This window comes from Lederbergia ruris (assembly GCF_018332955.1).
Classification (GTDB): domain Bacteria; phylum Bacillota; class Bacilli; order Bacillales; family Bacillaceae_C; genus Lederbergia; species Lederbergia ruris.
Genome location: NZ_BORB01000001.1, coordinates 230686 through 288356 on the forward strand (window position 1 = coordinate 230686; position 57671 = coordinate 288356).

49 protein-coding genes, 1 tRNA gene, 1 riboswitch and 1 other annotated feature (2 of these 52 only partly in view) are annotated in these 57671 nt (G+C 38.5%); of the genes, 4 read left to right on the forward strand and 46 right to left on the reverse strand.

Going from position 1 to position 57671, the window contains the following annotated elements:
• The 8 genes from KI363_RS01205 to hpaB form a co-directional block, all read right to left on the reverse strand.
• Positions 1-617 carry the 5' portion of a rod shape-determining protein gene (locus tag KI363_RS01205; RefSeq protein ID WP_158322101.1) on the reverse strand. It extends 403 nt beyond the left edge of the window, so the window shows 617 of its 1020 coding nt (coding positions 1-617); its start codon is at positions 615-617; the stop codon falls past the left edge of the window.
• Between the two features lie 157 nt (positions 618-774).
• Positions 775-1446 carry a RadC family protein gene (gene radC / locus KI363_RS01210; RefSeq protein ID WP_158322127.1) on the reverse strand — a complete coding sequence of 224 codons (672 nt, stop codon included), beginning with the start codon at positions 1444-1446 and terminating at the stop codon, positions 775-777.
• 35 nt (positions 1447-1481) lie between these two features.
• Positions 1482-2066: a Maf family protein gene (locus tag KI363_RS01215; protein ID WP_212965004.1), complete on the reverse strand. Its 585-nt coding sequence runs from the start codon at positions 2064-2066 to the stop codon at positions 1482-1484.
• A 156-nt stretch (positions 2067-2222) separates the two neighbouring features.
• Positions 2223-3248, reverse strand: a complete 1026-nt coding sequence (locus tag KI363_RS01220) for an SPOR domain-containing protein (protein WP_212965006.1) — start codon at positions 3246-3248, stop codon at positions 2223-2225.
• A 125-nt stretch (positions 3249-3373) separates the two neighbouring features.
• A complete protein-coding gene (locus KI363_RS01225) occupies positions 3374-4117 on the reverse strand; it encodes a prepilin peptidase (RefSeq protein WP_158322098.1) in 744 nt (247 codons plus the stop codon).
• Positions 4118-4129: 12 nt separating this feature from the next.
• On the reverse strand, positions 4130-5479 hold the full coding sequence (locus tag KI363_RS01230) for a bifunctional folylpolyglutamate synthase/dihydrofolate synthase (RefSeq protein ID WP_212965008.1): 1350 nt from the start codon (positions 5477-5479) through the stop codon (positions 4130-4132).
• Between the two features lie 389 nt (positions 5480-5868).
• Positions 5869-8508, reverse strand: a complete 2640-nt coding sequence (locus tag KI363_RS01235; RefSeq protein WP_212965013.1) for a valine--tRNA ligase — start codon at positions 8506-8508, stop codon at positions 5869-5871.
• A gap of 223 nt (positions 8509-8731) precedes the next feature.
• Positions 8732-8961, reverse strand: a binding site (T-box leader).
• Positions 8962-9079: 118 nt separating this feature from the next.
• Complete coding sequence (gene hpaB, locus KI363_RS01240) at positions 9080-10525, reverse strand: 4-hydroxyphenylacetate 3-monooxygenase, oxygenase component (RefSeq protein ID WP_212965014.1); 1446 nt, start codon at positions 10523-10525, stop codon at positions 9080-9082.
• Positions 10526-10691: 166 nt separating this feature from the next.
• Here hpaB and KI363_RS01245 point away from each other — a divergent pair, with 166 nt between their 5' ends.
• Positions 10692-10883, forward strand: a complete 192-nt coding sequence (locus KI363_RS01245; RefSeq protein WP_158322094.1) for a YszA family small membrane protein — start codon at positions 10692-10694, stop codon at positions 10881-10883.
• A gap of 16 nt (positions 10884-10899) precedes the next feature.
• Here KI363_RS01245 and ysxE read toward each other — a convergent pair whose 3' ends face one another.
• The 8 genes from ysxE to hemA form a co-directional block, all read right to left on the reverse strand.
• A complete protein-coding gene (gene ysxE / locus KI363_RS01250; RefSeq protein WP_158322093.1) occupies positions 10900-11934 on the reverse strand; it encodes a spore coat protein YsxE in 1035 nt (344 codons plus the stop codon).
• 334 nt (positions 11935-12268) lie between these two features.
• Positions 12269-13645, reverse strand: a complete 1377-nt coding sequence (locus tag KI363_RS01255) for a LysM peptidoglycan-binding domain-containing protein (protein ID WP_191967450.1) — start codon at positions 13643-13645, stop codon at positions 12269-12271.
• Between the two features lie 109 nt (positions 13646-13754).
• Complete coding sequence (gene hemL / locus KI363_RS01260) at positions 13755-15044, reverse strand: glutamate-1-semialdehyde 2,1-aminomutase (protein ID WP_158322091.1); 1290 nt, start codon at positions 15042-15044, stop codon at positions 13755-13757.
• Between the two features lie 46 nt (positions 15045-15090).
• On the reverse strand, positions 15091-16068 hold the full coding sequence (gene hemB, locus KI363_RS01265) for a porphobilinogen synthase (protein WP_158322090.1): 978 nt from the start codon (positions 16066-16068) through the stop codon (positions 15091-15093).
• Entirely contained in the window at positions 16059-16862 is an 804-nt protein-coding gene (locus KI363_RS01270) for a uroporphyrinogen-III synthase (RefSeq protein ID WP_212965016.1), read from the reverse strand. Before KI363_RS01270 ends, hemB begins: the two co-directional genes overlap by 10 nt.
• Positions 16852-17790 (reverse strand): hydroxymethylbilane synthase, encoded by a 939-nt coding sequence (gene hemC / locus KI363_RS01275; protein WP_212965018.1) that lies wholly within the window; start codon positions 17788-17790, stop codon positions 16852-16854. The genes KI363_RS01270 and hemC overlap by 11 nt, the downstream gene beginning before the upstream one ends.
• A 23-nt stretch (positions 17791-17813) precedes the next feature.
• On the reverse strand, positions 17814-18641 hold the full coding sequence (locus KI363_RS01280) for a cytochrome c biogenesis protein (protein ID WP_158322087.1): 828 nt from the start codon (positions 18639-18641) through the stop codon (positions 17814-17816).
• 12 nt (positions 18642-18653) lie between these two features.
• Positions 18654-20003 carry a glutamyl-tRNA reductase gene (hemA, locus tag KI363_RS01285; RefSeq protein WP_158322086.1) on the reverse strand — a complete coding sequence of 450 codons (1350 nt, stop codon included), beginning with the start codon at positions 20001-20003 and terminating at the stop codon, positions 18654-18656.
• A gap of 186 nt (positions 20004-20189) precedes the next feature.
• Between hemA and KI363_RS01290 the strand changes: the two genes are divergently transcribed.
• Complete coding sequence (locus KI363_RS01290; RefSeq protein ID WP_158322085.1) at positions 20190-20681, forward strand: LiaI-LiaF-like domain-containing protein; 492 nt, start codon at positions 20190-20192, stop codon at positions 20679-20681.
• A gap of 50 nt (positions 20682-20731) precedes the next feature.
• On the opposite strand, the gene yihA is transcribed toward KI363_RS01290, so the two are convergent.
• From yihA to KI363_RS01365, 15 genes are all read right to left on the reverse strand, one after another.
• Positions 20732-21313: a ribosome biogenesis GTP-binding protein YihA/YsxC gene (gene yihA / locus KI363_RS01295; protein WP_158322084.1), complete on the reverse strand. Its 582-nt coding sequence runs from the start codon at positions 21311-21313 to the stop codon at positions 20732-20734.
• The gene (lon, locus tag KI363_RS01300; protein ID WP_158322083.1) at positions 21310-23634 is read right to left on the reverse strand and encodes an endopeptidase La; all 2325 of its coding nucleotides are present in this window, start codon (positions 23632-23634) and stop codon (positions 21310-21312) included. Before lon ends, yihA begins: the two co-directional genes overlap by 4 nt.
• 255 nt (positions 23635-23889) lie before the next feature.
• Positions 23890-25551 (reverse strand): ATP-dependent protease LonB, encoded by a 1662-nt coding sequence (lonB, locus tag KI363_RS01305; RefSeq protein ID WP_212965020.1) that lies wholly within the window; start codon positions 25549-25551, stop codon positions 23890-23892.
• A gap of 157 nt (positions 25552-25708) precedes the next feature.
• Positions 25709-26971 carry an ATP-dependent protease ATP-binding subunit ClpX gene (gene clpX / locus KI363_RS01310; RefSeq protein ID WP_158322081.1) on the reverse strand — a complete coding sequence of 421 codons (1263 nt, stop codon included), beginning with the start codon at positions 26969-26971 and terminating at the stop codon, positions 25709-25711.
• Positions 26972-27195: 224 nt separating this feature from the next.
• The gene (gene tig, locus KI363_RS01315; RefSeq protein ID WP_158322080.1) at positions 27196-28485 is read right to left on the reverse strand and encodes a trigger factor; all 1290 of its coding nucleotides are present in this window, start codon (positions 28483-28485) and stop codon (positions 27196-27198) included.
• 145 nt (positions 28486-28630) lie between these two features.
• Positions 28631-29644: a tetratricopeptide repeat protein gene (locus KI363_RS01320; protein WP_191967449.1), complete on the reverse strand. Its 1014-nt coding sequence runs from the start codon at positions 29642-29644 to the stop codon at positions 28631-28633.
• A gap of 131 nt (positions 29645-29775) precedes the next feature.
• A complete protein-coding gene (locus tag KI363_RS01325) occupies positions 29776-30114 on the reverse strand; it encodes a type II toxin-antitoxin system PemK/MazF family toxin (protein ID WP_212965022.1) in 339 nt (112 codons plus the stop codon).
• Positions 30115-30121: 7 nt separating this feature from the next.
• A complete protein-coding gene (locus tag KI363_RS01330; protein ID WP_212965024.1) occupies positions 30122-30295 on the reverse strand; it encodes a hypothetical protein in 174 nt (57 codons plus the stop codon).
• 270 nt (positions 30296-30565) lie between these two features.
• Positions 30566-30639 (reverse strand) — tRNA-Arg (locus KI363_RS01335).
• Between the two features lie 160 nt (positions 30640-30799).
• Complete coding sequence (locus tag KI363_RS01340; protein ID WP_212965026.1) at positions 30800-31300, reverse strand: metallophosphoesterase; 501 nt, start codon at positions 31298-31300, stop codon at positions 30800-30802.
• A gap of 235 nt (positions 31301-31535) precedes the next feature.
• Positions 31536-32138, reverse strand: coding sequence for an XTP/dITP diphosphatase (locus KI363_RS01345; protein ID WP_212965065.1), 603 nt, complete (start codon positions 32136-32138; stop codon positions 31536-31538).
• A 5-nt stretch (positions 32139-32143) separates the two neighbouring features.
• Positions 32144-32896, reverse strand: a complete 753-nt coding sequence (rph, locus tag KI363_RS01350) for a ribonuclease PH (protein WP_212965028.1) — start codon at positions 32894-32896, stop codon at positions 32144-32146.
• A 99-nt stretch (positions 32897-32995) separates the two neighbouring features.
• Positions 32996-34048 carry a GerMN domain-containing protein gene (locus tag KI363_RS01355; protein WP_212965030.1) on the reverse strand — a complete coding sequence of 351 codons (1053 nt, stop codon included), beginning with the start codon at positions 34046-34048 and terminating at the stop codon, positions 32996-32998.
• Positions 34049-34447: 399 nt separating this feature from the next.
• Complete coding sequence (gene racE / locus KI363_RS01360; RefSeq protein ID WP_212965032.1) at positions 34448-35269, reverse strand: glutamate racemase; 822 nt, start codon at positions 35267-35269, stop codon at positions 34448-34450.
• Positions 35270-35361: 92 nt separating this feature from the next.
• Positions 35362-35817 carry a MarR family winged helix-turn-helix transcriptional regulator gene (locus KI363_RS01365; protein WP_158322074.1) on the reverse strand — a complete coding sequence of 152 codons (456 nt, stop codon included), beginning with the start codon at positions 35815-35817 and terminating at the stop codon, positions 35362-35364.
• A gap of 255 nt (positions 35818-36072) precedes the next feature.
• Positions 36073-36117: riboswitch (PreQ1 riboswitch) on the forward strand.
• 8 nt (positions 36118-36125) lie between these two features.
• Here KI363_RS01365 and KI363_RS01370 point away from each other — a divergent pair.
• On the forward strand, positions 36126-36614 hold the full coding sequence (locus KI363_RS01370) for a QueT transporter family protein (RefSeq protein WP_158322073.1): 489 nt from the start codon (positions 36126-36128) through the stop codon (positions 36612-36614).
• A gap of 268 nt (positions 36615-36882) precedes the next feature.
• Here KI363_RS01370 and KI363_RS01375 read toward each other — a convergent pair whose 3' ends face one another.
• The 5 genes from KI363_RS01375 to KI363_RS01395 all read right to left on the reverse strand — a co-directional run bounded on the left by KI363_RS01375 (position 36883) and on the right by KI363_RS01395 (position 42222).
• Positions 36883-38022 carry a DUF2264 domain-containing protein gene (locus tag KI363_RS01375; protein ID WP_212965034.1) on the reverse strand — a complete coding sequence of 380 codons (1140 nt, stop codon included), beginning with the start codon at positions 38020-38022 and terminating at the stop codon, positions 36883-36885.
• Positions 38023-38043: 21 nt separating this feature from the next.
• A complete protein-coding gene (locus KI363_RS01380) occupies positions 38044-39027 on the reverse strand; it encodes a hydroxyacid dehydrogenase (RefSeq protein WP_212965036.1) in 984 nt (327 codons plus the stop codon).
• Between the two features lie 63 nt (positions 39028-39090).
• Complete coding sequence (locus KI363_RS01385) at positions 39091-39912, reverse strand: sugar phosphate isomerase/epimerase family protein (RefSeq protein ID WP_212965038.1); 822 nt, start codon at positions 39910-39912, stop codon at positions 39091-39093.
• A 10-nt stretch (positions 39913-39922) separates the two neighbouring features.
• A complete protein-coding gene (locus tag KI363_RS01390; protein ID WP_212965041.1) occupies positions 39923-41083 on the reverse strand; it encodes a dihydrodipicolinate synthase family protein in 1161 nt (386 codons plus the stop codon).
• A gap of 14 nt (positions 41084-41097) precedes the next feature.
• Positions 41098-42222, reverse strand: a complete 1125-nt coding sequence (locus KI363_RS01395; protein WP_191967454.1) for a Gfo/Idh/MocA family protein — start codon at positions 42220-42222, stop codon at positions 41098-41100.
• A gap of 186 nt (positions 42223-42408) precedes the next feature.
• On the opposite strand from KI363_RS01395, the gene KI363_RS01400 reads away from it, so the two are divergent.
• Positions 42409-43233: a helix-turn-helix transcriptional regulator gene (locus KI363_RS01400; RefSeq protein WP_212965043.1), complete on the forward strand. Its 825-nt coding sequence runs from the start codon at positions 42409-42411 to the stop codon at positions 43231-43233.
• A gap of 23 nt (positions 43234-43256) precedes the next feature.
• Here the strand turns inward: KI363_RS01400 and KI363_RS01405 are convergent, their stop codons facing one another.
• From KI363_RS01405 to KI363_RS01450, 10 genes are all read right to left on the reverse strand, one after another.
• Complete coding sequence (locus tag KI363_RS01405) at positions 43257-44084, reverse strand: sugar phosphate isomerase/epimerase family protein (RefSeq protein ID WP_158322067.1); 828 nt, start codon at positions 44082-44084, stop codon at positions 43257-43259.
• 13 nt (positions 44085-44097) lie between these two features.
• Complete coding sequence (locus KI363_RS01410; protein ID WP_158322066.1) at positions 44098-44979, reverse strand: carbohydrate ABC transporter permease; 882 nt, start codon at positions 44977-44979, stop codon at positions 44098-44100.
• A 12-nt stretch (positions 44980-44991) separates the two neighbouring features.
• The gene (locus KI363_RS01415; RefSeq protein WP_158322065.1) at positions 44992-45963 is read right to left on the reverse strand and encodes an ABC transporter permease; all 972 of its coding nucleotides are present in this window, start codon (positions 45961-45963) and stop codon (positions 44992-44994) included.
• Between the two features lie 87 nt (positions 45964-46050).
• On the reverse strand, positions 46051-47643 hold the full coding sequence (locus tag KI363_RS01420) for an extracellular solute-binding protein (RefSeq protein ID WP_158322064.1): 1593 nt from the start codon (positions 47641-47643) through the stop codon (positions 46051-46053).
• 236 nt (positions 47644-47879) lie between these two features.
• Positions 47880-50210: a helix-turn-helix domain-containing protein gene (locus KI363_RS01425; protein WP_158322063.1), complete on the reverse strand. Its 2331-nt coding sequence runs from the start codon at positions 50208-50210 to the stop codon at positions 47880-47882.
• A gap of 207 nt (positions 50211-50417) precedes the next feature.
• Positions 50418-51257 (reverse strand): sugar phosphate isomerase/epimerase family protein, encoded by an 840-nt coding sequence (locus KI363_RS01430; RefSeq protein ID WP_158322062.1) that lies wholly within the window; start codon positions 51255-51257, stop codon positions 50418-50420.
• 122 nt (positions 51258-51379) lie between these two features.
• On the reverse strand, positions 51380-52147 hold the full coding sequence (locus KI363_RS01435) for a sugar phosphate isomerase/epimerase family protein (protein WP_158322061.1): 768 nt from the start codon (positions 52145-52147) through the stop codon (positions 51380-51382).
• Positions 52148-52215: 68 nt separating this feature from the next.
• On the reverse strand, positions 52216-53190 hold the full coding sequence (locus KI363_RS01440) for an ROK family protein (RefSeq protein WP_212965045.1): 975 nt from the start codon (positions 53188-53190) through the stop codon (positions 52216-52218).
• A 476-nt stretch (positions 53191-53666) separates the two neighbouring features.
• On the reverse strand, positions 53667-54275 hold the full coding sequence (locus KI363_RS01445; protein ID WP_306345141.1) for a nucleotidyltransferase domain-containing protein: 609 nt from the start codon (positions 54273-54275) through the stop codon (positions 53667-53669).
• A 298-nt stretch (positions 54276-54573) separates the two neighbouring features.
• Positions 54574-57671: the 3' portion of a CehA/McbA family metallohydrolase gene (locus KI363_RS01450; RefSeq protein ID WP_246516659.1), read on the reverse strand. It continues 1756 nt past the right edge of the window; the window shows 3098 of its 4854 coding nt (coding positions 1757-4854); the start codon falls outside the window, past its right edge; it ends in the stop codon at positions 54574-54576.

Here is a 57671-nt window from a genome sequence, read left to right on the forward strand (position 1 = left end):
GTCCGATCACCGATTAATAAATTATATTTCTTTCGAATGTAGGCGATAATCGATTCATCGAAATTATCACCGGCAGTACGGATCGACATACTTGTAACAATTCCACCAAGGGAGATAACAGCTACTTCCGTTGTTCCACCACCTATATCTACAACCATACTACCTGTAGGCTCCCACACTGGCAAATCGGCACCGATTGCCGCTGCAAAAGGCTCTTCGATTGGATAAGCATCACGTGCTCCAGCCTCTCTTGTTGCATCAAGAACTGCTCTTTGCTCTACAGCCGTAATACCTGATGGCACACACACCATGACATACGGCTTTCCACCCATTCCTTTACCTTTAATTGCTTGTTTAATATAATATTTCATCATCGATGCAGTGGTTTCATAATCGGCTATAACACCATCTTTCATTGGACGTAAAGCAATAATGTTCCCAGGTGTTCGACCAATCATATTTCGCGCATCATTTCCCACTGCCACAATCTTTTTCGTATCTGTTTGTAATGCAACAACAGATGGTTCTCGTAATACAATTCCCTTGCCTTTTGCAAAAACTAGGGTATTAGCTGTTCCTAAATCAATCCCTAGATCTTTCGTACCTAATCCAAACATTGTATGTATCTCCCTTTCTCATGCCATATGTCTCGTACAATTCATTTGGCAAAATTCACGATTTTTCGTATTTTATACAGACTTGGTCCCCTTAATACTACATGATTATTCAAAATGCCAGTATTATTATATCTTAACCTTTTTCAAAATAACAGTCTCACATATACCCTTTTTCTTTCATACTGACATATTTTTTATCTCCGATTATTAAATGATCTAAAATTTCAATCCCTAGCATTTTCCCACACTCCGCTAAACGCCGGGTTACCTCAATGTCTTCACGTGAGGGTGATGGATCTCCTGAGGGATGATTATGGAGGCAAATGATCGAGGCTGCTGCTCGTCTGAATGCTTCTTTAAACACCTCCCTAGGGTGTACGATCGACGCATTCAGACTCCCAATAAAAATAGTTTGCCGGTGGATTACTTGATTTTTCGTATTCAAATATAATGCTACGAAATGTTCCTGAGTAAGAAAACGCATGTCATTCATGACATAATTAGCACCATCCTCAGGACTCCTGATTACATAACGATCATCATAAGTTAAATTGCTAATTCTGCGTCCTAGTTCAATCGCAGCAACTAGTTGAACGGCCTTGGCTTGTCCAATCCCCTTGATACTCGTCAGTTCTTCAAAAGCTGCCTCCTTTAACCACATAAGTCCATCGAATTTCGTTAAAAGACGATTGGCCAATTGAAGAACAGATTCCGACTTTGTACCTGTTCTTAAAAGAATGGCAACTATTTCTTGAGTGGATAAGCTTTCTGGTCCTGTTTTAATCAAACGCTCACGTGGGCGGTCATCGACAGGAAAATCTTTAATCATTAACGCCTTATTAGTGTCCAATATGCTCCTCCTTATTATATAGATGTTTCTGTATAAGGAACAAGTCTCTTTTCTATTAAAAGACGAAATAATCGGGAGATCGGTAGACCCACGACGGAATAATAATCCCCATGAATAGATTTGACGAATAAGGAACCTACCCCCTGAATGCCATAAGCTCCTGCCTTATCAAAGGGTTCACCACTGTCCAAATATTTTTCAATTTCTTGATCTGTTAATGGCCAAAAATCAACAGCTGTTTTTTCATAAAAACATTCTGCATGTTGTTTGTTAATCAACGTAACACCTGTATAAACAAAGTGCCTCTTCCCTGAAAGACTGCATAACATTTGTTTCGCTTCTTTTCGACTATTTGGTTTACCAAGAATCTTCTCATCGGAGACAACAATCGTATCTGCAGCAATAATCGTAGAAGAAGGAAATTGTTGAGCGGCTACATTTGCTTTTCGGGAAGATAACAGCATGACAATCTCTTCAGGTGGTAAATTTTGATTAACAGATTCATCGACATTAGGTGAAAAAGTTGTAAATGGAATGTTTAGTTTTTGAAGAAGTTCTTTTCTGCGGGGTGATGTTGAAGCTAAGATGAGGTTCTTCATGTGGTTGTCCTACCTTTCTCAAGAATGGGAGATACATGCTTTTATCGTACCAATAAATTGGGAAAGAAGCAAGCGGGGAGACAAACCTAATGATATAAAAATAAAACTTCAATCCGCGGAGGCTTACTGTTATGATGAGATCAATTAAGCAGCCACTCATGAAGATTGGCTGCTTAGTTGGTAGTATATCGTCATATAATCTAGTAAAGCTTGTTGGACCTTTAGAATTTCATCTTGATTTCCCGAAGATTTTTCGAGACTTTTTACAGCAGTCTGCAATTTCTCGTGCAAATTCACCGCTTCCTTATTTTGGTAAGTTGCATCCTTTTGGGAGTCTATTAGTTGCAAACCAGCTTGTAAAACTTTCTCATTTACATTACCTCCCATTTCTACTTTCACCGCCTCTGCAGCAATCGAGTTATAGTAATTTATTTCTTTTAAGATTTGTTCAGCCTGTTCTTTGGATGCTAGCTGGATCGATCCTTCCCCTATCGACAATTCTTTCGCCCAAACATCTGCTAAACCGCTCTCTTTCACATTTTTCTCCCACGATTTCGCTTCTTGAAGATCTCCTGCCACTCCTATAAATAAACTATATTTCCCATCCATTTCTAAAATCGTTGTGGCATAATTTTGATTGTCCAATTCCTTCGCTGCAGATTCAGCGTTTTCATTTGAAGAATAAACACCTGCCTGTAAAACGGGTACCGACATTGCCGGTAATTTTGCTTTATAGCTCGCATTAGCTTTTTCCTTTTCTTCTCCTGGCTTATCTGCTGCAGCAACTGGATTCCGCGCTGTTGTGGTGGCTTGTATATCTTCCTTTTTCATAATCTCCAAGACAAAAGTCCCAAGCAATATCCCTACCGTTATAGCTAGTACAAAAGATACGACTAATTTTTTAATTCCCCATTTAAACGGACCGTTGCCGACTCTATGAAAATATGGGCGTTTTTTCGATTCGGTATGATGATTAATTTTAAATTCAGGAATTTCTGTTTCCTCTTCATCTGGTAGAATCCATTCGAACTCTTCTTCTAGCATTTCTTCTGATGAGGCTGCGGATGTTTCCTCTGACGCTGCTTGCCAATCATGAACAACCGTTTTTTCCTCAAAAGGGCGTTCTTTTCCATTTAATTTGATTTTAATTGTTGATCTTTGGCTATTTTCTTTCTTTGTCACTCTCATTACCTCCCGCCCAGTTATTTCCCTCATGCTATCATACAAGCAAAAAAAAAAGACGAAACTTTTGTCGTCTAGAGAAAAAAGGTTTTCGTCAATTTTTTTAATAGATTGATTGAATAGCCTTAATGTAATAAAGATTGATACCAGGTTAAAATAGGCTGATGGTAAAAATAAGTAATAAGGGTCCCGATCGCAATAAACGGGCCAAATGGGATTGGCTTTTTCCTTTCAAAAAATCCGCATGCCATTCCAATTATTCCAATCATAGCGCCTAGAATATTAGCAAAAAAGAAGGAAATCAGCATGAGCTTTGTTCCAAGTGCAAAACCTATCACTGTAAATAGCTTAATATCACCTCCTCCCATCCCACCTTTTGATAGAATCGCAATAAGTAATAATAGAATAAGCGCAACGGCCGCGCCAAGTATCGAATCCCACCACGGCTTTAGGGGCTGAATCAGCCGTTCTGCGATAAATAGAATGGCAAAAAAGAAGAGGATTTTATCGGGAATGAGCATGAATTTTATATCGGTAATAAAAATAATGACAAATAATGTAATCAAGGTCCAAGCAATCACTAATTCGAATGTCCATCCGATTCTTGAGAAAGCATAGACAAATAAAAAAGCTGTTGCTAATTCCATAAGGGGGTAAAAGGGGGAAATCGGCTGTTTACAGTGCTTGCACTTCCCCCTTTGGAACACAAAAGACAGTACAGGAATCAATTCTAAGAGCGTTAGCGTTTTTCCACATCCAGGACATGCAGATTGAGGCTTTACGAGCGATTGTTTGGCAGGAACTCTTAATCCCACAACATTCAAAAATGATCCCAATACAAGAGCATAAACAAAAATAATGATTTTCATTTTTCCCCGCCTTTATTTCTCTTTTGGAAGATTGATGGACGAACCAGTCTGCTTTCTTAACTGAATCATCTCTTTCAAAAAGGGTTTTATTTCTGAGATAAAATATAAGGATCCTGTAATCGCCAAGATATCTGTCTCCTTCGCCGATAAAACAAGCTTTCGGATCATGTTTTTCCAATCTTTATCACAGTAAGCTTCTGTATTACCTGATTTCGCTTGTAATTCCTCTACAGGTGCCGCTCTTGGAAAATCAAACTCAGTTAAATAAAGTTCCACATTCATCGAGTTTATGACCGTAAACATATCTGTTAAGTCTTTATCTATTAAAGCCGTAAAAACCATCTTTATTTTTTCTCTTAGAAAATGGGTCTCGACTGCTGACTTGAAGGCTTGCAATCCTTGCACATTATGAGCCCCATCAATAAAGATCACCGGACGATCATTTAAGCGTTCTAGCCTTCCCGGCCAAAAGGCTTTTAGTAGCCCATTCCGGATTGCCTCTCCTTGTAAAGCAAGATGTCCTATGAATTGTAGATAGGTTAATACAGCCAAAGCTGCTGCTGCATTTTCTGTCTGGTGACGACCTAATAAAGAGATATGTAAGTGATCGTATGAAGCCCATTTCGATTGATAGCTAAATTGTTCTCCATTTTCAAGAGGATGATATTCCTTTATAAGAAATTCCTTGCCCAATTGATAAAATGGCGCTTTTTGCTGTATAGCTTCTTTTTTTAGTACGGATAAGGCACCCTCATGTTGTGCCGTTGTAAAAATAGGAATGCCCTGTTTTATAATACCGGCCTTTTGGTAAGCAATTTCTTCGATCGTATTTCCCAAAATTTGCATATGGTCCATGCCGACATTTGTAATGATGGAGGCAATCGGGCGAATGACATTGGTGGAATCATATCTCCCGCCCAAACCCACTTCAAATAAAGCAAAATCTACATTCCGAATTTCACTAAAATAATAAAATGCCATCGTCGTGATGACCTCAAATTCTGTCGCTGGCCCCAATTCAGTTTGCTCTAATTCCTCCGCAATTGGCTTTACAATATTAACTAATGCAATAATTTCCTCATCATGGATAGGTTTTCCATTGATACTAATTCGTTCATTAAATTGTTCAATATATGGTGAGGTAAAAGTACCGACCTGAAATCCTGCTTCATTTAGGATTGAACGCAAATAGGTCACAGTGGAGCCTTTTCCATTTGTTCCACCCACGTGAATGACGCGAAGATTTCGCTCAGGGTTTTCTAAACGAGCTAGCATCCATTCCATTCGCTTCAGCCCTGGCTTAATTCCTAGGCGAAGTCGGGAATGGATCCAACTAAGCGCTTCTTTATATGTATGTACCATCCTCACACCTTCTGTTCTGTATAAAGCGGGATTGTTCTACTTACGATGGTCGAAACAACCCCGCTTATTTATTTACTTACCAAAATTTATAAAATATTAACCCATGGATAAAGCCTAATTTTGAGTTTCATCATCCAGCTCCAGCGACTAGCAAATTTACGCCTTCTTCCTACGATAAGTCAACATCGGCTCCTTCGTCGCCGTGTTTCCTTTATCTCAGGCCAACAGGACGTTGGTCACAAAGGCGTTGCGACGTACAAGGATGTACTAGTGCAGACGAAGCGACAGGACGTCGCGATTGAGTCTGCCGCCAGGACGGCGCGTATTTAGCCTTTGAACCTTATGCTCCAAATTTGTACGTCGCTGAACAGGCGCTTGCGCTTTTGTTTTTACATTGCTTTTAGTTCAGCGATTCTTTTTTCTACCGTTTGTTTTTTCTCTAGGTAATCTTTTTCTTTTGCTCTTTCTTCGTTGACAACCGCTTCTGGGGCTTTCGCTACAAATCTTTCATTCGCCAGCTTTTTCTGGACTCTTTCTACCTCTTTATTCCATTTTTCCCATTCTTTTTGCAAACGGGCAAGTTCTTCTTCGATATTAATGAGATCCGCAAGCGGTAAAAATAACTCTACTCCTGTTACTACAGCAGACATCGCTTTTTCCGGCATCTCTATAGTTGTGCCCATTTCTAGATTTTGTGGATTACAAAACTTTTCAATGTACTTTTTATTTGTTTCTAATGCTGTTAGAACTTTTTCGTCTTTTGCTTTTAACAGAAGTTTGATTTGTTTGCTCATGGGTGTGTTTACTTCCGCTCGAATATTACGTACTGACCGAATAATGTCCATAAGTAATTTCATTTCACTTGCTGCTTCTTGATCCGTATAACGCTCATCGACTTTAGGCCATTCACTAATCGTAATCGACTTGCCACTGTGAGGGAGATGTTGCCATATTTCCTCTGTAATAAATGGCATAATTGGATGAAGAAGTCTTAGCGTCTGATCTAATACATGGGCAAGAACGGAGCGAGTCATTCTTTTCGCTGCTTCATCTTCACCATATAGAGGTAGTTTTGCCATCTCAATATACCAGTCACAGAAATCATCCCAAATGAAGTTGTATAAGGCTCTGCCAACTTCCCCAAACTCATACTTTTCAGCTAGTTTCGTGACAGCTTCAATGGTGTCATTTAACCGCGTCAAGATCCATTTATCCGCTACGGACTGCTCGCCACTTAGATCAATTTCTTCATAAGTCATCCCATCCATATTCATCAAGGCGAACCTGGAGGCATTCCAAATTTTATTGGCAAAATTCCAGATCGATTCAATTTTCTCCATACTGAAACGTAAATCTTGACCTGGTGAGCTGCCTGTTGCCAAGAAATAGCGGAGGGTATCTGCACCATACTTGTCAATGACATCCATCGGATCGATCCCATTTCCAAGTGATTTACTCATTTTGCGGCCATCTTCAGCTCGAATTAATCCATGAATCAAAACATCTTTAAAAGGTCTTTGGTCTGTGAATTTCTTCGCTTGGAAAATCATGCGCGACACCCAGAAGGAAATAATATCGTACCCTGTTACTAAACAATCAGTAGGATAATAATGTTTGAAGTCTTCCGCTTCTGTATCAGGCCAGCCCATTGTGGAAAAAGGCCAGAGAGCAGAACTAAACCAAGTATCCAACACATCTTGTTCTTGTTCCCAGTTTTCTTCATCTGCTGGTGCCTCATGACCTACATAAATTTCGCCTGTTTCTTTATGATACCAGGCAGGTATTCTATGTCCCCACCATAACTGTCGAGAAATGCACCAATCATGGATATTCTCCATCCAATGCATATAAGTTTTTTCAAAACGCTCAGGGACAAAATGAACTTTCTCTTCACTTTGTTGAAGTTCGATTGCTTTTTCAGCAAGTGGACGCATTTTGACGAACCATTGGGTGGATAAATATGGTTCTACAACTGCGCCACTACGTTCTGAATGACCAACAGAATGAAGGTGCTCTTCAATCTCAAATAGGACTCCAGCTTCTTGTAAATCTTTTACAATTTGTTTACGGCATTCAAAGCGATCCATGCCTTGATATTTGACAGCATTCTCATTCATTGTGCCATCTTCATTCATAACAAGCACGCGCTCTAAATTGTGGCGATTTCCTACTTCAAAGTCATTCGGGTCATGAGCCGGCGTAATTTTGACAGCCCCTGATCCAAACTCCATATCTACATAATGATCAGCTACAATCGGGATTTCTCGCCCTACAATCGGAAGCTTGACGGTCTTCCCTATTAAATGTTGATAACGTTCATCACTTGGATGAACCGCAACGGCTGTATCTCCCAGCATTGTTTCAGGTCTCGTTGTGGCAATCTCAATAGACCCTGAACCATCCGCAAGTGGGTAGTCCATATGGTAAAAAGCCCCTTGTACCTCTTTATGAATGACTTCAATATCAGATAAAGCTGTTTTCGTTGCCGGGTCCCAATTGATAATGTATTCCCCACGATAGATCAGGCCTTCTTTATATAACGTGACGAAGACTTCGCGGACCGCTTCAGAGAGCCCTTCATCTAATGTGAATCGCTCTTTCGAATAATCGAGGCCAAGTCCTAGTTTGGCCCATTGTTTACGGATAAAGTTGGCATATTCTTCTTTCCATTTCCATGTTTCCTCTAAGAATTTCTCCCTGCCAAGATCATAGCGACTCTTTCCTTCTTCACGAAGCTTTTCCTCTACTTTTGCTTGTGTCGCAATTCCAGCATGGTCCATTCCAGGTAACCATAGAACATCATATCCTTGCATTCTCTTCATTCGTGTTAAAATATCTTGTAAAGTTGTATCCCAAGCATGCCCCAAATGGAGTTTTCCCGTAACATTTGGAGGGGGAATGACGATCGTGTATGGCTTTTTATTCTCATCATTTTGCGATTCAAAAAATTTCCCTTTTAACCACCAATCATACCGCCCCTGTTCAATTTTCTGTGGCTCATATTTTGTCGACATTGTGATATTCTCCATAAAAATCCTCCTTGTAAGAAAAGCGTAAGCGCCCGTTTAGCGACGTACAAACTTTTTAGGGGCCTGAGATAAAGGAAACACGATGAACCCAAAGGGTGAATCGATGTTGACTTACGCAAGCAGGCACCGAAAGTTTGCTAGTCGCTGGGCGCTGAAGCTGGCCCTAACATTATCCAAAATTTAGACTTTCTTATCCTTTTAAAAAAACAAAAAGCCCCTTCGTCAAAAGGACGAAGGAGCTAACTCGCGGTACCACCTTTTTACACGACCCCATATGAATATGAGAATCGGCACTTCAACTAGATAACGACTATAGTCGACTTTCACTACTCTTCCTTTCATGAAAGCTGCTCAAGGGTGACTTCTCTTAGGGTCACTTAGAAAATCTCCCACCAGCGATTTTCCTCTCTGAAAGCAACGATCCAAGATACTCTTCCCTGTCCAAGCATTTAATTGAGTATTAAGTTTAATTTACTCTATAGTAGCGAATAAAGGGGGATGATGTCAATCATTTTTCACATTCATTCACATTTTAGGCTATTTCTAAGAAATTTATCCCTCAAAAAAATTTTTAAACATCCTCTTTAAGAAATTCTTCAACTCTGTTCGTATATTCTTTTTTAGGATACCCATTATAAAGGCCCATAGCCAATCGGACAGGATCTCCAAAAAAGAATCGTTCATAATGTGTTTGTCTTGTTCCAAATGCACTCATGCATAAATCCCAGACTAGTCGAAATAACATGACACGATCCTCAGCAGCTGAATTGGAGCCTTGCAAATAAGTATCAATATACTTACGAATAGGGGATTCAAAGCTTTTTTCAGTTGGGAGTAAGATAAGACCACTTCCACCTAATAATTGCAGGATTTCAACCAAACGGGGATAAACTCTAGGGTAATAATGAATAGCGGCATGTAATGGTTTTGCATCTGGAATCATCGTCCCCCATTCATCCAGTTCCGCATTCATTCTTGAGGACAAATGAAGTCCCTTCATAATTTCAAGTGCTGCAATAATTTCAGTTACTTTATCTTGTATATGTTGGTATTCACTTATATTAATCGCTTTAATGATCGATTCCGCGAGCCCTAAAATAAATTCTGTTTTCACAATCATTCTTATAACGGATTGGAAAAGTAGCATTGTATTAAAATTTACCCCTGAATAAAATCGATGCACAATATTTAAATCTTTATATAAAAACACTTTTTCCCAAGGAACCAAAACATGATCAAACACGACAATCGAATCCATCTCTTCAAATCGTGATCCAAGCGGAGAATTAAAAGAGGAGTCTTCATCGTTCACAAATGATCCTCGGCAGATGAACTTTAAACCTTTTGCATTTGAAGGGACCGTAAACCCATAAATATAGGCTTCTTCAATGAAGTTACCCCCAGCTGGTAAAACCAAAATTTCATCCGTTATCCCTCCTTGCGTTGCCAACAATCTAGCTCCCTGAATGATAATACCTTCGCGGTTCTCGCCAATTACCTTTGCCGCAATATTTTCTTCTGATCCCTCTAAATAGCTAATCGACCGGTTCACTTGAGGATTGATAAATGTATGTGTAAAAGTAAGATCATGTTCCATCGCATATTCGTAATTTTGGAGAATATGATCACCAAATTTTTTGTCCTTTGCAGAAAACAGGTTGTGGGAAGTTGCCAATATCATCAATCCTGTATTTAGATAATCGGGAGATCGGCCTAATAATCCGAAATTTGCACGCGCCCATAACTCTGTTGCTTTTTTACGAAATAGTAAATCATCCTTCGTTTTGGGTTGATGATAAGAAAAACTTACCCTTTTTTCTGTTTTAGGGGAAATGAACGTAAGGACATCTCTTAACGCAGGATCGTTTTGCATATCAAATAACTGGGCTTTACTTCTCATGACTCCTCGAAAGGCAGGGTGCTCTGAAACTTTTCCAACCATTTTCTGGCCATCCACCCAGATTTCACTTTTTAAATGATCGATTCTGTTGATAAAATCTTTTCCAGAAATCGTCATACCATCGCCCCTTCTTGATCAATTAGGAATAATTTATGCTATGTGGACTGTGAGGATTACAAAAATTTAAAATGGAGAGAAAGATCGTTTGTAGGGATGGATATAGGCACGGAATAATACAACTTAACATAATTTAGGATAAATACGTACGACAGAAGGTGAAAAAATGAAAAGAAGATTTAATACGTATGCTTTTCAAAATTCAATGAGAAATTTTAAAGCGGTATGTCGGCAACTCGTTGTACCAATCTGTATTTTTCAAGGCATTCGAACGCTCATTTTCCCAACCATTCTAGATGTGTTTCTATTCATTATCTTGATTGCATTAGCATTTAGCTTACATTTTGAATGGATTTAAAATCCCCTTCCTTCATTTACTCGGAAGGGGCTTGAGTATCCTGGTCTTTCTTAAGCTGTTCTCTTTCTTCCAATTTCATAACCACATACTCTGTGTTTTTCATTCGCCAATACTGTCTCTGTAATTGTTGAACAAGCTTGATTTCATTGTTTTCCTTTTCACTTGCAAAGTACTGTTCAATGATGGAAAAAATGGAGCTTGGATAAGCTAAATAACTTAAAAATAATAGCATTTCATCATCAGTAAAGGGAAAATAGCGGAAATAAGCATCTAACCACTCGATCCCATGGTCGAATGCCTGAGGTCGTGTTTGGAATGCACGGTCCAAGAAAGGCAGTAAATCATGAATAGGTGAAGCAATTCCCGTTCTTTCAAAATTAGTAAAATAACCAATTCCATTTTGGTCATAAAGAAAATGTTCATTTGATAATTTCCCGTGAATAACGACACTTCTAGCTTTTGTTTCCTCAGATGTAGACTCATGCCACTCTTTTAGCTTATTAATGGCATAACGTTGCCCACCCGAAATTTCACTGTAAATGGTGCAGAATAACAATTGAAACGGCGACATATACGTTTGTCTTTCACTTTGCTCGATGAATTTTTCTAATACATCTTGTTCTATTTCCCACCGCGTAGCCATTCGTTCAAAATGCTCTTCTCGCTCTTCTGTGCTAACGGCGACCTCACGCACGGTTACCGTATGAAGGCGTGCCAATTCACGAAAGAGATCCAGATACTTTTGCACATGTGTTTCTCTTTCTTTATTGTCTAACCAGGGCATTAAGTAATAAAGAGAATTTCCTTGTAAAATAGCATAGCGGCCATCCAATGTTGGATAAATGGGCACAATCCGGTTATAACCTTGTTGATATAATTGTTGAATATAGTTTAAGAAATCTAAGCCTTGTTTGGCAACCATTCGTTTTAAAGCAAATTCTCCTTTATCTGTATATACTTTAAAAACCTTTCCCTGCTTTTCCGCAAATCTTAATTTTAATCCATACAACTCTACTAAGTCTTTTATTTTCTTTGAAGATTTATTATCCATATCATCACCCGTTCAGCTTGCATAAACTGAGGTAAAACTCTGCCATTTTAAATTATAGGTCCATGTTCAAAAAGGAGGATAAAAAGGACCCGTCGGCTAAACGCTGACGTCAATCGCTAACGCCGACACTAGCACATCCTGTGCGTCGAAAGTTCGAGGCGGCGCAGTTTCGAGCACAAGGAAAGCTTCCCCGAATCCGCATCGCACGCCGGAAAAGTGGTTTTCTTTTCCAAGGAGCGCAGAAACAAGCCAACGAAGAAATTCGCAGTGTCATTTTTACCGGACTTTTTGAACATCCTCTATAAGAAAAAGGGAGGACGACATATGTCATCCCCTACTTCCTTTTTAATGGATGAATTTTAGTAGGAATATACAATACCTGCCCCTCATATACTTCATCACTTTCACCTAACTGATTGGCTCTCAATAATTGTTGTGTAGTGACATTATACCGGTCTGCCAAGTTTTCAATGGAATCACCCTGCTGTACCAATCGAACTCTCATTTTACTAACGGATTCTTCCTCTTTTCTAGCAAAAAAATCAGCAAATGAAATCGATTGGTATTTATCTTTCTTTTTCTTCTTATCGTTCTTTTCTTCCTTGGATTCTATCAGGCTACTTGATTCGGCCTCATGGGATGAAGACTCGTGAAAATAAATAGACGATGATTCTGGATCCCTCGATTCTTCCTCCCGCACGCTACTCTCCTCTTTAATCGTATCCAGTGTTAGCTTTGGTGCTTGTTGAATCAAGGTAGAAGGGGACTTTTCCTCCTCCCTCCCCTGCTCTTCCTCTTGCTCTTCCTGTTGATCTTCAGTCGTTTCCAGTTCCGCTCTTGCATCTGTTTCAGTCAAGCCACTTGGCTCCAAACTTTCCAAGTCCTCTCCCTCTGCTTTCACTTCTATTACTTGCTTTGGATCAGTCGCTTCTTCTTTATTATCGATCAGATTTGGCAGATGATGTTGGAATGGTGAGAGCTCCTCCTCCTTCTCATCATTCTTTTCCTCGAGTTCAGGTAATATTCTTGCCTCTACCTCAAACGATTCATACAAGTCCTTTTCATTTTCTGAAGCAGAATTCAAACGATCTGCATCTGTTTGTGCTTGGAAGAATTCAATCGCGACTTCTTCCTTTTCTTCATTCTGATCACTTTCTTCCTCTGCAAAAGTTGTGTCCGGTTCCACCTGGTTCAACTCTTGTCTGTCTTGTTCCCCCGATAACGATTCAATTGATTCATTGGCTTCTTGTAATGAAGCACCATCTAGGATGACTTCTTCTTTATCCTCATATATGCCGTTAATATAAATATCTGCAAGTACTTGAAGTCTATTATTTTCTGGTAATGCATAATCGAATGAGTAGATCTCAATTTCCAACTCTCCGATATCGGCAATCCTTTTCTTGGGGATCGTGATATCAACAGGAAAGCGATGAGAAAATTCGCCAATTTTATCATTTCTGATTTCTACATTCTGTATATAATGCCTATTGCTCTCTGGAACTTCCGTCACCGTATCATTTCCAGGAGAATGATTATACTCTCCACTTAGTTCAAGGGTCCCTTTTAATACGACGAATTCCTCTTCATCCATTATGTTAATATTAGGATCCAATGAAATGGATAAGAGATCCTCAACTTCATGTCCTTTTTCAAACCACACTGTTTCCTCCAGTGGAAATTTAAGCGATGTTTGTTGGCGATCAGGCAAATTCATTCCTCCTTTCGTTCCAATGAAAAATATTTCTCCCTATACTCTATGACCCTCCCCAGGTTTTTATGAAAAAAGAAAAAGAATGGCATCATGCCATTCTTTTTCTTTAGCTTATTAAGTTTGCAAATGCCCGTTCAGCGGCTTGTATTGTTTTTTCAATATCCGCATCTGTATGGGCTGTAGAAAGAAAGATTCCTTCAAATTGAGATGGTGGCAAAAAGACACCTTGATTCGCCATTTCTTTATAATAGGCCGCAAATAATTGCAGATCGGACGTTTTCGCTTTTTCAAAATTATATACATCCTCATTCGTAAAGAAGAGACCAATCATCGAGCCAGCCCGATTAATCGTATGAGGGATATGATGTTTTTCTGCGGCTGCTTTTAATCCTTCTTCTAAAAGATCTCCTTTTCGGATAAACTCCTTATAGGAATCAGGTGTTAATTGAATGAGTGTTTCATACCCGGCAGTCATGGCAAGCGGATTTCCAGACAAAGTTCCGGCTTGATAAATCGGACCACTCGGAGCGACTTTTTCCATAATCTCCGCTTTCCCGCCAAAAGCTCCTACAGGAAGCCCTCCGCCGATTACCTTACCTAAACAAGTTAAATCAGGTAGAATACCGAAGTACCCTTGGGCACAGTTATAGCCCACTCGGAACCCAGTCATCACTTCATCAAATATGAGGAGAGATCCATATTCTGTTGTCAACTCGCGAAGCCCTTGTAAAAAGCCTGGTTTAGGTGGGACCACGCCCATATTGCCAGCCACAGGTTCCACAATGACACCTGCTATATCTTCTCCAAATTGTTCAAAAGCTGCTTTAGCTCCTTCAAGATCATTATAAGCGACCGTAATCGTATTTTTAGCGATTCCCTCAGGAACACCTGGACTATCAGGCAAGCCAAGAGTAGCTACCCCTGATCCGGCTTTAATTAACAGGGAATCACCATGACCATGATAACAACCTTCAAACTTCAATATTTTATTACGACCTGTATATCCCCGTGCTACTCGAAGGGCACTCATCGTCGCCTCTGTACCCGAGGAAACCATTCGAATCATTTCAATGGAAGGGACTCTTTCGATGACTAGCTCTGCCAATTTATTTTCCATGATGGTTGGTGCACCAAAGCTTGTACCATTTTCCGCTGTTTTTTTCAAAGCTTCTACAACTTGCTCATTCGTATGTCCAAGGATGAGTGGTCCCCATGAGAGCACATAATCAATATATTCATTGCCATCAATGTCATAAATATGAGATCCTTTTCCTCTTTCCATAAAAATTGGATCCATATCAACGGATTTAAATGCCCGTACCGGACTATTGACACCACCAGGCATTAAATGTACAGCTTTTTCATAAGCCTTCCGGGAATTTTCATAAGAACGCATGTCATTTATACCTCCATTATGATCTATTTTCCATTTTTGTTCGATGTTAGCCTTCCTGTAACCACTTCGCTACGTCTTTAGCAAAGTAGGATATAATTAAATCGGCTCCTGCTCTTTTCATACTTGTTAAGGATTCTAGCACGATTGCCTTTTCATCGATCCAGCCATTGGCAGCCGCAGCCTTTACCATGGAATACTCCCCACTCACATTGTAAGCGACGATTGGTAAGTGACATTCATTTTTTACATCGCGAATAATATCCATATAGGAAAGGGCTGGTTTTATAATAAGGAAATCAGCTCCTTCTTCAATGTCCGAATGTGCTTCTCTTAATGCTTCCAAGCGGTTAGCAGGATCCATTTGGTAGGTTTTTCGATCCCCAAACTGTGGCGCACTATTGGCTGCTTCCCGGAATGGTCCATAAAAAGCAGAAGAGTATTTCACTGCATAGGACATAATCGGAATTTCTTTAAAGCCAGCCTCATCCAAGCCACGGCGAATGGCGGTCACAAAGCCGTCCATCATATTAGATGGAGCAATAATATCGGCTCCTGCTTGTGCTTGGCTAACGGAGGTTTTGACTAAAAGCTGCAAACTTTCATCATTGAGGACTTCCCCATCCTTCACTACCCCACAATGACCATGATCCGTATACTCACAAAGACAAGTATCTGCGACAACGAGTAGTTCTGGATAATGTTTCTTCACTTCACGAGTTGCTTCTTGAACAATTCCGTGATCATGGTAAGCCCCAGTTCCACATTCATCTTTTTCTTCTGGAACCCCAAACAAGATCACAGCCTTAATACCAAGTTGGACAATTTCATCAAGCTCCTGCTTCATTAAATCTAGTGAGATTTGATAGATCCCGGGCATGGAGGAAATTTCCTGTTTTTGCTGTTTCCCTTCAACAATAAACAAAGGGTAAATAAAATCCTCCGCTCTTAAATGAGTTTCGCGAACTAACGCCCTCATATTTGCGGAACTCCGCAAACGTCTATGACGATCAAAATTCATATCCATCTTTCCTCCCCTTCTTGATAATAATCGGATATTTCCTGAAACAAATCATCCATTGTAAACTTTTTCGGACAAATCTGAACGTGATACCCTTCATTTTCTATTACTCTTTTTGTCACAGTCCCAATGGCAGCGAAAGTCAATCGGCGTATATGCTGGGTTAATGGTGGTTTCACTATTTTCATAAAATGATTAAAAGTAGAAGGACTGGTAAAAGTAGCGACATCCAAAATATCCTCTTTTAATAATTTCTGTAATTGGTCACTCTGTACAGCAGGATAAAATGTTTCATATATGATCCATTCATCCGCAGGAATCCCTCTACTTCGAAATCCTTCCGCTATCGTTTGTTTTGCCAAATTCCCCTTGGGAATCAATACTTTTTTTGCTGAATAACCAGTTTGAAAGAACTCTTGAACGAAATCCTCTGCTGTAAAAATATGTGGCATAAAACACGAATCGATATGATAGCGATCCAAAGCCTCTTTTGTCTTTTCTCCAACAACAGCAAATTGAATGGATTGACCTAGGATGCGAATGTCATCCAAATGATTTTTCACCTGTTCAAAAAAATAATACACACCATTTTTACTTGTAAAAATGATCCAGTCATATTCGCTAAGATGGTGAAGATAATAAGTTTGATTAGGGTCAGTAAACTTGCGAAAATCAATAAGAGGGATCATATGAGGAATTCCCCCAGCTGATGCCACATCCATACAAAACTTTGCTCCTTGCTCTCCACCCCTAGTAATTAAAACATGTTGTCCTTTTAAGGGCTTTTGCCTAAGATTCATTGGCCAAATCTTCCCTTACTTGGTCAATTAATTCTTTCGCCCCTTGTTCACTTAAAAGAGAAGCCGCTTGTTCTCCAACTAATTTTGGCTCCTTACCTTTAAGGGTTTCTTTATAAATCTTTTTCCCATCTGGCGAGGCCACTAGTGCCGTTAATTGAACTTGATTTTCATCCAATAACTTTGCTAAACCAGCAATGGGAACTTGGCAACTTCCCTCCATTTTATGAAGAAAAGCTCTCTCCGCTTCTACGGTTTGTGCCGTTGTTTCACATGTCAGCTCCCTTAAAAGATCAAGCAATTCTACGTCACTTTCTCGACACTCAATTCCTAATGCACCCTGTCCAATGGCAGGCAAACAAGTTTCGGGTTCAAGATATTCTGTAATAAGCTCTTCATCCCAATCCATACGTTTTAATCCCGCTGCAGCTAGGATAATCGCATCATAATCACCCGTTTTTAACTTTGATAAACGTGTTTCAATATTCCCTCGTATCCACTTAATTTCCAGATCAGGACGAATCGCTAAAATTTGTGCACTTCTCCTCAGACTACTAGTACCAATGATAGCGCCAGACGGCAAATCCTTTAAGCGAATATGTCGATTGGAAATGAAGACATCTCGAAAATCTTCTCGTTCCGGAATACTACCGATCGTCAATCCACCTGGAAGGACGGCTGGAACATCCTTCATACTATGCACAGCCATATCAATTTCTCCATCCAGAAGTGCCTGCTCTATTTCTTTCACAAACAAGCCTTTTCCACCAACTTTTGAAAGAGTGACATCTAAGATCCGATCTCCCTTTGTCATTATTTCCTTAATTTCAAATTCAAAGGGGCCGCCTATCTTTTCTAATTGCTCTCTCACCCAATTTGTTTGTTTAAGGGCTAGATTACTTCTTCTCGACCCAATGACAATTTTTCTCAACAGTATTTCCTCCTTAAACTTACCTAATGATACCAAATATGAAAAGTAGATATACGACTAACTAAAAAGAAATTAATTAACAAAATTAAAAAGGCAGCACAATTCCAGATGGCTAAACGTTTCCCATTGAATTCTCTTTTTAATCGTAAAAAAAGCCAGATTCCATAGATTATGATCAATAAAAAGGACCCGATAATCTTTGGATCATACCATTGAAACACGGAAAGCTTTATTAATGCCCATTGTAAACCTAGGATCAGACTTAATAGTAGGATTGGCACGGCAATGACATTCAAAACATAAGACATGCGTTCTAGTTTCTTTAAATCTCCTAAACGCCAGAGTGTTTTGAACCATTTTTTCTCTTTTAATAGTTTGTATTGCAATAAATATAGAATCGAAAACACAAAGGATAATGTAAACGCCCCATAAGAAAAAATGGCCATTGTCACATGAATAAATAGTAACTCTGAGATCAGTTGGTCAGCCATTGAAGGCATTTGACCAGGAGCAAAGGCATGTATCGTCATAATCGTAAAGCCAACAATATTTGTAAAAAAAATAGTGAAATCAACTTTAGAAATTTTATGAATCGCTAAGGATAAAGTAATTAACACCCATGAATAAAAATAAAGCCCCTCAAAAAGGGTAAGAATCGGAAACCTGCCTGTATGGAACATATAGAAAAACAAAAAAATTGTTTGTAATAACCAAACAATTGACAACAGGCGGAAGGCAAGCTGGCTTGCCTTCCGATTTTGTCCAATAAAATCAATAAAGTAAAATAATATCGATAAAGCGTAGAGGACAATAATAAGCTCTGGTAACCTAACCATCATAAGTGAAATCATCTTCATTCCCTCTTACGATTGAAAAAGGGGAGCTTTTTTATTAGCTGCTTCTTTTGTTAATGGTTTAACCGTTGTTTCTTTTGTATATTCATCTTCCGCTGTTTCCAATTGAAAGATTTGCTGAAATAGGGCTATTTTCTCTGCTGCCTGTGGCTCACCAGCCATTTCTTTAATTTGCAAAATAGGATCTTTCAATAACTGATTGATGATACTTTTTGTATGTTTATTTAACACTTTTCTTTCTCTTTCAGATAAATTAGGCATTTTTCGTTCAATGCTATTCATCGTCTCCGCCTGGATCGCAAGGGCTTTTTCCCTTAATGAGGTAATCACGGGTACCACTCCAAGAGTATGAAGCCATACATTAAAATCATTTAATTCTTCATTTATCATGATATAAATTTTTTCTGCTGCTAATCTACGTTCTTCTAGATTGGCTTCTACAATTCCTTCTAGGTCATCGATATCATATAAAAACGCATTTTCGAGTTCCGCAATCTCAGGATCTAAATCACGCGGAACCGCAATATCTAGTAAGAATAGCGGTCTGCCTTTTCTCATTTTTTCCATTTCTACGAGCATGTCTTTTTTGATGATATAGCCATTAGCACCTGTTGAACTAATCACAATGTCCGCCTCCATTACAGCACATTGTAATTCATTTAGTGACTTAGCTTGACCAGCAAATTTTTGAGCAAGCTGCTGGGATTTTTCAAAAGTACGGTTTATGACCGTCACTTGCTTGGCACCATTGGAATAAAGATTTTTAATGGCCAACTCTCCCATTTTCCCTGCACCAATGACCAAGACATGCTTATTTTGTAAATCCCCAAAGATTTTCTTGGCTAATTCAACTGCAGCGTAACTGACAGAAACAGCATTTGCTCCGATATCGGTTTCTGAATGAGCTTTCTTCGCAAGGGCAATCGCCTGTTTCATTAGATGATTGAAAACAGTCCCTGTTGTTTTATTTTCCTGAGCATTTAAAAAGCTATTACGAATTTGTCCTAATATTTGCGTCTCACCAATGACCATGGAATTTAAACCACAGATTACCTTGAATAGATGCTCCACAGCCAAATCTTTTTCATGAATGTATAAATAATCTCCAAACACATCGAGATCCATATGAAACCAATTCGCTAAAAAGGATTTTATATAATATCGACCTGTATGGATCTGGTCAACAACCGCATAGATTTCTGTTCGATTACAAGTAGAAACAATGACATTCTCAAGAATACTTTTTTGTTGCTTTAAGGATGCCATCGCTAAAGGCAGCTCAGATTCGGAGAACGCTAAACGTTCCCTTATTTCCACTGGAGCTGTTTTATGATTAAGGCCTACAACAATGATATGCATTTGTTAAATGGCACCTCCAGTTTAAGTCCATCAAAGATCGTTCTCTTTATTATAACATGCTTAATTAGAAGAATTCTAAAAAGATGTGAACACATATTGAAACATGTGCTATATTTAGAGTAATCATTTTTAATGTGGGTTCTAAATCGCTTTTTGAACACCCGTTAAGGAAGTTGAGGATTTTTTATGAAAAAGCCACCTTATCTACTTTCAGGAATGATCCTATTTGGATTTGGTATTTATTTTCTTTTACAGTATTATCATTTTTCCCTATTTCACGGTTTTTACTCTTGGCCTACTCTATTCGTGATTGTCGGAATTGCCTTTCTTATAAATGGCTATGCTGGAAAAGATTACCCATTCATATTTCCCGGAGTCCTGTTAACCGGAATGGGTATTCATTTTCATATTGCTCAGCAATTGGACACAACAATCGATATTTCCGGCATCTTTTTACTACTCATTTCCATCGGATTATTGCTTACCTACGTGAAAACTGGCAATGGTTTATTCCAAGGCATTCTGTTTCTCGCCATTTCTCTTTTCTTATTGTTTATTGACAAGTTAAAAGAATGGATGTTAAATAATGGACACAGTATTGCCTGGATGGATCAAGCATGGCCTTATCTTTTAATGGTTTTTGGTTTATATTTTTTATTTTTCCATAAAAGAAAATAAGAAAACAACTTGATGAAGGCTTCCGTTTAAGATGGAAGCCTTCTTTCATTTTATGCCCATTTGTCCAATATACGCCAAGCTTTGTCTTTACCCATTCCTGTTTCTGCTGAGAATAGGACAATTTCATCATCTTGCTTCAGTTTCAAGGTTTCTTTCACTACTTTTTTATGTTTTTCCCATTTTCCTTTAGGGATTTTATCCGCTTTTGTAGCAATAATCGCACACGGAATGTCATAGTATTTTAGGAAATCATACATTAAAACATCATCGTTTGTAGGCGGATGTCTTAAATCGACAATCAACAAAACAGCACATAATTCCTCTCTTGTTGTGAGATAAGTCTCAATCATTTCTCCCCATTTTTCCCGTTCCTTTTTTGACACTTTCGCAAATCCATACCCGGGAACATCCACAAAATATAAGGCATCTTCAATTTTATAATAATTTAAGGTTTGTGTTTTTCCTGGTTTGGAGGAAGTACGGGCAAGACTTTTTCGGTTAATCATTTTATTGATAAAGGACGATTTCCCTACATTGGATCTTCCCGCTAGTGCGAATTCAGGTAACCCTTCATCAGGGTATTGCTCCGGTTTAACGGCGCTTATGATAAACTCTGCATGATTTACCTTCATTTTTTAGCCCCCGATAATGCGATTTTTAAAACTTCATCTACATGGGACACAGGAATAAAAGTAAGATCCTTTTGAACACTCTCAGGAATATCTTCTATATCTTTTTCATTTTCCTTTGGCATTATAATTGTGGTAATCCCCGCTCTATGAGCTGCTAATGATTTTTCTTTTAATCCGCCAATTGGTAAAACTCTTCCCCGTAGTGTAATCTCCCCAGTCATCCCGATTTCTTTTTTAACAGGATTTTGTGTTAAAGCCGAAATAAGGGCAGTTGCAATAGTAATTCCAGCCGAGGGCCCATCTTTTGGAACGGCTCCTTCAGGAACATGGATATGAATATCTGTTGTTTCATGAAAATCTTTATCAAGTTTAAGTTCAGTTGCTTTTGACCTAACATAACTAAAGGCTGCCTGTGCCGATTCCTTCATTACATCTCCCAATTTTCCAGTCAAAATAAGCTTCCCTTTACCAGGAGATAAAGAAACTTCTATTTGTAATGTGTCTCCCCCCACTGAGGTATAAGCCAGTCCGGTTGCTACGCCGATTTGATCCTCAAGTTCAGCTTGTCCATAACTATATTTTTTCTTTCCTAGTAATTCTGTCAAATACTTCTCGGTTACAACCACCTTTTTCTTTTTACCGGAAACAATTAGTTTGGCAGCTTTTCTACAGATAGAGGCGAGCTGACGGTCCAATTCACGAACACCAGCTTCTCGGGTATAATAACGAACTAAAATTTTAATCGCATCATCTCTTAATTGGAGCTGAGCTTTTGTAAGACCATGATCTTTTACCTGCCTAGGCAACAGATGATCTTTCGCAATATGGATTTTTTCCAATTCTGTATAACCAGCAATCGAAATGATTTCCATTCGATCCCGAAGTGGACCTGGAATAGAAGCCAGATCATTAGCTGTCGCCAAAAACATTACCTTTGATAGATCATATGGCTCTTCAATATAATGATCACTAAAACTACCGTTTTGGGCAGGGTCCAATACTTCTAACATCGCTGAAGAAGGATCCCCCCGAAAGTCATTGGACATTTTATCTATTTCATCAAGTAAAAATACCGGGTTAGTTGCGCCCGCTTTTTTCATTCCTTGAATAATTCTCCCTGGCATAGCCCCCACATAGGTCCGCCGATGTCCACGAATTTCAGATTCATCGCGTACACCACCTAATGAGATACGAACGAAATTTCGTCCCATTGATTCTGCAATCGAACGTGCTAAGCTTGTTTTCCCTACTCCGGGTGGACCGACAAGACATAAAATCGGACTCCTTAATGAATTGGTTAATTGTTGCACCGCAAGATATTCAAGCACACGTTCTTTGACCTTCTCTAGTCCGTAGTGATCCCGTTCTAGTATTTTTTCGGCTTTGTGAATGTTTAAATCATCTTTTGTGGCATTTGACCAAGGCAATGAAATGAGCCAGTCAATATAAGTACGAATAACGGAACTTTCAGCAGAGGAAGAAGGAATCTTTTCGTAACGATCTAACTCTTTTAATGCAATCTTTTCGACATTTTCTGGCATTTTTGCTTCGCGGATTTTTTCCGACAAATCTGCTACTTCGCCCGTTTTCCCCTCTTTATCCCCTAATTCTTTTTGGATAGCCTTCATCTGTTCACGTAAATAATATTCTTTTTGCGTGCGATCAATCGATTGCTTAACTCTTTGGCCAATTTTCTTTTCTAAATTTAAAACTTCTCTTTCATTGTGGATGATGTTGATCACTTTCGTTAATCTTTCTTTTACGTTAATGATTTCCAAAATCTCTTGTTTATCTTGAATTTTTAAAGGTAAATGGGATGCAATAATATCAGCCATTCGACCAGGCTCATCTATATCGGCTACTGTTGCAAAGGTTTCTGAAGAAACTTTTTTCGAAAGCTTAATATATTGTTCGAAATACTCTAACATGGTCCGCTTTAATGCTTGAATTTCAAAGTCTTGATCGATTTCCTCATCATATCGTTCAAGATCTACAGCATAATAAAGACCTTGGTCCTTTATATTTTTTATCTTTGCACGATTCAATCCCTCTACAAGCACACGGATCGTTCCGTTAGGCAACTTTAACATCTGCTTAACCTTTGTCAATGTGCCGATCTCGAATAAATCCTCATCCTCTGGTGATTCAATCTCGATATCTTTTTGAGTCGTCAAAAAGATTAGATGATCATTTAGCATAGCCTGTTCTAAAGCTTGAACAGAGCGTTCTCTCCCCACATCAAGATGCAGTACCATTGTTGGAAAAACGAGCATCCCACGTAGTGGCAATAGAGGCACTAATGGCTCTATTTTTTTCGTCATATTTACTACCTCCGTGCTAATTTTAGACAAATGTGGAAACGCCAAAAGGATGAACAGCTAAAGGCGTAGGTCTTTATCACCTGCGAAACTAGTACCGTCCCTATTTAACTTATTCCCATCATCTAATTATTCAATCTAAGAAAAGAGAAAGCGCCTTTAAGGGCGCCTCCTTTTTTCCATTTCCCTTATTCATACTGTGTCCATTTTAGCTTAAATGGCCATATGATGTCGAGAAACTGCTCTTATTATCATGAGTTACACACTTTTTTTATTAGGGGCTGAGTAATCAGGTAGGATTCGATCATGCCCTGCCTTTTTAACTAAGGCAACTTCCAACGCTTCTTCTAGACGGCTAACGGGAATAACTGTGACCTTTTCTATTTCTTTTAAATTGGATTGCATATTTTCTTCAGGTATTAGGACTGTTTTAGCGCCAGCAATTTTTGCCGCTTTTACTTTAGAGTATACGCCACCAACAGGCTTTATATCACCATGAATCCCGATTTCTCCTGTCATAGCCACCGTGTGTTCCACCGGTATTTTATAAATGGCCGAATAAATTCCTACTGCCATCGCAACACCGGCAGAAGGACCATCTGCGGGAATTCCTCCCGGAAAATTCACATGAATATCATACTGCTGAACTGGAACTCCCATTGTTTTTAATACAGTTAAAACATTTTCGATGGAGCCTTTTGCCATACTTTTCCTTTTGACGGTTTTTCCTTGACCATTAATATTCTCTTCTTCAATAATTCCTGTAATTTGCACCGAGCCTTTATCAACTGGAAACACAGTCACTTCAATATCCAATAACATTCCACTATTGGGTCCTGTCACCGCAAGACCATTTACCACACCTGTTTTTGATTGCGAATGTATTGATTTTTCATGACGGGGGACAAGCTGACTCGAACGAATTACCCACTCGATATCCACATCTTGAATATAGTCTCTGTCCTCGATGATGGCTAAACCAGCAGAGGTTTGAATCATATTGACTGCTTCCCGTCCATTTCTAGCGTAAGAGGACAACAATTTTAGACCTTTCTCATCAATCGTGAAGTTGATTTTATCTACCGCTTTGTTTGCAACAATTTCAATTTCACCTTTTTCTAGTTCATGAAAAAATACTTCCATACATCGCGAACGAATAGCTGGTGGAATTTCATTAGGGGTTCGTGTTGTGGCTCCAATTAAACGAAAATCTGCAGGAAGTCCACGCTTAAAAATATCATGAATATGAGTCGGGATTTGATTATTCTCTGAACTATAATAGGCACTTTCAAAATAAACTTTTCGATCTTCTAATACTTTTAATAGTTTATTCATTTGAATCGGATGAAGCTCACCGATTTCATCAATAAATAAAACACCGCCATGGGCATTGGAAACAGCACCTTGCTTTGGTTGTGGAATTCCAGCTTGCCCCATGGCACCAGCTCCTTGATAAATAGGATCATGAACAGAACCGATTAAGGGATCTGCTATTCCTCTTTCATCAAACCTAGCCGTCGTTGCATCTAGTTCTACAAACACTGAATCCATCTGAAAAGGTGAGCGTTGATTTTTCTTAGCTTCTTCTAAAACAAGCCTTGCAGCGGCTGTTTTCCCCACACCCGGTGGTCCATAAATAATAACATGTTGCGGATTGGGCCCACATAGAGCCGCCTTTAACGCTTTAATTCCATCTTCCTGCCCCACAATATCCGAAAAATTCGCTGGTCTTACTCTTTCTGCTAAAGGTTCTGTTAACTTTATCCCTCGCATTTTCCTAAGATGATCCATTTCCTTTTTTGATTCTTTATCAATGGTAACCTTTTGAGATCGTTGGTTCATCAATAAATTTAGAAAGTACAACCCAATAATGATCCCGAAAAAAAGCTGAATCATCATAATGATCGCTGTCCAATTCATACATTACCCTCCCGAAGATACAAATTTACGTCTATCTTTTATCCATTAGTATCTCCGCTTCAAAGAAGGAATAAACCATCATTTTGTCGTCATCGTATTATAAATTTTTAGCCGCAAAAAAACCAGGATTTTTTTATTAAAAACCCTGGTTTTTATATTAAGCAGAGGTTTTTTCAGGCCCCTTAATAACTGTTCCATCCTCAAGCACAAGCTTAGGTGGCTTATTATGCAGAACGGAATCTTTCGTAATAATACATTTCTTAATATCATCACGAGATGGCAAGTCAAACATTACATCTAACATAAGCATTTCAATGATGGATCTAAGTCCACGAGCTCCTGTTTTTCTTTCAATCGCTTTTTTCGCGATTTCATGAAGAGCATCATCCTCAAATTCAAGGTCGACTTCATCCATATCCAGCATTTTTTTATACTGTTTGACAAGCGCATTTTTCGGTTTAGTTAAAATTTCAATTAACGCTTCTTCATCCAACTGCTCTAAGTTGGCAATGACGGGTAAGCGGCCGATAAATTCTGGAATTAACCCAAAACGAAGTAAATCTTCTGGAAGAATTTCGGATAAAATTTCTTTGTTTTCTTCTTGACTTTTCACCTCTGCGCCAAACCCGATCACTTTTTGTCCAAGGCGACGCTTAATGATTTGTTCCACACCGTCGAAAGCTCCACCACAAATAAACAAGATATTGGTTGTATCGATTTGAATAAACTCTTGGTGCGGATGCTTTCTGCCTCCTTGTGGTGGCACACTTGCTACAGTACCTTCTAATATTTTAAGTAAAGCTTGCTGTACCCCTTCACCTGAAACATCTCTTGTAATGGAAGTATTTTCCGATTTTCTAGCTACTTTATCGATCTCATCAATATAAATGATACCACGCTCTGCCTTTTCCACATCATAGTCAGCAGATTGAATTAATTTGAGTAAGATATTTTCCACATCTTCCCCAACATAACCCGCTTCCGTTAATGAAGTCGCATCTGCGATCGCAAATGGTACATTTAAAATTCGAGCCAATGTTTGCGCAAGTAAGGTTTTACCGCTTCCAGTTGGACCTATCAAACAAATATTACTTTTCGCAAGCTCTACATCATCGATCTTGCTATTTGCATTAATACGCTTGTAGTGATTATAAACGGCAACAGCTAAGGACTTTTTCGCCTGTTCTTGACCAATCACGTATTCATCTAAAATTTCCCTAATTTCGCGTGGTTTCGGGATATCTTTAAATTCTACTTCTTCTTCCGTCCCTAGTTCTTCCTCCACAATTTCTGTACATAATTCAATACATTCATCACATATATATACACCAGGGCCAGCCACTAATTTTCTAACTTGTTCTTGCGTTTTACCACAAAAAGAACATTTCAACTGACCTTTTTCTTCGTTAAATTTAAACATGATTTCACCCCTATAATAAGCTATATCCTTTCCATACAACCTTAAAAAATTACAAGCCATAGCTATGTATTGCATTGTACCACATTCTATGAAGTAATAACCATTATTCAAACTCGTGCTGGATCCGTAATGGATCAATATGTATTCTTTTGGCAAAACAAGGCACGGATCTTGCCTGTGCCTTGTTTGCCGATTCTTATATCTTATGTGTATGTTTATGTTTTTTATGCATTTGTTTTGCTATTTTCAACTAGAACATCAATGGCTTTTTGCAATTTCAAGTCTGCTTTCAGACTATTCATATTAGCACTCATAATCTTTTTAACTTCTTCCACTTCCATTTTGTACATTTCTGCCATTTTATTTAATTCTTCATCAACAGCTTTGTCATCCACTTCAAGATTTTCAGCCTTGGCAATAGCTTCTAGTGTAAGGGAAGTTTTAACACGCTTTTCAGCATCTTCCTTCATTTGGCTACGAAGTTCCTCTTCGTTTTGGCCTGAGAATTGGAAATAAAGATCAAGATTCATACCTTGCATTTGCAGGCGTTGTTCAAATTCTTGCATCATTTGATCCATTTCATTCTCTACCATTACTTCCGGTAGATCAATTTCAGCATTCTCTGTAGCTTTTTCTACTAAGTCATTTTTTAGTTTTTGTTCAGCTTCATTTTTCTTTTCTTCCGTAAGTCTCTTTTTGATATTTGCTTTAAGTTCTTCCAATGTTTCTGCTTCTTCATCAACATCTTTTGCAAACTCATCATCAAGCTCAGGAAGTTCTTTTGCTTTAATTTCATGAAGCTTAACCTTAAATGTAGCTTCCTTGCCTGCTAATTCTGCTGCATGGTATTCTTCAGGGAATGTCACTTTAACATCTTTCTCTTCTCCTGATTTTACCCCAATAAGCTGTTCTTCAAACCCAGGAATGAAAGATCCTGAACCGATTTCTAGAGAATAGTTGTCGGATTGACCACCTTCAAAGGCTTCTCCATCCACAAACCCTTCGAAATCAATGACAACAGTGTCGCCATCTTCAACAACGCCATCTTCTTTCACAACAAGCTCGGCTTGACGTTCTTGAAGAGTATTTAATTCTTCTTCCACATCCTGATCTGACACGGAATCATCTAATTTTTCTACTTCAAGACCTTTGTATTCGCCTAGTTTTACTTCTGGCTTTACGGTAACTTTTGCAGTGAAAATTAATTCTTTTCCTTTTTCCATTTGTTCAATGTCGATCTCAGGACGATCTACTGGTTCAATTCCTGCTTCTTCTACGGCATTAGCGTAAGACTCTGGAAGAATGAAATCAAGTGCATCTTGGAATAAGCTTTCTACCCCAAAACGTTTTTCAAATAATGGACGTGGAACTTTTCCTTTACGGAATCCAGGTATATTAATATCCTTAGACACCTTTTTAAAAGCCTGGTCCAAACCTTCATTAACAGTTTTCGCATCTACTTCAACTGTTAATACACCTTTATTACCTTCAAGCTTTTCCCATTTTGCTGACATTTTAATACCTCCAACAATATATACTCAGTTGTCTTATTGCTTATTTGCGGTTACTCGCTTCACTATGTATGTTCCGCTATATTATACACAATCCAGCATAACCATTACATTATAACATAGGATACCAACGTTTCAAATAATGGATTTATACAATAGTCGAAGAAATTTCCTCCAATTTGACGATAAAAGCAAATGTAGCCCTTAACTCTTCCTCTTCCACATCGTAAAATTCCGCTAGTTTTTTTGGATTCCAATTTTCCCCATACAATTCATGTCCCATCGCTCTGTAGGCGACTGTCCACACAGATGGGTTATTGGGTTCCCATTCAAATGGATAAAGACAATAGGAATGGCGTTTTATCATATCAAGAATTTGTTCTAATAAAACAGGATTATGATCTCTTAATTGACTTTCCATCTGGTTTTTTACCAATTGGAAAAAGGTGAATTCCTCAACGGAGGGAATGGCTTTCGGATTGAACGTTTCCTTTTTGTCAAATTTTTCGACTAACATGGATTGATCAATTTTGTTTTCCTTTAAAAGTGTAAGGATGGCCGTTTTGATAAACGGATGAACTTTTTCAGCAGAGAGCATATCTATTAATGAATCCAAATACGGATGAATATTTTTATCCTTGAGCATACCTAGGCCGATTAACTGATCTTGGGTACTTTGCTTTTGATGGATAAGGGGGATATCATCCACCATATTTGGAGAATTTCCCATTACCTGATTCGCGGCAGCTTTTTCACTCAATTGTAATAATTGTAAAAAGTGTTCTGCCTTTTCAGGAGGAATTTCATTTTCTTCAAATAACGGTTTTAAAGTCGAAACGACCTGTTTATAATCGTTTAATTGAATCAAAATCATTAAATAAATATCAAGAACATCATAGAAACTTCCAACACCACTTTTCAAAAGTTTCTCAGCCATCTGCTTAGAATCCTCATAATCTCCATTCTCATACAGGGCTGCAAGGTAGGCTGCTGAAATCTGCGGATCGGTGGAGTCCATTTGATAAGCCTGCTTTAGCAAATCAACTGCCTCCTGAAATTGATGAGATTCCAAGCTAGATAAGCCTTTTTCATAATAACGGTCCTTCAGTCCTGGAAAAGGGATAATGATTGCCGAATCACGATTGTTTTGATCTTTTTTCATGATAGAACCGCCCATCATTTAGGTTAAAAAATAGTGTAACAAATCAGTTTGCAGAAGACAAATATAACGCCAAACCCAACTAAAAGGGCTTGACGAGAAATGTTTAAAGATTATGTATATCCTTCTTCTTATTATTCCTGATTCATCCAATCAAGAATAGGGTAAAATTCATTAAACTTTTTTAAGACTTTGTTATAATCTGGTTTTTTTAAAGTGCCTTTAAACACTACTTTTCCGATGCATTGAAATACCGAGTAGCGGTCACACTGAACATAGGACTCGTAATCTAATCCAGCTTCCTTCCAGTAATCAATTTTCACTCGATTTTGCTTCCGTTGAGTTCTAGTAATCTTTAAGCCTATAAACTCGTTAGGTGTGGAAGTAAGCACAAAAACAAGGACAGGGCGCTCTTTTCCACCTTGTCCTTCTTCAAATGGAAATTCAAAACTGTAAATATCCCCCGGTTTCATTTAATTCCTAATCCTCCATCCAAAATTCATAATCTGGATGATTGGAGTCTATTTTCGCAACACCGTCTTTGCAAAAAATTGGATTTTTCCTCTTTATAAGCTTTTCAATCGATTCATTAGTTATTTGTATGTTCTTAGGAGTAGATTGTCCTTCATTAACTTTTTGTAACATTTCTAACAAATCTTTCTCCTCCTCATCCTTACACATACACATCACCCCTTTAAGATCATGTATATGTGCTCTTTTTATCTTTAGTTATACACATGATACTATATTTCCTAAGTTTTTTCACGATATTTCGCACTATTTTTAAGTTTATCCGTTTTTTTAAAATCCAAAACGTTTATTTTCGAATTAATTTCGCAGTATGTCATACGGCTTGCATTAAAACGAAAAAAACCCGCTATACCACCGTTTAACGGTAGTCTCAGCGAGCTTTCTCGTAAGTTACGTCCCAGGAGGGATTCGAACCCCCGACCCACAGCTTAGAAGGCTGTTGCTCTATCCAGCTGAGCTACTGGGACATTTTGTAAAAGACATTTTTTATTATATAGACGATTAAAGGGAAAGTCAATAGTTTTTCTAAAACTATTTTATTCTTTATTCATTAAGGGGTAAGCGTATCTAAACTGGTTATACACTCAACATCTATTCAAACTTTGCAGAGGGACCCCTTGATATCCTCTAAAATTCCCGCCGAAGAGATTTCAATTCTTCGTGTTGATCATTAAAAAAACGAACTGTACAGGTATCATCTTGTTCGAGAATCGCATAAGTTCGTTCATTCCCTCCTCTTGGAAGAAGGATACTTCCCGGATTCAAAAATAATATTCCCTCTATTTTTTCCACTCCAAGTAAATGGGAATGACCAAAAAAGACAAAATCGGCTTCAAGTTCTTTTGCACGGTAAGCTAGATTGAGTAGAGAAGATTTAATTTGAAACAAGTGCCCATGGGTTGTAAAGATTTTATATCCTTGAACATCCAATAACAATTCATCCGGAAAACGTTGATCAAGATCACAGTTTCCCCTCACTACATGAAATCCTTCAAGAACTGGATCTACTGCACGTAATTCAGAGTCACCACAGTGTATTAATGCATCAACATCATTCTCGTATCTATTTTTCAATGTTTTTATCATGGATCGATCTCCGTGACTATCACTCACGATAAGTAACTTCATTGTACATTCCCCTTTCAGAAAAGTTTTCAATAGGATCTATTTTATCAAATAATTATGGGAAAAGAAATCGGAACGAACAATGTTTTTTTGTGGGGGAACAAGCTTCCCTTGATCCATTTTTTTCAACAGACATCACTCTCTCATACCAACGCCATTTACCTCATTACGCAAAAAGTACCCCATGAAGCAGAACGCTTTATCGGTCTACTTCATAAGGTACTTTTCAGGGAATAGCTTATTTTTTATTAAAAAGGTTCTTCATAATTGGTTCCAAATTTCTTAAAGCTTCGGATCGATGGCTGATTTGATTTTTTTCTTTACTCGTTAATTCAGCCATCGATTTTCCGGCTGTTGTCGCATAAAATACCGGGTCATAACCAAAGCCATTTAAACCATGCCTTTCGGTTAAAATCTTCCCTTCGCATTTTCCGGAAACCAATATCGTTTCTTCTCCAGGGATGGCTAAAGCAAGAGCACAGTAAAAACGTGCTGTTCGTTTATTTTCGGGCACCTCTTTCATTTCATGAAGTAATTTATCAATATTCGCCTCATCATCTTTATCTTCTCCTGCATACCTCGCCGAATAAATGCCTGGTGCACCACCTAATTCATCCACAATCAACCCTGAGTCATCAGCTAAGACCATTTCATTTAATTCCTTTGACAGGGTCTCAGCTTTAATCCTAGCATTTTCTTCAAAGGTATTCCCCGTCTCTTCAATATCTGGATGATCCTCTATATCCAATAATGTATGTACTTTTATTCCATATTTGGAAAAGAGTGTTTCAAATTCAGCCGCTTTCCCTCTATTTTTAGTTGCAATCATTACTTTTTTCATCATGATTATTTTTTCACCACTTGATCGATCAAAGTCGCCACCTCACCAAGGGCTGTTCGCTGTAATTCCATTAATTGCTTAATCCCTAGTGTTGCCGCATCCAACATTTCTTGAAGCTGAGTGGCGGAAAATGTCGCTTCTTCGCCTGTACCTTGCAATTCAACAAACTCACCATTTCCAATCATGACAACATTCATGTCTACTTGCGCTTGACTATCCTCTTGATAGTCTAAATCTAAAATGACTTCGCCAGACTGGCTTATTCCAACACTCGTAGCAGCAAGAAAATTATGAAGTGGGAATGTTGTCCATTTCTTTTCAAGAGATATTTTGTGAAGGGCCATAGCCACTGCCACAAACGCACCTGTAATGGAAGCCGTTCTCGTTCCACCGTCAGCCTGAATCACATCACAGTCAACCCAAATGGTTCTTTCTCCAATGGCTTCTAAATCAACCACCGCGCGAAGAGAACGACCAATCAAACGTTGAATTTCCATTGTTCTGCCAGATACCTTCCCTTTAGAAGATTCACGAATATTTCTAGTTTCTGTTGCACGCGGTAACATCGCATATTCAGCTGTAATCCACCCTTTTCCTGTTCCTCTAAGGAATGGAGGGACTCGATCTTCTATGCTTGCGGCACAAATGACCTTTGTATTACCTACTGTTATTAATACTGATCCTTCAGGATGTTTTAAATAATGATTCTCAATATGTACATTCCGTAAATCCAATGATCCTCTATCTTCAGAGCGCAAAAGATGATTCCTCCTTACATCTATGTTCTGATAAAATGATACAAGAGGCTGTATCAGATCAGCCCCTTGATTATTATATAGTATATCAAATTTTCCTTTTTAAAAACTACCAACGTTCACTTTTTCTGGACGGTTAACTGGAGCAGTTAATGCCTCCCCATCCTCATTCACAATTTCATCCTTCCCATTTACCTTAATAGAAACACTTTCAATATCTGCTTGTTCAGTTAAAGATAGGACGATTGAGCTAAGGGTCGCATCGGAAATTATGTTACTATCGCTATCTTCAAGAATGGATTCGTTGAAATCAAGCACAACATTTCCATCTTCTACTGTAGGTTCCTCTAGCAATTTTACACCATTGAATAACGCTGTAGATAATGCTGATTGAAGACCTGGTCCATCAACTAATTGATTAATGACAGCTGCTACGTCATCTTTTTCAGTATTGGAAATTCTTTTCGTAACAGGTACATAATAGGGGTCATCCTCCGCTTGTGCTAAATAATACACTGTCACAGGTCGAGTATTTGTAATATCTGCAACATTAGAAACATCTGTATTGATTCCATCGGCTCTTGTAAGTCCCTCTTCACTAATTGGCGTCCCCCCAACTGGCATTTCATTGAGTGCGTATCCATTTACTTTTAATTCTACGGAATCAACGCTGTCAAATTGAGTTAAAGTCCATGTAATGGATTGAAGGATATTCTGTTCATCTGCTTCATCATAATCAGAAAACTCTTCGGAAAAGTCCACAACAGCAACACCATCTTTAATATCTACATCCACCTCTGTTCCCGCCGGAATCACTGTTCTAAATCCATTGGGAATGACCTCCGAAATTGGACCGTCTGTAACAAGATAAGAAAGAACTTGTTTAGCCACACTTTCCGTTTTAGGGAGCGGAATCGATTGAGCAACCACATAACCATTTTTATCCACTAAGTAAAGATCTCTCATTTCCATATCAGCCGTTTCTTTTGCCGTTTCAGATGTCGTTTCTGCATCTTCACCTTCTTGCATATGGGTCACTTCCCCAGGTGGATCCACACTTTCTTTATCTTTTCCGAAAAGACCACAACCGGTTAATACCATACTTGCTGTTAAAACACCAGCCAACGTAAAGGCCAATTTTGCCTTTTTTGACATTTCGTACCCCTCCTAAGACAGTTTGTACTTCATGTATACGAGCTATCCTTCCGGAATAGACCGGCTTGTCAAAACTTTTTATTAGAAAGAATGGTTTCTCAATTTCTAGACATAAGAAAAGCGCAAGCGCCTGTTCAGCGACGTACAAATTTGGAGCATAAGGTTCACGCGCCGTCCTGGCGCAACGCCTTTGTGACCAACGTCCTGTTGGCCTGAGATAAAGGAAACACGGCGACGAAGGAGCCGATGTTGACTTATCGTAGGAAGAAGGCGTAAATTTGCTAGTCGCTAGGCGCTGGAGCTGGATGTCAACCGCGACATAAGCAGCTTATCCACAAGCTAGGATTTTATAATTTCCTGGCTAAGCTACAAAAAAACAGCCCACAATGAGCTGTTGATTTATTTTTTTACTAGATATTCATGATTTCTAAGATTCACAAATTCAATATGTAAATCATCCGATTGTAACCAGTCTGAAGCAATTTGTTTAAAAATAGATCGTGAACCTGTTGTAAAAAAACGATGTTTTGGTAAGGCCGAAGATGGATTTAGCCAACCATTAAAATCCAGAATCGTACTTACCTCTTGGGCGGTTTCTTCCCCAGAGCTAATCACTTTTACTTCAGGCCCCATTTCTTTTTGGATTAATGGTCCAAGTAAGGGGTAATGAGTACAACCAAGCACAATTGTGTCAATACCTTTTCCTTTTATTGAAATCAACGTCTCCGCAACGACCTTTTTTGCAACATTACTATGATATTCAAAACTTTCTACAATCGGGACAAATTTAGGACAAGCTAATTGTTCAACATGGATTTGTTGATTAATCATCTTCAATTCACGAACATACGCTTGACTATTGATCGTTCCAACAGTCCCTAAAATTCCGACTCTACCGTTCTCTGTTACTTTCAAAGCGGCTCTAGCACCAGGAGCAATCACACCTACAACTGGAATATCCAGTGTTTCGCGTAATTCTTGTAATACAACTGCTGTGGCGGTATTACAAGCAATGACAAGCATTTTAATATGCCGCTCAACTAAAAAACCAGCCATTTGTAGAGTAAAGCGTCTTACTTCCGCTTCTGGTCGCGGACCGTAGGGACAACGTGCTGTATCCCCCACATAATAAATAACTTCATTCGGCATTTGCCGCATAATTTCCTTAGCGACGGTTAAACCACCAACACCTGAATCAATGACACCTATTGCATGTTCCAACTTTTCCGCCTCTTGTCTATCTAGTTACTCAAATGCATTTCCTTCTCACTTAGAGAAATCCACTGCTTGATCATTAAGCAACTATTTCATTTCTATTTTTCCTTCATATCTTGATGTAATCTAGCTAAAAAACCCTTTAATTGTACAACGTCTTCATCTGAAAAGTCAGTTAAAACTTCTTGCAGATAATTTTGTCTTCTCCGGATCACTTCTGCAATAATGTTTTCTCCCTTTCCCAATAAATGTATTCTTACAACTCGTCGATCTTTAGGATCCCTAACCCTCATGACAAGTTCTTTTTTTTCCATTCTATCAATTAAATCGGTTGTTGTGCTACAGGCCAAATACATTTTATTTGAAAGCTCACCAATCGTCATATCTCCTTGTTCCACCAGCCATTGTAAGGCAACAAATTGAGGTGGCGTAATGGAATAATCGGTCAAAATCACACGGCCTTTTTGTTTTATAATGGCAGAAATATAACGAAGATCTTTCTCCAATTCTGCCATTATTTCTCCATCTCGCCGCAGGAGTTCATTATTACTCATAATAGGTAAGCAACTCCTTCCATCCTTTTATCCTGAACCATAGGCAGTTAGCCATTAAACATTTCATTAAAAGAGGTTGTTCAAAAAGAGACCTTACTCTATTGCATTGTCTCTTTTTTTTCGAAAAATATCAAGATATTTTTTAAAGGTGGCTATGCCATTCGAAATGATCGGGTGCAACTAATCAAAGGACTGATAATTTTTATGGGATGTGATAGAATACGTTTTGCGGAAATTACAGTTTTGGCAAGGCAAGAGGACGTGGTTCGCAACCATCCCACGATAAAAAACTAAGGAGAGAATTGAATATGAAAACTAAAACACTGGTGATCAACAGTATTGTGGGCGCACTTTATATTGCGGTGACTGCTTTGATCCATCCATTTGGGTTCACAAACATCCAGTTTCGTTTATCTGAAATGTTTAACCATCTCGTGATATTTAATAAGAAATACATTTTTGGCATCATTATCGGCGTATTTCTAGCCAATTTATTTTTTTCGGAACTGGGATTATATGATCTTATTTTCGGGGTTGGCCAATCCATTATCGCTCTATCCATTACAATCTTTTCAGGGAAATTTATAAAAAGTATTTGGAAGCGAATGATTTTTAATACATGTATATTTAGCTTTACAATGTTTATCATTGCGATTGAACTAAATTTAGCTCTTGGTTTTCCATTTTGGTTTACTTGGGTTACAGTGGCCATTGGTGAATTTGTTGTGATGAGCATTGGTGCGCCGCTTGTAATAGCGCTGAATAAGAGAATTCATTTTGATAAACTACTTTCATAAAGAGGCTGGAACAAAAGTGTTTTCACCAAAAGAAAAACGAACTACTAGCGTGTATAAAACTCGCTCCGGAAATATACTTCGCTTTCCGCGGGCGAGTGTCAAGCCTCCTCAGGCTTTGCCTTCCGGGGTCTTGCCGAACTCTTACTTCCCGCAGGAGTCTACGCATATTTCCTCCGCTAAGGCAATACATTGTTCGTCATTGAAGTTTAGCATTTTAGTTGTGTCCCAGCCTCTTTATTTATTCATGATTTCTTTATGATTGTCTAACTTAATGCGCTTGATCGATTGAGATGGTTTGTCCACTCCATGCTTTTTTCGCTGTCCAGTCTGCTTGTCCAATCCAAAATGGGTCAGTTTCTTGTAAACCAAGTGGCAGGAAGACAGTGGAACACAAATAAAGACTACCTGTAGAGATATACGCTTCTCCCAATTCAGGCTGATGACCACAAAGTCCGATCTGCAACCATCCCTCGTCATCAAATGTACCGCTTGTTTCCATCACCTTACGGATAACAGCCGTTAGGGCGCATCTTACTTGAGCAGGTTGAAGATCGCTAGGTAGTCTTTGCTGCAAAGCCATCTGCGCTAAGTGTTGAAAGGCGCCAAAACGATAGGCAATCGATCTTCCGATAACCGGAAATGTCCCTTCAGGAGAAATACTCCTTTCTTGAATGCTGGCAAATCTTTCCGCTCGCCGCATGATTTTATCCTTCATTTGTTGCCAATCTTGCGCTTGATCCCCAATCGTATGAATAATGTCAACCAACATGGGTTGAATCACGTAACTATTATAATAGTCGGCGTGAAATTCAGGTCCATCTCCGTAAATTCCATCTCCCAAATACCATTGTTCATGCTGTTTCAATGCATAGTCAACGCGCATGGGGTCCCATTCTTCTCCAAGTTTATAAAGCGTCACTTCTATCATGGCTGAAAATAACAGCCAATTATTAAAAAATGGTTTACGGGAACGAGTTTGTTTCAGCGCTATAATGATATTTTTCTGGACCTTTTCCGGAAGCGTATGAAATAATTGTTGGGGCGCTCGCAATATGGCATGAGCAAGGAACGCTGTATCCACAATTGGTTGGTGTCCCTTTGAAAAATTCATATAATCTGGCGAATTGGGATCAGTTGCGGCATCCATTCCCTTTTGAACAAGCTCGATATATTGCCTCCTCAGCCTCCCTTCTTCTCCAGTCTCAGGCCCAGTTTCCAACCAAGGAGCCATTCCACATATCAATCTAGCAAATGCCTCTAGATAAGTATATTGATCTCGATCGGACAATTTCCCTTCAATGGTCATCTTTTCTTTTAATTGGTGATTCGCTAGCGCTTGAAGGACAGGCTCAGCTATTTGAAGCATTTTATCTAGCCAATAATGTCGATCTGAAATTGTCTGACTCATTTATTTCTTCCCCTCCTTATATTACGCCATAATTTTAGACCTTTCTTCGGTGACCTGCCATTTCAATTCTTTTCCAACAAGAAATCGTTTTAATTCCTCTAACATATAAGCACCCATTCGATGGCATTCATTCGCCATCGAGCCGCCAATATGAGGCGTTAAAATCACATTCTCCATCTCATAAAGTGGAGACCCTTCTACAGGAGGTTCTGGATAAGTAACATCTAATATCGCATAAAGATCAGGACGCTTTTGCAATACATCCATCATCTCATTTTCTCGTACAATCGCTCCACGCGAAGTATTGATAAAAGTTGCATTTTCTTTCATTGACGAGAAATGTTTACCAGTAACAAGGCCTTCCGTTTCTTTCAACCATGGGGTATGCATGGACACAACATCAGACCGCTCGAAAACTTCCTCTAAGCTACATAATTCAACATTTAGCTTGCTCGCTTCCTCTTCCGAAACATATGGGTCATAAGCAATCAATTTCACATCAAATGGCTGCAGTTTTTCACACAAATTTTTCCCAATCATCCCTAATGACACAATCCCAACCGTGGATCCGTAAACTCCTGGGACATCTGTCTTCGGAATAAAGTTCTTCTCCTTTTTTATTTGTAGGACATAATGCCAGCCACGTTTCAAGGAAAATAAAATCTGAGATAGGGCATATTCGACAACAGGAACACCGTTTGCTGCATAGGCACTTGTAATTTTGATGTCCCTTTTCCAAAATTCATCTGTGACCATATATTTAATGGATCCTGCCCCGTAAAAAATTGCTTTTAGATTTGGTGCAGCTTCTAAAAATTCCTTATCTAGACGTGGGCCACCCCATCCCGAAAAAATAACATCCGCTTTTTCCAATAGAGCAAGGTTCTCGCGAATCATCTTCCTCGTTTGGGGTGGAGCATAGATGTGAACATATTGGCTAATTTCTTCATATGTACTACCATAGATCAAATCGACATCATCTAAAATAAATAATCCCTGTAACATTCTATCGCCTGCTTTCTTCAGAATGAGAAATAGGGAGAGAGGATTTCCCCTCACTCCCATAATTTATACATATTCCAAATAACGCTCTTTCATTAAGGCTAAAACCTCATCTCCTGGTTGGTCCCAAATTTTTTGATTGAAAATTTCCACTTCAATTGGCCCTGTGTATCCCGTTTCTTCTACAGCCAATCGAATCGGTTTAAGATCAATGACACCGTCTCCCATCATTCCTCTTCCCATCAATAAATCAGGAGTTGGAACGAGCCAATCGGAAACATGGTAGCCTAAAATCCTCCCTTGCGCACGCGCAATTTGTTGAAAAAGGGCAGGATCCCACCATACATGAAAGACATCCACAATCACGCCTACTTCATCAGGGGTATACTTTTCTGCTAGGTCATTCGCATGTGCCAAAGAAACAATGACAGATCTCTCGGCTGCATACATAGGATGGAGTGGCTCGATTCCAAGCTTGACTCCTCGCTCTTTCGCATAAGGAACAATTTGGTCAATTCCCTCAGCAACCATTTCACGTGCAGCGACAAGATCTTTATCAGGTGCGGGACCACACACTAAAACAAGCGTTTCCGCTCCTAACTCAGCTGCTTCATCAATCGCTCTGCGATTATCCTCTATTCTTTGTTGACGCTCAAGCTTCGTTGCTGCTGGAAACATACCGCCACGGCAAATACTAGAAACTTTTATTCCCGCATCTTGGATGATTTTCTTACTTTCTTTCAAACCAATCTCTTCAATTTTGTGCCGCCATATTGCAATCCAAGGCACTTCAGCGCGAGCACATCCTTCAACGGCTTCTTTTAAGCTCCAAGGATCTGTCGTAATTTGATTTAAACTTAATCGATCAATATTTTGTATAGAACTCATCTTCTACCTCCTAAACGATCCCTGATAATTCCGTGACAAGCTTCATTCTTTTGACAGCTAAATCTGGATTTGTAAGTAAGCCAGCTTGATCAGCTAACACAAATAATTCGGATAAATGGAGCAATGATCGAGAACCTTCCGCTCCCCCAATCATTCGGAAATGGGACTGATGACCATTTAAATAGGCCATAAAAACAATTCCCGTTTTATACGCATACGTCGGCGCTTGGAAAATATGTCTTGATAAAGGTACGGTCTTTTCAAGAAGTTGATGATACGTTCGTAAATCTCCTTCGTCTAAGGCATGTAAGGCAGCAGCTGCGGCAGGAGCAATCGCATCAAAAATACCCAATAGAGCATGACTGTAACCTAATTCGTCGCCCTGAATAAGACGCGCGTAATTAAAGTCGTCCCCAGTGTACATTTTTACACCTTCAGGAAGCTTACGTCTCATTGAAATTTCTTTCTCTTCATCTAATAAAGATATTTTAATTCCATCGACTTTATCCGCATTTGCATGGATGATTTTTAAGGCTACATCCATTGCTTGATCCAAATCCGTATGTCCCCAGTATCCAGTTAAAGCGGGGTCAAACATATCTCCGAGCCAGTGCAATATAACAGGTTTTGAAACCTTCTGTAAGATATGATTATATACTCTTTCATAATCTTCCGGGCTTTTGGCACAGGCGGCTAGAGCTCGACTCGCCATTAAAATAATTTGTCCACCAGCAGCTTCGACAAACTCACACTGTTCTTCATAGGCTTGGATACAGTCCTCAACGGTCACTTCTTTCCCGGGTAATAAATGATCTGTACCAGCGCCACAAGCAATTCTTCCATTGACTGATTTTGCTTCAGCCACTGATCTTAAGATAAGTTCCTTGGCCATCTCCCAGTTTAATCCCATCCCTCTCTGGGCTGTGTCCATCGCCTCCGCAACTCCTAATCCAAGAGACCATAAATGATGACGATAGGCAAGCGTTCCTTCCCAATCGATTTGGGCGTTGTTTAATGGATCCGTATTCGCAAGTGGATCACAAACAACATGTGCTGCAGAAAAGGCTACCCTACTTTGAAAGGGTTTTTCAGGAATAGCAAAAGATGATGCCTCATTTAGCTTATACGTGTATAATGACCCATCGGCCGTTGGTAATTGGATAGAAACCATCTATTCTCCCCTCCTTAAATTTTAAGTTCAGGCACGTCAATCCAGCATCTTTCTTTCGAAGATTTCAGTCCAAGATCAGATAATTGTGTTCCCTTTGCACCTTCTAATAAGTCCCATGGGAATGCTTCATCTGCCACAACATGCTTTAAAAATTTCTCCCATTGAATTTTAAAGGCGTTATCGAATTCTTGATTGGCTGGCACCTTTTCCCATTGCGCTGTAAAATCATGTGGATTTTCAATATCAGGGTTCCATACAGCCTTTGGTGTATTGACACGATGCTGTGTCTTACAATCTCTAAGTCCAGCAACTGCACTTCCTTCAGTTCCATCCACTTGGATTGTCAACAAGTCATCACGATCTACTCGAACAGCCCAAGAAGAATTCACCTGTGCAATAATCCCCCCTTCAAGCTCAAAGGTTCCGTAGGCGGCGTCATCAGCAGTACAAGTATATTCATTCCCTTGTTCATCCACTCTTTTGGGAATATGAGTCGTCGCATAGCAGGAAACAGCCTTGACGTTACCAAATAAATTATCCAGAACATAACGCCAGTGGGCGAACATATCAACAACCATTCCACCGCCATCTTCTTTGCGATAATTCCATGATGGACGTTGACATTCTTGCCAGTCTCCTTCAAACACCCAATAGCCAAATTCCATCCTTACTGACAATATTTCTCCAAAAAACCCCGAATCTATTAATCTTTTTAATTTTAACAAACCAGGTAAGAACAATTTATCCTGAACAACGCCATTTTTAACCCCAGCTTCTCTTGCAAGTTTTGCCAATTCTAAAGACTCTTCCAAGTTTGAGGCAGTCGGTTTTTCACAATAAATATGCTTTCCTGCTGCAATGGCTTTTTTGATACTATCTGCCCGACGGACCGTTGTTTGAGCATCGAAATAAATTGGATCTTCTTGGTTTGCAAGACAGGCATCCAGATCTGTGCTCCATCGCTCGATATTATACTTATCTGCAAGGGTTTTTAATTTTTCTTCGTTTCGACCAACTAAAATCGGATCCGGCATAATCACATCACCATTCGCTAGTTGAACCCCACCTTGCTCGCGTATCGCGACAATCGAACGAATTAAATGTTGATTCGTCCCCATTCTTCCCGTTACTCCATTCATAATGATTCCAATAGTATGCTTCAAATTTATCCCATCCTTCTTTAGCTCAATTTACATTTAGTTTAACCGTTTTCAATACATACTTCTTATGAAAATAGGAAAAGGATTCTTAATTTCGGAACTGTTTTCCTAACAAATATGGTAAAATTTAAATATACTTTCATGTTAGTTCAAGGAGAGAAAAGAATGACTTTGAGGAAAATTCAGCTACCGCAATGGGGTGCCTATCTTTACGAAAGTAGACATAAAGCAGGTGATGTCATAAACGTCCATCATCATGATATTCATCAAATTCTATATGCCATTGAAGGAGAAGGAATGATCCTTATTAATGATCAAAAACATAAAATAGAAAAAGACCAAGGGACCTTTCTAGCGCCTTTCACTTCTCATTCTATTTTTTCACAGACAAGCTTAACTTTACTTGTATTAGCTTTTGATATTGAGTCTTTGGATCATTTTGGGGAGCATAAGCTTCATCATCGCTTCTTCCATACTTCTAGATTTTTCACTCCCGATCTGATCGCAAGCAGTGAATTAAGGCAACAACTAAGGAAAATGCTTTATGAACAAACAAGCGACGATCCTTTATCTGGCTGGGCGTTGAAAATTCATTTATTACATATCTTATTAACTCTTACAAGACTAGTAGAAAGAACGAAAATTCTCGATAAAAATAGTTTACGAACAGAGACAATCAAAAATTATATTGATACTCATTACTACGAACCCCTTACTGCTAATGATATCGCCGATAAATTAGGGATTTCTGTCCGCTATGTGAATACAATTTTTAAAGAAACCTATCAAAAAACACCGATACAATATTTGATGGAAATACGAGTAGAAAGAGCAAAAAAATTATTAAGGGAAACCGACAAAGAAATCATTACCATTTGTTTTGAGGTTGGCTATGAAACATTGTCAACCTTTTATCGAGCGTTTAAAAATGCAACAAATATGTCGCCAAAGCAATATCGTGATCTGGGACAAAAAAATAAGCAGAGCTAGTCTATGGCTCTGCTAGTTTTCTTCTATTCCCCCTCACTTTCAAGTTGTTTCATATATTGCACATATTGAGGAATCGCTACTTCAGGCTCCTCAATCTCAGGACACCATACTTTCTCCCATTCAAGGGTGTAGTAACCTTCATACCCTTTTTCATCTAGTAGATCAAAGATTCGCTTTAAAGGAATATCGCCATCTCCCATTAAACAAAGTTGGTATCCCCGAGGAGTTCCTTCTTTTGGATAGGAATCTTTCCAATGCGTATACTGGATCCTGTCACCAAGTTTGTCCCATGTTTTTTCAGGCTCCTCACCTTTTGTTCGATATGGGTGGTGAACATCCCATAAAACTTGTAAATACTTAGATTGGGTAAGATTCAATACATCTAACACATTTTCACATCTTGTCCAGTCATCATGTGTTTCTAAGATTAAAGTCACTTGAAATTGCTCAGCAATGGCAAGCAATTGTGCCAAATTATTCTCGACAATTTGGATAGCTTCTTGACGTGGAATATCCCCGATCCCTCCTCCAAAAACACGAATATAGGGGGTGTTAAACTCTTGGCATAAGCGCCCGTACTGTCTTAATTCTTCCTTGAAATTTTCCACTTCGCTATCCGAAGTTGTAAACAAGCGAATGGAACTGGAAAAACACGGGATCTCAAGGTCTGCTTCATTAAATTTTCTCTTCGTTGTTTCAATATCACTGGAAAATTCAGGTAGTTTGTAGATTTCCATTTCACCTAAATAGCCACGAAAATCCACCCCATCATAGTCAAATTCCACTGCCTTTGAAATAATCGTATCCAGATTCCATTCTGGACAACCGAGAGTTGTGAATGCGAGTTTCATTGGTTGCCTCCTTTTATTCTTTTATAGAGCCGATCATAACACCTTTAACAAAATATTTTTGCAAAAATGGATACAGGAAGAGAATAGGTAATGTCGCCACTATAATCGTAGCATACTTAACTGTTTCTCCAATCGGATAACGATCTCCTCCCCCGACTCCTGTAATAAAGTTATCTGTGCTATTTTCAATTAATATTTCACGAAGTACTAATTGAAGCGGCCATAGATCATTATTACGCAAATAAATCATCGCATCAAAATAAGCATTCCAATGTCCAACCCCATAAAACAAGATCATAACCGCAATAACAGGAAGCGACAGAGGTAAAATAATTCTAAACAAGATTGTCCAATCATTCGCTCCATCAATCCGAGCGGATTCTTCCAGGCTATCTGGTATTCCTTTAAAAGACGTTCTCATGATAATCAAGTTCCAGACACTAATGGCATTCGGAATAATCAATGCCCATCTTGTATCAATCATTCCCAGTTGACCAATTAATAGATACGTAGGGATCAATCCTCCACTAAAAAACATGGTAAACGTGATAAACATCATGATCGGTTTGGTTAACATCGCATTTTTCCTTGATAAAGCATATGCCCCTATACTTGTTAGTAGAATATTAATCGTTGTCCCCACTACCACATAAAAAATGGTATTTAAATAACCAACGATGATCATCGGATTTTGAAAAACCAGTTCATAGGCTTTAACCGTAAAGCCGAGCGGGAGATACAATATCCCTCTATTTTTCGCCAACAATCCTGGATCACTTAATGAAGAAAATAACACATATAAAAAAGGATAGAGAGTGGCGAAAACAAGAACAAGCATAAACAAAACATTTAGAAAATCAAAAATCCTCTCTCCCAAACTCGCTTTTATTTTCATACAATCAACTCCTTACCAAAGACTTGTCTCACTGACTTTTGCACTAATACGATTGGCCAAAACTAATAAAGTTAAATTGATAATCGCATTAAATAATCCCACTGCCGCACTAAAGCTAAAATTAGCCTCTAGAATACCTTTACGATACACATAGGTTGAAATCACATCTGCCGTGTCATAGGTTAAGGGATTATACATCAAAATAATTTTTTCAAAACCGACACTCATCATGGAACCGATTTGAAGAATAAGAAGGATGATAATAATAGGTGCAATCCCTGGAATGGTGACATGTAAGGCTTGTTTAAAACGATTGGCCCCATCAATTTTTGCCGCTTCATAGAGCTCAGAATTAATATTCGACATCGCGGCTAAATAAATAATCGAGCCCCAACCAATACTCTGCCAAATACCCGAGCCAATATAAAGAGTCCGAAACCATTCAGGTTTTTGTAAAAACGAGATGGGCTCTATACCAAAAATAGAGAGTACTTGATTGATTAAACCATTTTGTGTGGTGAAATCAACTAACATTCCAACAACCACCACAACAGAAATAAAGTGTGGTAAATAACTGATTGTTTGCACAACTCTTTTAAACCACATTCGTCTTAATTCATTCAATAACAAAGCGAGTAAAATAGGAGCTGGAAAAGCCAGTAATAACTCATAAATATTAATAAGAAAAGTATTCCGGATTAACCTCCAAAAATAATAACCCTTAAAAAAATCGAGAAAATGTTTAAAACCAACCCATTCACTTCCCCAGATTCCCTCTGTCAAACTAAAATCCTTAAACGCAATTTGGACTCCATACATCGGACCGTAATGGAAAATAAGATAATAAATCACTACGGGTAAAACCATAATATAGATATACTTATTTCTTTTTAAATCTTTTGCGAGTCGACGCCAAAAGCTTTCCTTTATAAAGATCAGCTCAGGCTCTTTTTTTATTTTTGTATTCTGACTGACTGTCTCCATGTAGTCATCCCTCCGTTTCGACTGTATGTATATACCAGGATCATGATAAGCGCTTTGGCAAAGCGACCAAAGCGCTTACATCAATCATTAACGTTTATTATATCGTTCCAGTGCATCCTGCTGAATTTCAGTCGCCCTCTCGATTCCCATCGATTGGATCGTCTCAACAAATTTATCGAACTGATCAAGTGATTCTTCACCCATAATGAATTTATTGATCATTTCAGATTTATACGTATTAATGTCATTCATAATCGAGGCATATTCTGAACTTTCTTCTTGTGTTGGACTGACAATCGGCATCGTTCTTTCATTTGTCCCTTTTTTCCAGTTTTCTAACGCCTCTAGTTGTTCTGGTAAATTATTGTATTGTTCTGCATATTCCTTCGCTTGAATGAATGGTCCACTCCAGCCAGCCGGAACATATAAAGCTAAGCCTTCTGACATTGACTTTCCATCCGGGTTATTAGTGATCACATCTGTATAGGTTGGGTAACCGTCAACCATTTCATAGCTTTCCCCTTCAATACCAAAGTTGAACAATTTAAATCCTTCTTCTCCATACTTATAATCAAGCCACTCCACCGTTTCTTCAATATTTTTATTGTCCGTACTAATGGCTGCACCGACGCCATTATAATTGGACTCACCTAAATTGAAGATTGGTTCGTCACCTTTTTTAAGAACGGGATAAGGGGCACCTGTTAAAGAAAAATCACCATCATCTTTTTTCAATTGCATATAACGTAAAATACTGCTGCCTGAATAACCCATCAAAGCACCAAGTTGGTCGTTTGTTACTTTAGCATCTTTGAGCTTATCATCTGTTGCCACATATTCCTTGTCAATCAATCCTTCTTTATACCAGTCATTCATTAACGTTAAAAATTCTTTATACTCTGGTTGAATTGGACCATAATGGACTTTACCATCGACATGATAAAAACCATTTGTAACTCCATAAGCACCGACAAAGGCATTGGACGTAATCGCATCTTTATCAATTAATAAAGGAATTTCATCTGCTTCGCCATTTCCATTTGGATCTTTTTCTTTAAAAGCTTTCAATACCGTATGCCATTCATCAATCGTTTCCGGCATCTCCAAATCTAATTTTTCTAACCAGTCTTTGCGAATAACAGGTCCATAAAAAGTTAGATTTAATTCATCTTGCCTAAGGAAAGGGAAAGAGTAGATACTCCCCTCATCGGTGGAGACCATTTTCTTCCACTCGGGATTTTCATCTAGTATCTTTTTAAAATTAGGCGCATGTTCATCAATATAATCATTTAAACGAACAATTTTTCCATCCTTTATATACTTCTCAGGGCCACCAGGTACTGAAGTCCAAATTCGTTCAATCACATCTGGCAACTTCCCAGAAGTCATCATTAGATTAAATTGTTGATCTTCCTCACCTGAAGCAGGATGTTCAAAGTTCACTTTCACATCTGTTATTTCTTCTAACTTCTTATAAGCCGCCATCTCATTATAATTTTTAAGAGTATCTGGACGATTATTGGCCACCCAATAAGATAATGTAAGTGAGCCATCATCAGCTTTTTCACCTGAAGTCTTTTCGTTTTTAGAAGAATTGCTACATCCTGATAAAGCGGTTACAACCACAAGTACAGAAAAAAGTGCTACCTTCACTTGCTTTTTCCAACGAAACTTATTCATCTACGATTGACCTCCCGAAATCATATTCAGTTCAATAAAAAATCATCCTTTCCTCCTTTCATCTAGCTTATTTCTCATGTTTTCATACGAGCCCATTTTTGTTAATCACGAAAATGTAAGATTCACTATACAAACTTAAAAAAAGAGACTATCAATATTTAAGATTGACTATCATATTTTCTGATAGCTTGCGATTGTCTATCATTTTTGACTCGATCTTGGAAAAGACAAGATATTTATACTTCATTTTCGTTTTGTGCTTTTTTTAAGTTGGCGCGATATTTTCCAGGGGTAATACCCTCCCGCTTTTTAAACATCCTAATTAAGCCGATATCATTTGTATAGCCAATTCGCTTAGCAATTTGTGATATCGTTAAAGTTGTCTCCTCTAGATACTTTTTAGCAGCATTAATGCGAATCTTCGCAATAAATTCAGTTAAATTCTCACCTTGCTGTTTTTTAAAAAAGGAAGAGAGATATTGTGGGGTTATCTTCATCTCTTCCGCAATCGTCGTCAAACTCATCATTGGATCAGCGTAATGTTGATATATATAGTCAATGATCCTTTGTAACAAGTTTTCACTATGGTCAGATCGTTTCTCTTTCAACTCTTCACAAAGTTTTTTATAAATCAGCTTAATCTTTTGATGAATTTCCTCCACTGTCTCACAAGCAAGTAATTCCTGAACCGGATCTTGTTCTTCACTAAATACATTTTGGTGATTTATTTTCATATCATTTAGAATTTTTACATGGGTGCTCATCATATTAAAAAATAAACACTTTCCCATCGACATGGAAATCCGCCTCAAGAGAAAATTTTCTCTAAACACATTATCGAGAATGGTTTCTACTTGTTCATAATCGGCTATTTTAATACAATTCATTAACTGCAATTCAATTTCAGTCGGATAATAATAGTCATGTGCATTTTCGTTTGTTTCATTAAAAAAGATAATCCGATTATTTCCTTTAATCATACGATAATTTAAAGCCTGTACAGCTTCTCGATAGGAATTTACGACTTGATTCAGCCCCTTGAAGTTTGTCCCAATTCCTACTGATATAAAAATCCCAAATCGCTCCTTTAGTAAATCCTTTAGTCTCTGAATGATCGGAGTAAAGGATTGTGCTTGCTCTAATTTATTATCATTGATCAGGACACCTAGTCTTTTTTGCCCCAATTCCACCACATATCCATGGTGGTTTTGATTGATTAATTCATGACAAATATTACTGATCATAAATCTTGTAATGGCCCAGTCTTTCTCAGACTTTTCTAAATAACCCGTATCATTCTCTTCAATCTCAACTACCATAACTAAAAACTCATCCCCTAAAAACCTCACTTCCATAAAGTCCAATGATTCCTGGTTCACTGAGGATGTATCAACGAAACCATTCAGTAAGCGAATGAAGAAATTCTCTCGCACTTTAGGCGTTTGCGAAGTAAGCGAATCCCTTAATTTTCTTTCCGTATCCCATGAATGATGAAGGCTTTCTTGAATAATATGATATTCATTTGTTTTGAGCCCACCGATCCGATTCACATTTTTTAGGATCGATTCGACTAAATCTCTTACAGGAATATAGTGATGACGAGCTAATATAAAACAGGCGATTAGACCACCTGCTAAACAGATCACTAATAAAGATATGGCTAAGGTTTTGATGGTATTAACTTCTTGCATCACAACGGATTTTGGAATGATAGAAACATATTTCCACTTTGTTTGATTTGAAACAACATAAGATATCATCATATCTTCCTGATTGATTTTTTGCTGCTGAACACCAACGCGCTCATTGAAAGACAAATTCAATTTTTCTACATCTTGTTTTTCCCCAGAAGATGTCAGGACATTGTTTTGTTCATCTAATACAAAAATACTCCCTTGATTGGCCCATTCAAGCGTTTGCAATATGTTTTGAACCTTTTGCTCATTAATTAAAATCGTTAAATAGCCTTTTGGCTTTTTTGTTTCACCATAAGGCAGCGGCTGAATATAGCTAATCATTTGTTTCCGGGCCCCTGAAACCCCCTCCAAAACTGTATGTGTGGGGACATAATGGGGCGAAGCATTGTCTTCTAATAACGCATTCCTCCACTCCTTAAAATCCATACCTTGATAGCGATAGATATATTTATAAAATGTTTCAGAATCGGTTTTTATAGTGGGACTAAGCGTTATATTTTTCTCCGGCAAATAAATAGAATAATCATAAATAAACGTGTTTGAAAGGGAATATTGTTGAATATCCTTCATAAAAGAATAGTATTCGCTTATCCCTTGCTCCTCTTGATTGGAAGGTTGGCGTAAAATATAGCTTAGTTTCGGATGAAAAGAAATGTGAGCAGATAAAGATGTTACTTGCTGCATTTCATGATCCAGAACATCACTCGCCTGTTTTAAGAGAGCCAGATTAGAACGATCTGTTTTGTCTTTTATGGCCGTTTCCATCTTCTTATATAGAAAGCTCTCAAACATAATCGGAAAAAGCAGGATAATTACAAAAGATAATAATAATGTCATAAAAACACTTTTTTGGTTATATTGCCACTTCACAGTTTCTCCTCCTAGTTAGACACATAAGCTTGGTTATGTTGTACGATAAATCTATTAGCTTACTTTTCGACAAAATTCCATGATTTCCTCTATAAAAAAGCAAAAACTGACAAGACCGAAATGCCATGTCAGTTTTCGTGAGATATTGTCTTCTTCAACTAGGAACTTTTCAATAAGTCAATGAACCTTTTGAATGATCCATACAGATCAAACTTTCCTAAATACCTTCTCAAAGGCTTTTCCCGATTTTTCAGCTAGTGTTTCAGCTGATTCTATTGGAGATTCTGGGGTCAAAATTTCTTGTGCGATGACACCTTTAAAGCCAATATCTGTTAAAGCTTTTAGAAAAGCAGGTAAATCAATGACACCCTCCCCTGGATAAAGTCGATCATTATCTAAGGCTTCAGTTACTGGTACATCCTTTGCATCATTAATATGAACATGGGTGATCTGTGAAGGATCTAGTGCCAATAAATCTTCTACTGTTCCACCTGTTGTATACCAATGATAGCTATCTAGTAATAAACCGACATTAGGTTCGCCGATTACGTTAATCCACTCTAGTGTTTCCTCCATCGTCCATACAAATGGATATTTCCAGGCAGTTCTGAGATGATGGGGGCCAACAAATTCAAGCCCTAAATGGACGCCGAATTCTTTTAATATTTGTGCACACAGACGAAGACGTTTTGTTGCTTGCACCATAAAGTGCGCTGGTTTTTGATCGGTTGCCGGCAATACATATGTACAACAGCTTTTACAGCCAAAATCTGCCGCTATCTTGGCATCTGCCAATAGTGTCGGGAGCCCTTCCTGGAATTGCTCATCTGTTCCCCTCCACTCTACTGGTAACCCGATAGAACCAATGATAATTTGCTGCTGATCTAAAAAAGATTTTGCTTCTGCCAACCCCTTCGTTTCAACCCAATCCCGCAATGCTTTTCCTGAGGTTTCAATCGCACCAAATCCATTTTTGGAAGCTAGTTCAATCAAATGCTCTATATTTTTCACTTGACCTAATCCTGCCGTACTTAAGCCTTTTATCATTTCCAAACCTCCATTTTTATACCAATCTATTATACTTATTTTCGACACGGTTCTATAATATCCTTTCTTTTCAGTAAAAAAACTGACAAGAGCAAAATTCCTTGTCAGTTTTAATAGGTCGATTATTTATTCAAATACGGGAGTTTATTTTTCAAATATTGGATACTGATTTCGATACTTTCAAACGGAGTTTTTCGAGATTGGTCTTGTTCAACCACCCACCATTCGACGTTTGCTTCTTCCCCTAAAGCGAGCACACTCTCAAGATTCACTCCACCTGTACCTAACTCAGCAAAGAACTGTTCTTCATCAACAGTCATATCTTTCAAATGTACTAAAGGTGTCCGTCCCTTGTAACGATTGATCCAATCCACAGGTTTCTCCCCAGCCCTTGTGAGCCAATATATATCTAACTCCGTTTGTAAATTTTCAGACGGAACACCATCGAAGATCGTCTCCAAAGCAGTTCTACCATCTGACAGCTTTTCTAATTCAAAATCATGATTGTGATAACAAAGAGTTAACCCTTCTTTTCTGCAGGTCTCGCCAGCTTCATTGAAAAATGATAGAAGAGATTGATAAGTTTCTTCATTTCTTTCATCCGGCATTAAGAAAGGGCATACAATGTAGCGACTACCTAAAACCTTTTGTTCTTCAATCACTTTTGTTAAATCATTTTTTAAATCTGCAAGAGGTACATGACTTGCCGCAGCTTTCAAACCAACTTCGTCTAAAATCTTACGAACTTCTTGAACAGGTAAGCCTCCATAACCAGCAAATTCAACACCATTAAACCCAAGTTCAGCGACTTTTTTCAAAGTTCCAGCAAAATCTTGCGCACTTTCTTCGCGGAGTGTAAACATTTGTACAGCAACAGGTATTTTTTTCATAATATAATATCCTCCTTATTCACAATTGAAACGTTTCGATTCTATTCTAGTAAACTATTGCTTATTATTCAAGCATTTTTCATTTCTTTCTTCTTGGCAGAAGCTAGTGAAGCTGCCCCAATCAGTCCAGCAGAATCTCCAAGTTCGCCTGTCACAATAAGTGGTTGTTTTTCATTAATATAATATTTAATGAATATCTCCTTGATCGGATCGGTTAGAAAGTGTCCAGCTGCTGCTGCTCCTCCCCCAATAATAATTACTTCAGGATTTACTAAGTATGTTGCTGATAGTAACTTAAACCCTAAAACGGTCGCTACCTCTTTAAAGACTCCAATTGCAACTTGATCCCCTTTCACGCTTGCTTCATAAACATCTTTCGAACTAATTTCTCCAGCTACGTCTTTTAAAATGGTTGTTTTTCCTGATTGAATCGCTTCCTTTGCTAATCGACTAATCCCACTTGCAGAAGCGATTGTTTCTAAACACCCTATATTTCCACAATTACACAAAGCTTCGTTACCAGGCACTGGATCATGTCCCATTTCCCCCGCAAAATAATCGGATCCAGCAATCATTTGTCCATCAATCATGATACCGGCTGCCATGCCCGTTCCTAACGTAATACATATAACATTTTGTAATCCTGCCCCCGCGCCCGCTACAGCTTCCCCTCTTGTATAGGTGCGCACATCATTATCAATAAAAGTCGGTATATTTAACCTTCTTTCCATTTCATCTGCAAACGGTACATTTTGATAACCTAAATTAACGGCATTAATGGCAATCCCGTTTTCAGGATCAACTTTACCGGGTACACCAATACCTACACACTCTATCTTATTAATAACATCATGTTTGGCTATTACTGCTTGAATTTCCTGCGTAAGGACATCAAAAAATTCCTTCGGATTATCCGTCTTTTTTGGAAAATTTGGTTTCAATGTTGGAATACTTCTTTTTTCAAGCAGTGCCAACTCCTGATCAAACAATCCTATAACCGTATTGGTACCGCCAATATCTACTCCTACGAACCCCTTCTGCATCTTATCACTCCTCTTTATCAATCGGTTCTATTATACTATTATCTTCCAATAGAAAAAAAGAGTGAGAACAACTTTATATAGTCATTCACATTCAGATTTCTTTCCATTCGTAAGCGATTCAAAGAAAGAGCTTGATATTGTAGGGAGCACCTCACGGAACGGAAAAAAATCGTACGCTAAGAATTTTGATTTATAAAAAATCGGATCCTTTATTTTAAAAAAGGAATCCAGTTTGCGTAATCAGTAGCTTGAACTCGTTGAAGTAAGCTACCCGTTAGTTGAGCGAGCTTTATGCTAATCCTATTTGCTTTTCCTCAATTCGATACCATAACTCACAATCCTCATTATACGATTCATCAGCGACCTACAGACACGCGTTGTTTTATCCCGCATTTGGAGAAACTGGCATCTACTTCTTTACCAACGCCCTGAATTGTGTTAGTTAAGGTCTGCGATAAGCAGTTAAGTTATAAAATTTAAATGAATTCTACCCAAGCATGTCCTCCTGGAAATTGCCTGTTTATAGCAGATTTCAACCATGCTTTTTCTTGTGGTAGAAGTGACGGAAGCATTGTTTGGAAATCATTAAAATCCTTTTCTCGTACTTGCGATCCACCTGCTTTATGGAGGAGTTGGATTTCAGGTCTCAAATAAGGTATGCCTTCGACAGTTTTCAAGAAAATATCATCAATTGGTCTTCTAACAGATTTATCCCTCTTATAAATCCAAGACTTTTCTTCGGTATCAATGATCATAATTTGAAAAGCCCAAGGCGTCTCGCTGCTCTTGCTAACCCATATGTCATTTATCGAGTTCAAATACTCTCCATCTTCCCAAAGATCAAGCTTACCATCCTCAGCCTTGTATAACATCCAATCACGATTTAAATATTGATAAGCGATTAATTGCTCACCACGAGTAATAATAACATCTATATCACTATGTTCTCTTGTTTGCTTACATAGGTGCAAATCTAAGGCCCAACCTCCAGCGATACACCACCGAAGCGGAATATTAGAGAACACTTCATTTATTTCCGACACAGTTAGTGGCATCCAATTATTTATATCCGTCCTCAAATCCATCCCTCCCATTTTAATTATTCTAGTTTTAGGTTTCTTAATCCTTCTCTATTCTCCCCTTTAGCTAATTAAGAGGTCCTGCCGACAAAACGCGGATATGATACGTTTCCGGGTTTTGTTGGCAGGACACCTTTTATAATCATTTTCCACCGAGCTACTCAACAATGGTGTGATTACCTATATTCTACCAAAGAATAGGGCGTTTTTTGTGTTTTCTTGATAACTTTTCCACCCCAAAGCCAAGTGCGGTAAGGGGTTATGCGTGTTTCCTTTACTCCGAAACTTGAGTAATCTACTTACTTTATTCTTCAATTGCTGATTTTAATAAGGGCCGTTTTTCCGATTGATTCCATTGCCAAATGGTTTCAAAATTCCACCTTAAGTGTTCCTCATAAGTTCTTTTCGTTTCGATTTCAGCTAAAGGGAGTCCCTGACCTTTTATCGTTGTTGGCGATTCTGTTGTCACGCCTTCTCGATCCACCACCATCTCTTCAAATGCATAGTTGTTTTCTAAAGTAGCTGTATGACCTGCCAATACCCTTCCCATCACTCTGTTCGCACTAGTCGGCGTTGTGACAGACGGATTCAAGGCAATCGAATTTCTCAAAACAGTCCCATTATAGCCATAGCCACTAATTCCCCCTGCATTACTTTTCAAAGCTTGAACCGCCCCAGTTGCATAAACATTTTCAGTCGTACTTCCTGTATTCGTTATACCAATCAGTCCGCCAGCTTGACTCACATTGGCCGTTACATCTGCCTTAGAATAGCTATTGCGCACGATTTTATTCGAATAACCTACAAGTCCACCTACTGTATTTTCTCCACTAACCTTTCCAGTTGAAAAGCTTTGTTCAATCGTCCCATTATTTAAATCAACCAAGATTCCTGTTTGCGGTGAACTATTATCCCCAGTTACGTCAGCTTCAAGTAAACCGATATTTTTAATCGTTCCTCGATTCATATGAAATAATCCACCAGAAATAGATTTAAAATGATAAATCTTTTTCCCATTGCCATCAAATATGCCCATAAATGGAATATCTGTTGCGATCGGTTGAGTGGTTTTCCCTGCCAAATCTAAATCTTTCTGCAGAATGTAATTCTCAGCAGGGAATTGATTGATGACTTCTAGGTCCTTAGGGGATTGAATCCAATAGAACCCTTGCTCATTTTTCTCTAGTGGTGGTTGTTTTCCGGCTCCTGAATCAATTTCCTCCTGATTCATGGCTAATAAAGGTCGTCCAGCTTTCTCACTCCATATCCATATTTGATCGAAATCCCAGCCAAGCTCCTCTTCAAATAATATTTGACTGCTGATTTCCTCTTGCGTTTTCCCAAGACCTTTTTCATTTTGAGGATCTTCTTTTGTGACTCCTTCTTTACTGACAATCATATTTTCATCGGCATAGTTATTCTTTAACGTAGCCGTCTCGCCGGCTAATACGCGACCAACGATTCTATTTGCTGAACTTATCGTCACAACCGAAGGATTAAGGGCGATGCTATTTTGAATGGTTGTTGCATTATAGGCATAACCACTTAAACCACCTGCATTACTCTCTCCAGCCGAGATCGATCCAGTCGCATAAATATTTTCTGTAATGCTTCCTCGATTTGTAATACCAATCACACCACCAGCCTGTTTACCACGCGCTTTTACCCTTGCCGTTGAATAACTGTTTTTAACTGTTCCATTAGAGTAGCCAACCAATCCTCCGACAGTCGAATTCCCAATAATCGATCCAGTACTATATGAATTTTCAACCGTTCCATCGTTTTGGTCGACTAACATGCCAACATTACTGCGTTTAACATCGACATCCGTGTTGATTAGCCCAACATTTTTAATCAGCCCTTCATTCACCGCAAATAGACCTGCACCACCTGTTGAAACAATGACTCCAGAAATCGTATGGCCATTCCCATCAAATGAACCTGTAAATGGAGGGCCATCTACACCTATTGCAGGAAATAAGTCTTGGTCTCCTTTAATATCTTTTTCCAATATAAAATGTTTGTCTGGAAATTCATGAAGCTTATTTAAGCCTGTTACGGATTGAATTTTATACGGGTTCTCTTTTGATCCATCACCCATCATACCTTCTTTGACAATTTTTGTAGGGATGAGCGGATTCCCTTCTTTATCATAGACTGTTACCTTCAATGTATGCTGATCCTCAAAAAGAATAGGTTTGTCAAAAAGAATCAGTTGTTCTCTCCCTAAATGCTCAAGCTTTATCTCTTTTACTTGTGTTTCTAATAGCTCTTGACCCGAATAGTCATATTTTTCACCTTCCACCACAACCATTTCACTGGTGCCTGGATAATTTAACAAGCCAATTCCTTTAAATTTCTCATCCTCTACTTCAAAACTTGTTAAATCAATGTAATCCTGAGGTTGCTTGATAGTAAATTGATCAATTTCTTCTCCTTTGACATTATAAGCTTTTAGATGAAGGGAATCTTGATCAGCCTCGAGCACTATTCCTGTTTGCAGATTGTCATCGTAAACAATATGATCCCAGTCAAATTCTTTATTATCATAAAAGCTGGAACCAGCTGACCCGACAGTAACAAAGGTGGTCCCTAAATTCATGGCCTGTTCAGATGTATCTTTTACTCCATCCCTAATCGTTGTTCGCTTATAGATACGATCCTGTCCACCTAAATAAAGACTAATCCCCAATTGTTGAAATTTCTTAGAAACTTTGATTCTATTTATATCCATTCCAGGTTCATCACTAAAATGCCCACCAAAATACGGATAATGCCCAATCACGATCTTCCATTTTTTATCTGTTGCACGCATATCTTTTTCAAGCCATTCAAGTTGCTCATCCAGATGAAGGAGTGAATGTAACACAGCTATATGGGCTTCCCCATTATCAAATGAATAATTCGTTTCCTTATAGCTACCTTCTCCGTTTTTTGGGAAGTTTAAAAAACCAGTAAATGCCCCTAATTTCCTATCTGAAAATCGTTCTTGCTCCCCAACAACATTTGCGATTGGGATATTTATATCTTTATATACATACTTGAATAAATCATTCCAAGCTGATATATTACCACCGTTTTCAACAAAGTTCCCAGTTTGTATAAGAAGTTGTCCCTCTGAATTTTTCCCTTTTAAAACTTCAAACATTTGATTGAATATTTGGTAATCCTTTGATCCTTGGTTTTGTATACCGAGGTCTCCCATGATATACATGACCGCTTCTTTTGAATCTGCTGTTTTAAATTCATACTCTTTACTCCAAGGTCCATTGGGGCCGAAACCATATCGATATTTATAAACAGTTCCCTTTTGCAAACCGGATAAAGTAGCCTCATGAGCAGCTAATACTCGATAATTACTTTCTTCAAATGTATCTCCATATGCAACTTGAAAATGAGAAA

Excerpts from the sequence above, each read along its gene's own strand:
- lonB (WP_212965020.1), bottom strand. The coding sequence starts at position 25,551 with ATGAATTGGACAGCGATCATTATGATGATTCAGCTTTTTTTCGGGATC.
- KI363_RS01420 (WP_158322064.1), bottom strand. The coding sequence starts at position 47,643 with ATGAATAAGTTTCGTTGGAAAAAGCAAGTGAAGGTAGCACTTTTTTCT.
- hpaB (WP_212965014.1), bottom strand. The coding sequence starts at position 10,525 with ATGACGATTTCTGGAAAAGATTTTATCAACAGAATCGATCATTTAAAA.
- hemL (WP_158322091.1), bottom strand. The coding sequence starts at position 15,044 with ATGCGTTCTTATGAAAATTCCCGGAAGGCTTATGAAAAAGCTGTACAT.
- KI363_RS01400 (WP_212965043.1), top strand. The coding sequence starts at position 42,409 with ATGACTTTGAGGAAAATTCAGCTACCGCAATGGGGTGCCTATCTTTAC.
- KI363_RS01235 (WP_212965013.1), bottom strand. The coding sequence starts at position 8,508 with ATGGAGAATATCACAATGTCGACAAAATATGAGCCACAGAAAATTGAA.
- KI363_RS01355 (WP_212965030.1), bottom strand. The coding sequence starts at position 34,048 with ATGTCAAAAAAGGCAAAATTGGCCTTTACGTTGGCTGGTGTTTTAACA.
- KI363_RS01445 (WP_306345141.1), bottom strand. The coding sequence starts at position 54,275 with ATGGATTTGAGGACGGATATAAATAATTGGATGCCACTAACTGTGTCG.
- KI363_RS01380 (WP_212965036.1), bottom strand. The coding sequence starts at position 39,027 with ATGTTACAGGGATTATTTATTTTAGATGATGTCGATTTGATCTATGGT.
- KI363_RS01435 (WP_158322061.1), bottom strand. The coding sequence starts at position 52,147 with ATGAAAAAAATACCTGTTGCTGTACAAATGTTTACACTCCGCGAAGAA.
- KI363_RS01290 (WP_158322085.1), top strand. The coding sequence starts at position 20,190 with ATGAAAAAGCCACCTTATCTACTTTCAGGAATGATCCTATTTGGATTT.
- KI363_RS01410 (WP_158322066.1), bottom strand. The coding sequence starts at position 44,979 with ATGAAAATAAAAGCGAGTTTGGGAGAGAGGATTTTTGATTTTCTAAAT.
- lon (WP_158322083.1), bottom strand. The coding sequence starts at position 23,634 with ATGACGAAAAAAATAGAGCCATTAGTGCCTCTATTGCCACTACGTGGG.
- KI363_RS01370 (WP_158322073.1), top strand. The coding sequence starts at position 36,126 with ATGAAAACTAAAACACTGGTGATCAACAGTATTGTGGGCGCACTTTAT.
- yihA (WP_158322084.1), bottom strand. The coding sequence starts at position 21,313 with ATGAAGGTAAATCATGCAGAGTTTATCATAAGCGCCGTTAAACCGGAG.
- KI363_RS01325 (WP_212965022.1), bottom strand. The coding sequence starts at position 30,114 with ATGAAACCGGGGGATATTTACAGTTTTGAATTTCCATTTGAAGAAGGA.
- KI363_RS01320 (WP_191967449.1), bottom strand. The coding sequence starts at position 29,644 with ATGAAAAAAGATCAAAACAATCGTGATTCGGCAATCATTATCCCTTTT.
- KI363_RS01375 (WP_212965034.1), bottom strand. The coding sequence starts at position 38,022 with ATGAGTCAGACAATTTCAGATCGACATTATTGGCTAGATAAAATGCTT.
- hemB (WP_158322090.1), bottom strand. The coding sequence starts at position 16,068 with ATGGATATGAATTTTGATCGTCATAGACGTTTGCGGAGTTCCGCAAAT.
- hemA (WP_158322086.1), bottom strand. The coding sequence starts at position 20,003 with ATGCATATCATTGTTGTAGGCCTTAATCATAAAACAGCTCCAGTGGAA.
- KI363_RS01385 (WP_212965038.1), bottom strand. The coding sequence starts at position 39,912 with ATGAGTTCTATACAAAATATTGATCGATTAAGTTTAAATCAAATTACG.
- KI363_RS01245 (WP_158322094.1), top strand. The coding sequence starts at position 10,692 with ATGAAAAGAAGATTTAATACGTATGCTTTTCAAAATTCAATGAGAAAT.
- KI363_RS01215 (WP_212965004.1), bottom strand. The coding sequence starts at position 2,066 with ATGAAGAACCTCATCTTAGCTTCAACATCACCCCGCAGAAAAGAACTT.
- KI363_RS01395 (WP_191967454.1), bottom strand. The coding sequence starts at position 42,222 with ATGAATGGAGTAACGGGAAGAATGGGGACGAATCAACATTTAATTCGT.
- KI363_RS01345 (WP_212965065.1), bottom strand. The coding sequence starts at position 32,138 with ATGAAAAAAGTAATGATTGCAACTAAAAATAGAGGGAAAGCGGCTGAA.
- KI363_RS01270 (WP_212965016.1), bottom strand. The coding sequence starts at position 16,862 with ATGAATCTTAGGCAAAAGCCCTTAAAAGGACAACATGTTTTAATTACT.
- KI363_RS01280 (WP_158322087.1), bottom strand. The coding sequence starts at position 18,641 with ATGATTTCACTTATGATGGTTAGGTTACCAGAGCTTATTATTGTCCTC.
- radC (WP_158322127.1), bottom strand. The coding sequence starts at position 1,446 with ATGATTAAAGATTTTCCTGTCGATGACCGCCCACGTGAGCGTTTGATT.
- KI363_RS01405 (WP_158322067.1), bottom strand. The coding sequence starts at position 44,084 with ATGAAACTCGCATTCACAACTCTCGGTTGTCCAGAATGGAATCTGGAT.
- KI363_RS01340 (WP_212965026.1), bottom strand. The coding sequence starts at position 31,300 with ATGAAGTTACTTATCGTGAGTGATAGTCACGGAGATCGATCCATGATA.
- KI363_RS01230 (WP_212965008.1), bottom strand. The coding sequence starts at position 5,479 with ATGGTACATACATATAAAGAAGCGCTTAGTTGGATCCATTCCCGACTT.
- tig (WP_158322080.1), bottom strand. The coding sequence starts at position 28,485 with ATGTCAGCAAAATGGGAAAAGCTTGAAGGTAATAAAGGTGTATTAACA.
- KI363_RS01225 (WP_158322098.1), bottom strand. The coding sequence starts at position 4,117 with ATGAAAATCATTATTTTTGTTTATGCTCTTGTATTGGGATCATTTTTG.
- KI363_RS01440 (WP_212965045.1), bottom strand. The coding sequence starts at position 53,190 with ATGCAGAAGGGGTTCGTAGGAGTAGATATTGGCGGTACCAATACGGTT.
- KI363_RS01390 (WP_212965041.1), bottom strand. The coding sequence starts at position 41,083 with ATGGTTTCTATCCAATTACCAACGGCCGATGGGTCATTATACACGTAT.
- clpX (WP_158322081.1), bottom strand. The coding sequence starts at position 26,971 with ATGTTTAAATTTAACGAAGAAAAAGGTCAGTTGAAATGTTCTTTTTGT.
- KI363_RS01430 (WP_158322062.1), bottom strand. The coding sequence starts at position 51,257 with ATGATAAAAGGCTTAAGTACGGCAGGATTAGGTCAAGTGAAAAATATA.
- KI363_RS01415 (WP_158322065.1), bottom strand. The coding sequence starts at position 45,963 with ATGGAGACAGTCAGTCAGAATACAAAAATAAAAAAAGAGCCTGAGCTG.
- ysxE (WP_158322093.1), bottom strand. The coding sequence starts at position 11,934 with ATGGATAATAAATCTTCAAAGAAAATAAAAGACTTAGTAGAGTTGTAT.
- KI363_RS01365 (WP_158322074.1), bottom strand. The coding sequence starts at position 35,817 with ATGAGTAATAATGAACTCCTGCGGCGAGATGGAGAAATAATGGCAGAA.